Source organism: Paenibacillus sp. sgz302115 (genome assembly GCF_056120445.1).
This window is the reverse complement of the sequence record NZ_JBVYOK010000025.1, coordinates 1-57,671: the sequence shown is the minus strand read 5'-3', so window position 1 is coordinate 57,671 and position 57,671 is coordinate 1. Positions and strand designations below refer to the sequence as shown.

Genomic DNA, 57,671 nt, shown 5'->3' with positions numbered 1-57,671 from the left:
AGCCCATGCATAGCTTCGCTGATGATGTATTCACGGAGCATCGGTCCAAGCGCAGCCCGGCCATCGCCACCGCGCGAATATGGCGTTCTGCCTGATCCCTTAAGCTGAATATCAAACCGCTCACCCTGCGGAGTGATCTGCTCGCCAATCAGCACGGCCCGGCCGTCACCCAACATGGTAAAATTCCCGAATTGATGACCTGCGTATGCTTGAGCAAGCGGCTCCGCACCTTCGGGCACCGCGTTGCCGGCAAGAACCGCTACGCCCTCATCGCTTTGCAGTGCTGGGCTATTCAACCCTAATGAAGCTGCCAATTGATCATTAAAAAAGACCAGCTTCGGCAAGCGGACAGGAGCTGGCTTGAGCCGTGAAAACAATGCTTCCGGCAAATTAGCATAACTATTATCGAAGTTCCAGCCTGTATGTATTCCTTTATGCTCGGTCATAAGGTCTCCTTTTTGGGGCAGCTTGGTTTTTCTTTTTAGTGTATACTGCTTCACATTTATTATCCAGACGCCACCTTTCTTAACGAGATTACAGCTCATATCTTCATGGGCCGGATAGTCAAAACGATCCCCAAGAAGGGGATCGCTGTGAGAGAACTATTACTCCAAGCGTAAATAATCAAAATCAACAAATCCACCCGTTGATTTGGTAGCATAATTGAACAAAGCAAAACGGTAGCCCATAAAGTGAGGCAATGTGTAGGACATCTGAAGCGTATTGCCTATAGCCTTCCAGCTGTTGCCGTCAAGACTGTAGGAGAAGTAAGCTTTATCCGTCTGATTGGTGAAGTCACAGAGAAGCTTAAGGTATACTCTGTTCTGGGTGACAGGAACGCTGGCCGCTTCCGTCATTGTGCCTGAGCTGGCATTCACCATCACGATGGATTTGGAGGTGCCGGACATTTTTACGCCTACAAATCCATATTTCGCCTGGAAGGCAGCCAGACCTGCATAATCGCCGTCCTTCATTCCGCTTGTTTCCATAGCAATGGTTCCGGTGCTTTTCGGTCCGAAGGTCCGTTGGGTCAGTGTATTTCTAGCATCCAGAATACTTGTGCTTACTTTGCCTGTAGTCAGTCTCATAAATCCGGGACGCTGTGTCAGAGACCAATTCGCATTATCCGGATTGTGGTTCCATTGCCACACCTTAGCAAGCGTCACTCCTGACGATGAAGCTCCTACAAACGATTCATCGTTCGTCCCGGGGCTTGTAGTGGAATCCTCCATTCCCCCGTTTATAATAAGCTCGCTAGTGGCCTGGGGAGATGAGAATTCATCGGACGCATATACCTTCTTAACCGGATAGCCTTCAACAGGAACATTCATAGTGAGCGGGGCTTTACCACTCACGCCGAATACCGGCCAATTGTTGGACCATGTCACCGGAACCAGATACGGCAGACGCCCAATGGCCCCACTGTCCTTGAACAGCATGCCATACCAGGAGCCCGAGGCCGTATCGACAATTCCTCCCTGGGCAATACCTGAATCTTTAAGTGCAACCTGTCCTGTATACGGCCCTGTCAAGCTGCTGGCACGGTAAGTCAATTGTGTGCGTCCGCTTCCCGATGGCCAGACGATGAGGAACACATAGTAGTAGCCGTTGATCTTCTGGATGTGCGCGCCTTCGGCCTTGACGATGAAGCTTGTGCCGGCGATATTGCTGGAATTCGGGATAATCACCTGACTCAGTCCGCCGGATTTGATCGCTTTTGCATCGGCCGTAAGCTCGATAATGCTGATGTTATCACTGCCATAGACCAGGAATACACGTCCATTGTCGAACAGCAGCGAAGCGTCATGATAGTAGCTTCCAAGCACTGAGTACGTCCATGGACCTGTTTCGATATTACTCGTTTGATAGATATAGGTTTTGCCAGTCGAATTGGAACCGAAGGAGACATAATAGATGCCGTTGTTGTATCTGAGGCTGCTTGCCCATGATCCCCTCCCATATTCACTCTGTCCGTTGTTCAGATTCTGGGCATCATTATTGGCATAGATATCATAAACATAATTTACGATTTCCCAGTTGACGAGATCATAAGATTTCATAATCGGCACTCCGGGGTTCATGTGCATGGTTGTACTGGTCATATAATAAGCATTGCCTACCCGGATTACATCGTTGTCTGGAACATCCGCGTATATAAACGGATTAGTAAACGTAGTACCTGCAGATGCAGATGAACTGGTGATCAAACTTAGTAATAATGGAAAAACCAGCAATAGCGTACCTATTTTCCGATACATATTCAGATCGCTCCTATTCCTTAAGCTTCAAATCACGAGCATTAATTGTATTCGATATAATCCACATAAGCATCCCAACTCCCGTTATCTGTGGTTACGAGCAATTTGACCTCCTGATCTCCGGTTGCATGAGTAATGCCTGACAAGGTCTGGACAGTCGGCGTCGTTCCGGTGAAATTAAAGGAACCGACTGTCGTCCCGCCAATCTGCAAATCTACTCTGGCAGTGCCGGAATTGTTCGAGGCGCCCCGGACAGAAATATTATGGGTAGCGTTGGCAAAATATTGATTGTATGCCGCATAGTCATTGTTCGCGTATAAAGCGACTCCACTGAAAGGAGAACTGATCTTCCCGGCGTATGAACCGCCAAGCGTCATGCTCTCAGCTTCAACCCTGGTTCCAGTGGAAGCCGAATTAGAGCTGAACTGCCAGTAATCTAAATTGAACAAGTTGCTGCTTCCTGTTCCGGTAAACACCAAGAATACATTATGAACCCCTGTAGCATTGCTTACAGCCGTTTCAATTTCCTTCCAGGTTTGCGCGCCTCCAGTAGAGCTGACATTAAGCGTTCCAACAAGAGGACCTGTTGCGCTGTCGAGCCGTATTTCTATTTTGCCGCCTACCGTTGAGGCTACATTCGCCTTGAACGTCTTGGCTCCGCCGGAACCAAAGTCAGCATTGCCTACAGCGATCCAGTCACCATTATTGATATTGGTCACATTCATATTACTGGCCGGTCCGCCTGTTGCTTGCGTAGCCTCGGTTGCAATACCTGCATTCCATCCGATGGTTTCCGCCTCTGTTCTAATATATGGATTGAGATTGGCAATCTGGGCGATCCCCGCCATATTTCCCTGAACCTCTTGTATGGTTCCATCAGCATTATACACAAGCTTGTTGATATGCGGGGAACGGTAGCCTTTTCCATCTCCTAACAGGGCTTTGCTGACAGTCTGGGCATGGTACACTACATACCACTGGTTATTGAAGTTAAACACCGCATGATGGTTGTTTCCGCCCACTCCGAAGAAGGTATATGGATTTTTCAGGAAATGCCCTGTGTAAGTAAAAGGTCCCATAGGGCTGCTGCTCACCATGTACCCGATTTCACCTGCCGGATAAGCTGACGGGTGTGTACCGGAGAAATTGATGCAATAGGAGTAATAGTATTTGCCGTTGTACTTATGAATTCCGGAATCTTCGAACATATAAGGGGCATCAATCGTTGAAGCGCTTCCAATAATACTGGTCATATCTGCGCCCAGCTTTAACACTCTGGCTGTTTTGGGATTGGCGACAGACGCCGGATCTGAGGTATTGGGTATCCCCCCGCCGGAATACAGATATCCGGTACCATCATCATCCACCAGTACTGCCGGGTCAAACAGCCATGTAACTCCGGACATTCCAGGGGTGCTGAGAGTGACGAGAGCTTTTCCTAGCGGATCTGTCCACGGACCAATCGGAGAATCCGCCGTTAGCACACCGATTCCAGAGGCTCCATTCGCGAAATACAGGAAAAATTTATCCTTGCCGTTAATTTTTTTGGTTGCCACTGAAGGAGCCCATGAGAGTGAGGCCCATTTGGCAATCCCCGCTCCATTATTGGCATTATTCGCCCCTGCGACCGGAATGGCACCGTGGTCTGTCCAGTTCACCATATCCGCAGACGAGATGACGTTTATTTTATTAAGCGCACTGAAATCATTGTCTTTAATTGATCCGTCACTGTTGTATACATACGCATCGCTCGACATATACACGTAGACTCTGCCATTATAGACCAGCGCAAAGGGATCGGCTCCCAGCTTGTGGTCCATCAGAGGATTAGAGTTGCCTGGAAGCTTGGCAAGCGGACTGTTGGCCGCAAGAGCAGACCGCATGGGTAAACAGCTCAGCAATAATGTAAAAGCTAATGCAAACACCGCGAACTTTTTGAGCATGTACAGATTACCTCCCATTTTGATTTGATTGTATTCCGAGTTGTGATACCGCTTTCAATTCATGAGATTGCCAGCATAATGAAATTAACCTTCCCCTCCCCCGTTTTATATCAGTTTCCAAAATTTGATATTATCTGCTAACATGGCCCATTTTATTATACTAACACCCCTAGTACAATGTAGTTTTTTATTCGAAAGGTTTAATTTTTTTCGTATTTTCATTTAGTATTTGCGATTCTCCACTTCCATGCCTGCCAGCTCCTGAGTGAAAATGTCTTCAGGCGTCACCATTCGCTTCGGCAGTGTCCGGCCGGCCATGATTTCTTTTACCGCCTGCATCAGCAGTGGCCCAAGCAGCGGGTTGCATTCAACTACGGCATTAATATTACCCGCCTCCATTTGCTCGAACGCCCGCCGTGTACCGTCCACTGAGACAATAATAATATCGCTGCCCGGCTTGAGGCCCGCCTCCTTGATCGCCTCCACCGCACCGATTGCCATATCGTCATTGTGGGAAAACAGCACCTCGGGCCACTTTTCCTTGGGCTGCTGTAAAAATTCCTTCATAACCTCACGCCCGCCGATTTGTGTGAAATTTGCAGGCTTGCTCTGTGTAATCTGGAGATTCGGTTTACCCTGGAGCATCTTCCGGAATCCCCGCCCCCGGTCAATCGACGGCGTCGAGCCCACTGTACCCTGCAGCTCAGCAATGGTAATGACTTCGGACTGGTGGCGCATTTTATCAATCACGTATTTGGCCGCCTTCACGCCTTCTTCATAAAAGTCAGAGCCGATAAAAGTAACGTAAAGCGAGCTGTCCTCTATGTTAACGGAACGGTCCAATATAATAACCGGAATACCCGCCTGCTTGATTTCCCGAAGGATGGATTCCCATCCGGTCTCTACCACGGGAGCAATCGCAATAATATCAACCTTACTGCGGATAAAGGAGCGAATGGCCTCGAACTGCTTCTGCTGGTCTTGCTCGGCGTTCTTCATTATGAGGGTGATCCCGGCCTCAATAGCGGCTTCCCGGATCGAAGCGGTATTCGCCTCCCGCCAGGTACTCTCCGAACCAAGCTGGGAGAAGCCCAGCACCACCGGCTTTACCGCATCGGGATCTGCAGGGGGCAGCAAACCGGTCACCACAGGACCCTCCTGCTGCATGATCGGAGCCTGCGTATTGTCGTTTCCGCCGCCTGAGCAGCCGCTGATCAGCAGCAGCACCACCAGCAGCACCAGACACCATTTGACCATACTCATCCCTATCCCTCCCCGCAATGATAACGTTTACAATTATATAACAAAAGCATTGGGAAACAAGAAAATTTTGTCTCCCAATGCAGGCTGTTGCAGTTATTGTTTTAGCGTCGGGCGCCCCGAGCTTAACACCCGCTGCAGCAGAATAAATACGAACAGCAGCAGGCCGATGACAATCTTGGTCCACCATGAACTCAGCGTGCCCTCGAAACTGATAATCGTCTGAATCACTCCCTGAATGAGTACCCCAAAGAAAGTACCCAGTACATAACCTACACCCCCGGTCAGCAGTGTGCCGCCGATAACGACCGCCGCGATGGTATCGAGTTCAAAGCCGACGGCATGAAGCCCGTACCCCGACAGCATGTAAAAGGTGAAGACCACACCCGCGAGCGCCGAGCAAAATCCGCTTAGCGTATAGACCAGCACTTTGGTCCGCGCCACCGGGAGCCCCATGAGCAGAGCGGAGTGCTCGCTGCCCCCAAGCGCATACACATTGCGCCCGAACCGGGTGTAATGGGCAGTGAAAATAGCGCCAGCGACGACGATCAGAGCAATAACGGCGCTGATGGACAAGAAGCTTCCGCCCGGCAGCGCGAGCTTGGTCTGGGCAACGGCCGTATAGAAAGAATTATCAATTGTAATGGTATCAATGCTGATCACATAACACAGACCCCGGGCCAGGAACATTCCTGCCAGCGTCACAATGAACGGCTGAATTTTGAAATAATGAATAATGGCCCCCATCGCACTCCCGAAAGCGGCGCCCATCAGGAGCACCAGCGGGATTACCACCGCAGGCGGCCAGCCATGCTGCTGCACCAGACTGGCGGAGATCATCGTGGACAAGGCAATGATGGAGCCGACAGACAAATCAATCCCGCCCGACAAAATCACAAACGACATGCCTACAGCCGTTATCAGCAGGAAGGCATTATCGACCAGCAGATTCATCAGCACCTGGAGCGAGAAAAATCCGGTATACCGGAAGGAACCGGCAGCGAACATAACGAGGAACAACAGAATCGTGACGACAATCGGAATGTACTTGCGGTTAAGAGACATGACGGGCGCTCTCCTTCTCTGCAGGGTAATGCCGCGTTCTCCAGCGCGAGGCAATGGCGGCACGGAAGGTATCCGATTGAATCAGGCAGACCGCCAGGACAACGAAGGCTTTGACGACCAGTGTAATTTCCGGTGGAACACCAATCATGTAGATGGTTGTGGTCAGCGTCTGGATAATCAGGGCTCCGATCACCGTACCCGTAAGATAAAAACGTCCGCCATTCAAAGAGGTTCCGCCGATGACAACCGCCAGGATAGCGTCAAGTTCATACCACAGGCCAGCGTTATTGCCATCTGCGCTGGACACGTTGGAGCTAAGCAGCAGTCCGGCGATGCCCGCGCATAAGCCGCAGAATAAATAGACCGCCAGAATGACCCCATTTGAGCGGATGCCTGTCATCCGGCTGGCTGTCGGATTGCAGCCGACTGCCTCAATAAAGAGGCCCAAGGCTGTTTTTCGGGTTAGCAGCAGAGCAATGCCCAGAACCAGGGCTACAACAAAAATCGAAAACGGCAGCGTAGCAAGCGAACCGGAGCCGATATAGGCATATTTGGCGCTGGTTACGGTAATAATCTGACCGCCGGTAATCAGTTGGGCGATTCCCCGTCCGGCGACCATCAGGATCAGTGTGGCGATAATCGGCTGTATACCGGCTCTGGAGACCAGCATGCCGTTCCATGCGCCCAGTACGAGCGATACACCGGCCGCAAGCAGCACGGAGGTCAAGATTAGTCCCAGCGCATTTTGATCTGAGCCTTTGCTGATGCTAAGGCAGGCAATGGCTCCTGAGATCGCGACAATGGAGCCGACGGACAAGTCAATGCCCTTGGTAGCTACCACCAGTGTCATCCCGATGGCCACCAGAATAAGCGGCGCGCCGAAGTTGAGAATATCAATCAGGCTGCCGTACAAATGCCCGTCATGCATCGTGATCGAGAAGAAATCCGGGGAGTAGAACAAATTGAACAGCAGCAATGCGGCCAGCACGCACAGCGGCCAGAATAAATGGTGTTGTGCTATTTTTCTCATAATCGTTTCAGCCTCCCGCAATGGCCTGCATAATTTGCTGCTGACCCATGTCCTGATCCGAAATTTCCTTCACCTTGCGGCGGTCGCGCAAAATGGCAATCCGGTCACTCACCCGGAGCACTTCCTCAAGCTCGGAGGAGATGAAGAGGAAGGACATCCCCTGCCGCGAGAGCGACAGCACCAGCTTTTGAATTTCCGCCTTTGCGCCAATGTCGATGCCCCGTGTCGGCTCATCGAGAATGAATAGCTGCGGCTCAGTCAGGAGCCAGCGGGCGAGCAGCACCTTTTGCTGGTTGCCGCCGCTTAGATTCTTGATCAGATGGTCAGGGCTTGGAGGATTGATGTTCAGCATGCGGATGTATGTCTCGGCCATCTCCTCCTGCCGCTTACGGGAAATGGACCTAAATGTCCCGTACTTCGCCTGCAGGGCAAGTATAATATTCTCCCTTACCGTCAGATCGCCAATGATGCCTTCCGTCTTGCGGTTCTCCGAGCAGAAGGCGATTCGCTGGCTGATGGCTTCCCGGGGAGAATGCACCGCTCCATGCGATTCAGGGAGAATCAGTTTCCCCGAATCCGCTTTGTCGGCTCCGAAGAACAACCGCGCTGCCTCCGTCCGCCCTGAGCCTAGCAGCCCGGCCAGGCCCACTACCTCGCCTTTGCGGATGGAAAGATCAAACGGCTCGATTCCGCCTTTGCGTCCAAGACCTTCAGCCCTAATCAGCTCATCGCCTATAAGCACCTTGTATTCTTCCGCCAGACTGGGCAGTTCCTCCAGCAGATTAAGATCCTTGCCGATCATTTTCAGCACCAGATCCAGCCGGGTCAGCTCCTTGGTCAAATATTCACCGGCACATTCACCGTTGCGGAGGATAGTCACCCGGTCGGAGATCTCGTACATCTGATCGAGGAAATGTGTAACGAACAATATCGACAAGCCATCGCTTCTCAGCTTCCTCATAATCCGGAACAGCTGCCCGACTTCATTCTGATCCAGACTTGAGGTCGGCTCATCCAGAATCAGTACCTTGGCTGAAATATTCAGCGCTCTGGCGATTGCGATTAGCTGCTGCACCGCTACCGAATACATATGCAGCGGCTGGGTAACGTCGATCTGCAAATTCATCCGCTCCGAAAGCAGCTCGGCCGCAAGCCGGTTCATCTCCTTCCATAGAATCCGACCGAAGCGCCGCGGCTCTCTTCCAATGAAGATATTCTCGGCCACCGTCAGGTTAGAGCATAGATTGACCTCCTGATACACTGTACTGATTCCCGCATTCTGCGATTCCAGCGGGCTGTGTACCGAGATTGGAGTTCCCTCCATTTCCACGCTGCCCTCATCAATCGAATACACACCGGTCAGCACTTTGATTAGCGTTGACTTCCCGGCGCCATTCTCCCCCATCAAGGCATGCACCTCGCCCGGGAACAGCCTAAGGTCCACATCGCTCAGCGCCTTGACGCCCGGAAACCGTTTATGAATCTTCGTCATTTGCAGTATGGGGCTCTGCGTGCTCATTATCGCATTCACTCCTCATTGTTCAGAAGCCACCCCCCCGGCAAGTTGCCTTCGGCAGAGTGGCGTTGTGGATTTCCTGGCAATTAATACTGGCGGTTAGGCAGGGCCTCCTTCGCCTGCTCGGACGTGAAGGTTGTTTCTTCGGTCACAATCCGGGCCTCTACGGACTTGCCGTCCACGACATTCTGCACGACCTGCATCAACTGTGGCCCAAGCAGCGGATTGCACTCCACGATAAAGTTGATTTTGCCTTCACTGGCCGCCTGCATTCCGTCTTTGACGGCATCGACGGAGATAATTTTAATATCCTGGCCGGGTTTAAGTCCTGCGGCTTCAATCGCCTGAATCGCACCAAGCGCCATATCATCGTTATGGGCATACAGGACATCGATATCTTTATTCGCTTTCAGGAACGCCTGCATAACTTCTTTGCCTTTGGCCCGGGTGAAGTCACCTGTCTGCGAGGCGATCACTTTGAGATGCGGATTGCCCTTGATTACTTCGGCAAACCCCGCCATACGGTCATTGGCCGGTGCTGAGCCAGTAGTTCCCTGCAGCTCCACAATATTGACGTCCTCTGTGGCATCTTTGTACTGCTCCGACAGCCACTGCCCAGCCTTCCGGCCTTCTTCTACGAAATCAGAGCCGAGGAAGGTGACGTACAGCGACGTGTCCTTGGAATCCACAGCACGGTCGGTCAGAACCACCGGAATTCCCGCGTCCTTGGCCTCCTTGAGTACGGTATCCCAGCCGGATTCCACAACTGGAGAGAATGCAATAACATCAACCTTTTGCTGGATAAAGGACCGGAGTGCCTTGATCTGATTTTCCTGCTTCTGCTGCGCATCTGAGAATTTCAGCGTATAGCCGGCTTCTTTTGCAGAATCCTGAATAGATTTGGTATTCGCACTGCGCCAGCCGCTCTCCGCGCCGACCTGTGAGAAGCCCAGCGTAATATCCTTTGCCTCCGTCTTGCTTCCGCTGCTTGCGGCTGGCGCTTCCGTAGCCGTCTTTCCGCTGTTCCCCCCATTTGCCGCCGTATTCCCCCCATTATTACTGCCGCATGCTCCAAGCATGACCATGGATAAGGTGAGTGCAAGCACAGCTCCTATTTTTCTGGATTTTTTCATTACAATCTTCCTCCCCTTTTTCATTCACCATCGTTTGGTGTTGGAATGATTATAGAACGCTTCCAAATTTCTTATATACGGGCAGCCTTTGGCGTTTGTTTTCTATTTTTTTGTTTTTTCAGTATCCGGGATGATTTTGTGTAATTTTTTATTTAAAAAGTGTGAATTTTGATTGTGTTTTCTTTTTTGTATCTTGCATACCTTTTTTGTTATAAACTATAAATTGAAGCCAAATATATGCTATTTGTGAAAGGGTACTACCGATGATGCGGATCATACGATGGATCTCCTCCAGCCTGAGGGCAAAATTGCTGGCTTTGTTTATTGTGCTGTCCACGACACCGCTGATGGCTGTTGGCCTCATTTCATATCAGAAATCCTATCATTCGATTTCCAGTCACAGCAAAGCTTCAAGTATGCTCCAGGCAGACATGCTGGGGACGAACATTGATAACCTGTTCAAAGACACCGAGCGGCTTCTGGAACTCAGCAATAATCCCCAGGTCATCCACTTTCTCTTCTCACAATCTGAAACCTATCAGGAAGCTAAGAATATTCTTCAGACCTTCACCCTTTACCGGGAGACCTACAAATATGATAATGTACTGAACATCAGCCTGATTAATCTATACGGCAAAGGCATTAGTGAACGCAGAGGTATCTTTCAATCCAATATCAATCCGCTGCGCAATCCGCATTTCCAGACGCTGGCCCAAGACCCGGATATCATTCTCCGCATTCCTCCATCTACTATCTCCGGCTATGACCGGGTCGACGGTTTTACTTACAAGGATCAGGGTGTGATCTCGATCATGACCGCAGTCAAGCAGCGGATCACGCACGAGGTGATCGGATTTGTCATTGTGGACCTGGACGATTCGTTCATTAAGGAGTTCTGCGATAAGGTGACTATCGGTAAAACAGGGTTCTTCTACATTCTGGACCAGCAGAACAACCCGATCTATGTCCCTCCCGTCAGTAAGACCGATCTGGCATTAATCCAAGAAACAAGGATCCCTGTCTCCGGTCTGAAGGGAAGCGACAGCTTTGTGCTGCAAACCGCTGGCCCGCCCCGTTTCATTGTTCATACTTCCTCTGTCTCGACGGGGTGGACGATTATCGGAATGGCTCCTCTGCAGGAGATCGTTGCCGAAGCGAACCGGATCAGGCAGCTAATTATCGTCAGCGTATTGCTGAGCATCGTTTTTGTGATCACTCTCCACTTTCTGCTTACGAAGCGGCTGACCCGGCCCATTCAGCTTCTGCAGCACAAGATGCGGCTGACCGCAAGCGGCTATCTGGAAGCCAAGGTCAAGCCGGAAGGAACTGATGAAATCGCCGACCTCGGTCAAAGCTTCAATATTATGGTGGAGAAGATCAAAGAGCTGCTGGAGCAAAGCATCCAAGAGCAGCAACAGCTGCAAAAAGCGGAGTTGCGGACATTGCAGGCGCAGATCAATCCTCATTTTTTATACAACACCCTCGATTCTATTGTATGGATGGCTGAAGCGGGCAAAAACGATGGCGTCATCCGTATTGTGAAAGCGCTATCCGACTTCTTCCGGCTCAGCCTGAATAAAGGACGCGACTGGGTACAGATCAGCTCTGAGCTTGCTCATGCGCAAAGCTACCTGATCATCCAGCAGATGCGTTACCGTGACATTCTTGAGTACAGGATTGAGGTTGCTGAGGAGTTGCAGGAATACCCGATTCTGAATATGACGCTACAGCCCTTGATAGAGAATGCTCTATATCACGGAATTAAGAATAAACGAGGCAAGGGGATCATCAGCATTGGCGGTTATGCGGATGGGAACTCAGTTGTGCTTACCGTATCCGACAATGGAATTGGCATTCCCGGGGAACGGCTTGGGCTTCTCAGGGAGCAAATAGAGCATCCGATTCAATCGGAGGGCGCTGATACCGCTCAAAGCGGATTTGGCCTCCAGAATGTGCATCAGCGGCTGCAGCTATATTTCGGAGATACGTATGGCATCCACTTGGACAGTTCGGAAGGCATTGGTACGCAAATTAGGGTTCGCATACCCAAGAATAGGGGGACCTGACATGAAAAAGGTAATGCTTGTAGACGATGAGATTTTAATCCGTGAAAGTATACGGGAATGTGTGGATTGGGAAAAAGAAGGTTTTATCTATTGCGGCGACGCTCCCGATGGCGAGCTGGCGCTCCCGATCATCGGCGAACAGCTCCCGGATATCCTCATTACCGATATCAAAATGCCTTTCATGAACGGACTGGAGCTTAGCTCGGTTGTCCGCCAAAGATTCCCGAATATCAAAATCATCATTTTGAGCGGTCACGATGATTTCCAGTATGCCCGGACAGCGCTGCGGCTCGGTGTTGAGGATTATTGCCTGAAACCGTTCAGCTCTGCCGATCTGCTGCAGCTGCTCCGCAGTGTCAGCGCCAGAATTGATGAAGAACTGCGCCTGAAACGTAACTATGCCCGCACGCCCGAGAAGCTGTTCGCTGATCTGTGCGGAGGTCTGATCAGCACCGCTGCCGCCATCGAATCTGCGGAGCAGCTTGTTCTGCCACTAATGGCCCCTTATTATGCAACTGCCATATTCACGTTAATTCCTTCTGGAAGTGAAGAAATCAAGATCAGTCCCTCTCCTATGACTAATTCTGAAGAACTGCTCGCAAGCATGCTAAAAGAGTTGACGGATGCCTTCACCTATAAGCGCAGCCGAACTGAAACCGTTCTGATCTTTAAAGGCAACGATCCGGAGCAAATGAGCAGAAGCTTGAAAGATACTTGCGAGACATTCATGCAAAAGCTGAGAACGGCCTGCGGCTGTGAGCTATCCGTCAGTCTGGGCGATGTGCGGGAACGCCTTCAGGGAATTCATCTTTCCTACCTGGAAGCCGAAAACGACCGGATGTATAAAAAGATGTCCCGCCAGCATTCTGAGACGCTGCTCGATGCTTATTTTGATCCTTCAACAGATAGCGTTCTGCTCGACCGGAACCGGCTGATCCAGTTTCTGAAGCTGGGGGATAGCAAGCAAGCTTCCGCATTTCTGCTTCAGCTCTCCGCGGACTTCGAAACGATGAATTGGAATTCCGTGTACGCCTACTACCTGATGAACGACATCACCCTTGAGCTGGTGCAGACGGCCAAGAGCTGTTTTCGTGCGTCCGCCAATCCTGCGGAGATCATCAAAGAACTGCAGCAGCAGTTAAAGTATGTTTCCAATACCGGCGAATGCCTCGATTATTTGAAAAGGCTGTTTGAGCGGCTTTGGGAGTGGCGGTCAGAAGGTTCGGATAAATACCGGGAGCTGATTGAAAAAGTAAAACATTACATCCGGGAGCAGTATGACAACGAGCAACTCTCTCTTAACGACATTTCCAGACAGGTCGGGGTCAGCCCCAGCCATCTAAGCAAGATATTCAGCCAGGAAACCAGACAGACGATTACTGAATTTCTAACCGCCACACGAATGGATAAAGCCAAGGAGCTTCTGAAGACGACGGGACATAAAACGTTTGAGATTGCATATAGCATAGGCTACAACGATCAGCATTATTTCTCCAATCTGTTCAAAAAAGTAACCGGGATGACCCCCATGGAGTATCGGAAGCACGGAAATCTGGAGGATCGGCTTAACCCCCTTCAAAAAGGGGCGGGGTATCTGTGAACTCTTTCAGAACGCGGACGGGGCTTTTCCCGATCATGCTGCTGATAGCAGGCCTTCTTCTCAGCGGCTGCTTCAATTCGGACGGAGCGATAAATCAGCCACCGCAACAAGTAGGCGTTGATTCGTCTTCCCAAGATGATAAGGGACCGCCCCTGACCTTCGGCATTATCTATCCAATGGTGAACGCCACCTACGAGATGATTACGGAGAAGGCTGAAGCAGCAGCAAAGAAACATAACATTCAATTGCTGGTTCAAGCGCCCGATGAAGCAAATCTGGAGCAGCAGGTTCGGATTATGGAGATGATGATCAAGCGGGGAGTTGATGGAATCGCCATTGCCCCGGTGGATTCTGACGCTCTAGTTGACGTTATTAATAAAGCGGTGGCCCAAGGTATTCCCGTGGTCTGTTTTGAATCGGATTCGCCTGACAGCAGAAGAGAAGCATTTATCGGTGCTGACAATAGACAGACCGGTGCTGTAATTGGTCAGACTGTGGATCGCCTGCTAGGCGGAAGAGGGATGATCCTCGTAGAATCCGGGATGTCCCGCATGCTTGGACTTGAGGAACGCCTGCTGGGACTTCAGGAATATCTAGGAGGGCATACGCAGATTGATGTGCTGGAAATCCGCCATAATGACGGCAGCGAGAACAGCGCTGCATTACAATTGGAGCAAATGATATCCAACCATCCCCATTTCAGCGCCTTGATCAGTCTGGATTTTGTCTCCAGTTCAAGCTCTGTGCTTGTCTGGAAAGCCAAGGGCCTGAAGCGTTACAATATCGCGCTTGGCCTCACCCCGCCCTTGCAGCAAGCGATGGACAACGGACAGATCACACGCGTAATCTCACAGAACGAGCAGAGCTGGGGAGAGAATATTATAAATGCGCTGCTGCTAAAAGCCAGACACAAAGAGGTTGCGAAATGGATCGATACGAAAATTACGATTATCGGTGACTAGCTTCGCTGGAGGTAATCACGGAGAGGAGTGAAGCAAATGAAGAAATACGGGTTAAGTCTGCTGCTTTTCATCTTGCTGGTTGTACCGGGTTGCGAGCTGCCACTCAAAGTATTAAATTAATTTAGAATTTCCGTGTCTCATACAACCAAATAAGTAGCACTTTGTTTCGATGTCAGCCGTGACCGTGATGGTCGGGCGATAATTAGAGGTCTGGATTTTCTCGAATCCTACTAAGTAGGCTTGCTTATCAGACTCTATTTCCTTCATGTACCTTTGGCGGTCTTCGAGAATAAATTCTTCATCGTCATCCTGCTCACAATCCTGTATTTGCTCAGCAATATGCAACAAAACCTTATCCCTTAGCTCATTCGACTTCCCCAGATAATTACATTGAATTAAGGAATAAAAGTAGGGGAGCACCCAATCCGGGCTAAACCATAATATTGTATCTTCATACGCATCTACAACCTTTGAGAACTGATTCATTTCATAATAGATATTAGCTAACCTGTCTTTATCCACTGTTGTGAATTTATTATCCAGAGCTTCCTCCAGCTCCATTATTTCTTGTTCTGGAAAACCGCCTAATTTGATTTGGCACATTACGTAATAATACAGAGCAAGATAACTGTAATGATTACTTTTTAATAGATGAGCCCGCCAAAAAAATTTTGAAGCTTTATCCAACTGTCCGAGCTGGTACAATACTGAGCCTAGATTATGTAAATTCTCATATGTAGGTTTAACCTGAATCGATAGCTCCAGAGCTTTTTTTGCCTCTGCCCATTTTCCAGCAGCGAAAAAAATCTCTCCAAGCAAAGCACTTGGAATCTCAGTAGCCGGGTTTAACAATGAGGCCTTTTCCAGAAGTTTTATTGCTTCTTCTTCGCGATTAATCCATTTACTGTTTTTAGTGTCTGGCTCCCCCTCATGAAAATAAAAGTAAGCCAAATTTGTTAATGACTCCACAGTAGAGTTAAGTTTTAAATTCATCTGAAAGAGTCTATAAGCTTCATAGTAATCATTGATCTCCATACAGGCGATAGCCAGTTGATTTATTACATGTGTATTTGTTCTATCTTGCTCAAATTCAAGTTGTAGCTTATGATGAATAGCCTTATAATCCACCATATTCCCCCTTTATGTTGTGTTACATTCATCTTACTCATCACAATGGTATACTATAGATACATCCCTGCACAAAGGCGGTGCTGTCAATGAAGGTGGTACCTAATTGTATAACGCTTGGCAGAATCGGTATGGCACTCATACTGCTATTCCTCGAGCCTCTAGGCCCGGCTTTTCTTACTATCTATATTTTGTGCGCATTCACCGATCTGTTGGATGGGCATATTGCGAGAAAGACGGGTACAACAAGCCGGTTTGGGGCAAAGCTGGACTCCGTTGCCGACACTTTAATGGTAGGGGTCTCATTATTTACACTATATCCGTTTCTGGGACTTACCCGTGGAATCATCCTATGGATCTTAATCATCGCGATCATCCGTGCAGCATCGGTCATGACAGCCCTGTACAAATTCAAAACCTACGCGAGTATTCACACCTACGGCAATAAGCTCACCGGCATCATTCTTTTCATCACTCCTATATGTCTCCCCTACCTCCCGCGCACTTTATGGACGACTATTGTGTGTGTGGTTGCATCCTTATCCGCCATTGAGGAACTAATCATATTACTAACATCAAGCGAGTTGCAGCTAAACCGAAAAGGACTGTTATAATAAGGATTATTTTATCTATAAGAGTCATGTGTTGGACAAAACAAGTCATCCTCAGAACTTCTGACCAACGAAAAGTGTTCGACATTGTAGTGTCCATGTAATGCACTGTTGTGATGCTTGATGATTTGTTCTGCGCTTAACACATCATTGTCCGTTGTAGAATGTCCATCACCAACTAATGTAACATCCATATTGCTAACAGTAGCTGTTCTGACTGCAGTGTCGATGCAATGCTGTGTTTTACAGCCCATAATAACCACATGCTCAACCTGTTGTTCTTTCAAATATTGCAGCAGTCCGGTCCCGTGAAAAGAATTAGTTGCCAGCTTGTCAAAGACTTTGGCCTCTGCAGGCACATTGATTTCATTGTGCACCTGAAAGCCAGCACCTTGTCCTTCAGCTACATCGAGATCCCTTACAAACACAACTTCAACATCAGCCTCTTGTGCTTTTCGAATCACTTTATTAATATTCCCGATAAGCTGTTCCTTGTTAAATACCGCACTTTCCTTCTGGTTCCCATCTATCAATTCTTGCTGCGCATCAATGATAATTAACGCTTGATTCAAATGGTTTTTCCCCTTTCCTTCTACTTCAAAATATATTTATAAATCTTACCATCCCGCACATACTCATTCGTAAAAAGCAGCGCATCCCCCTCACGCTTCACGAATTTGAGATTGTCTCCAAAGAACGGAAGATCGTTCGTTTCTGCATACTCTTGCTGCTCGGCGTCGAGGAGCTTTTGATATAGCAATGTCTGTTTTCCTGTCTTGCGTTCGATCAGCTTGAGGATGCCCTTCTGATTCGGACGAATCAGCAGAAAATCATCATCCATTCCTTCAACCAAATACGTATCGGCTTCGCCGCCAAGTTTGACTAAGTCAAGCGTCTCTGTTACCTCCCCTGTTCCGTCTTCAATCAACCGGAGTTTTTTGCCACCTGTAAGCACCAGGGTATTGCCGTACATTTTCACATTATCTCCATTCCGCTTCCAGTACTTGACACTGTCCTGACGGATCACCATTCCATTCTTGAGGATCAGCGTATACCAGGCGTTGGTGATGTGCGGCTCTCCATAAACATCCGTAATTGTCAGATAGATCAGGCCCTTTGGGGTCTTTTTGAAATCAAACTGAATCATATCGTAAAGCTTAGGCCCGAGCTTCGCGAGTAATTTGGGTTCGCCCGATGGAACGGTGACATACAGGTTCCCGGTTTGTTTATCAACGGTATACTTATTTCCGGCATAAGTTGCGCTTGCGCTGTCAAATGTCTTAAGCCCTTGTGCAGTATAGACGCCCTGCGCTGAATCCCAGCTCACCGTAGTCCCGCCCAGGGAACGAACCAGGAAACGGGCTGGAACATACAATTGTTCACCATATACAAAAGGAATACCTCCAAGATCAACGATAGCACCGTCGAGAACGCCCTTTGTACTCCCTAGACGAACACCAATCTTTTTGTTCCAGCCTATAAACTGCGCCTTTTGGTGGGCTTTATCCCATGTGACCCGAAGCCCCAGCGACTCATAGTGACTGGTTGGTACATAGGTAACTCCATTCTTAAGCAGCGCCGAACTGGTACTCTCACCCCCACCCTCCAATGTGTACTTGAAATAAGCAGTTGAAGCGGCATCTGTAATTGGGGCTAGAAGCAATGAAACGGCAAGTGTTGGGGCGATCAGCCATTTTTTAACCAATTATCGTCCATCCTCTCAGGTTATAGATAACGAAGCCTTATTCCTGTGATGTATAGACGCAAATTTCTCCGATAGGTTTCTTATTTTTTCCATTTCACTAATAAAGCAGCCCATCGGCTGCTATACATGAGCACATCTTTTTCGGAGGATTCGAATCTGCCCTCTGTGGTTAATCTCATCTTCAAAAACGTGGAACCACATAAAATAGTGATTCGCCGGCTGGTTGCCCCAGAAAGGCTCCTCCGCATATAACCACTCGTCATCCACAGTCTGGAACCATTCAAGCGTCTTGCGTCTGACTGTATCCAGCTCCTCCAGATAGTAGCTCAAATCATTGCCCTTGATCTTCGCCCGTCCTTCTTCACCTAAGTTCAAGGCTGCTCCCCATTTAACCATTTCTTCTTCCGTTAAGTCTCTCTTCTCGAAGGTTTCCACTTGATAGGCATATTCTACAGCGGCAAAATGTAGTAATAACGCCCCGATTGAATTGCTCCCCGGATCAAGCAGAAAATCCAGTTGCTGGGTGGATAGACCCTTAACCGATTCAAGAGTTGTATATCTTGCGTAATTCATCATAGAGAGCAAACGGCTGATTTGTGGTGAATACCCTGGAATATCAGTGATCAGAAAGAGCTTATCCATGTTTACCATTTATGATCTCCCTTTCTTGCCAGAACGCACATCGTCTCATGCTCTTCAGTAAAAGGTTCACCGGAGAAATCGTTATAAAACTCCATGCCAATAAACCCAATTTTCGCTAAGATGGAGCTAATTTCAGCTTTTGTATAGGTTTTATCCCATAGGTTGTATATTTCAAAATCATTCATTTCATCTACAATAATATATTGGCTCAAATGAACACCTGCGTCTTCGTACCAATAGCTCGAACTCAAATTGATATGGGGGTCAGGTCTCCAAAAGCCTCCGCCCGATACATCCCAGGTTTGTGTTTCTGTATGATCCTTATAGTGATTTGGACGGAATACATCAAACGCAAACACCCCGCTGGGTCTTAAAGCTTCATATATCTTCCCAAGTAACACATCTCTGCTCATCTCGGGTAAAACTCCAAAATCACAGTAAATCATAAAAATGGTGTCATATTGTTCCTGGAAATGATACGTTACATAGTTCTCATTTAAATAAGTAACCGCCAAGTCTGAAGCATCTGCTTGTTGCTTGGCATATTCAACCGATCTTTTCGAGAAGTCAATGCCTGTTACAGAGTAGCCTAATTTTGCTAACCGCTGTGTGTAGAGCCCCGGACCACATCCTAAATCAAGAATTTCTTTGGAATGAGTGTTCTGACATACATAATTATCGAGCCAATGAACCGTCCTATCTATCACTTCCGGTCTCCGGCTTGCTGCATCCGACATTGGGTCGAGATGAGATGCTAGTAACTGCCCAGATATGTAATCATCCGTCCACATTTGGGCGCTTCCCTCTTGAAAAATGTCAGGCTTGCCACATTCCTGTATCAGTTTGCTTATCACTATAGCAACTCCTCACGTAATTTGCTTCAGAAACTTCTCCGGCTCTTCTGCAGTTTACGAATGTAAACGATCTGGCCAATATGATAGGCGTTATGGGTCGCTACATTCGATATCACGTGCCACCATTTACCATCTACAGGAAATCCCTTTACCGACGTATCAAGCTGTTCCTGTGTCAGCAGCTTCTCCCACCGCAGAAGAACATCTGTCAACCGGGTGGTCAGTTCATTCCAGGACAAGCCGTGAGGTACGGTAAAAGTATCCGCGTTATCCCCCACAGCCGGAACGGCTGCGACATCTGCTGCTGTATACCGGGTCTGCCACGTTTCATTCCAATACAGCAGATGGTGAACAAGCCCGGCAATACTGCTGCTGTCTTCGCTTGCCTTCCACGTTGCTTCTTCCTCGCTCAGATCTTTTACCGCTTCTGCAAAAGGCATATACCAGCTCGGGTCATTCGCATTCGCAAGCAGTTGGTCAGTTAATACTTCAAAGGCGTAAGCCACTCGTACTCCCCATTTCACGCTGCATATTAATTCTAAAATATCATATGGAAGCGGGGAGCGGTCTGGAAAGAATAATTATAAGCAAGGATTACATTTATGCACCGTGTGTCTAAAGAAAATAAAGTTACACGCCATCTAGGAAACACTAACATTTCTTTTACTTAATTTCTTAAAAGCAGAGTAATCCTGACCGGATTTAATAAAGCCTAGTATTTTTTCGGCACTTTCTGTTGGACTCAATTCTTCAGTATTTACTGTAAGGTCATATTCATTAAAGGAATATATTTGGTCGTATTGGGAATTCGCTAGTCCAATCTGTCGATCTCCTCTGATTTGCTCTCTTCTTGTGAGTTCTTCTTTCGAGCATAATACGCCTACAAACAATGTTGGATGATCAAACAATACATCAAGGTAATCGTTAAACCGCTTGTCATTGTCGATTACGTTATCGACGATTACATTTAAACCCATCTCTGAAAACAACTTAATTGTTGCATAATACACTGAGGCTATGGGATCAAAAAGTATTTTTCCAACATCATCTACTTCTCTTGTAGGTTCAATATCCGGAAAATTATTATCAATAAAATCATTGTAATTACCAAAAAAAGCATCTATGGATAAATGATGAAAAGGAATCTCTTTCTGATTCATCAGTTCCATAGAAATACTAGTCTTCCCTGAACTTGAAGTTCCGTTCATCAACACAATGAGTCCTTGCTTCAAACGAATCACCCTCACTTATAAGATTTGTGTATCTTTCAGATAACTTTAAATTCACAAAGTTAATAAAATTATCTAACTCAGAAAAAATTCGAGAAGCGATTGAAATATCCTGCCCGTTCGTATAGCTTAATGAAGCATCGTCAGTCTAATACTTTATTTTTCAGTCTAGAATATTATTTTCTTTTGACACCACCCGTAGCTTGCCGCTGGCAGACGGTTAGAAGAATCTTATAACGGGTTGATCAGTTTAATTAGATTTTCACTGATGAACCAAGAATGGTTCTTTTGTAAAGCAGGGAAAAACTTAGTCATAGATTGTCTACTCCCCTATCATAGTATTTTTCTTAACATAAAAAGAAGCACCGCTAACAGACCCAAACAGGTCCGTAGGCGGTGCTTCCGCTTTTCACGTATTAAGTTAATACCATTAAATCCATTCCAATAATTGCAGGCAATACCTTAATAAACTCTCAATATCAGAAGAAAACAAAAAATTAACCATGAGCCGCTTTTTTACGAATAGCCTGTTTTATTATTTAGTACCTTTAGTACAACAACCTTGCCAAGATCATAATGTAACTTGCTTGTTCATGCATACATCAAGAATCCATGGCCACGGACCGTAGCCCGCTTCTACGTTGATGTGTCCCATTTTAGGCAACATAACGCAAGGAACCCCTAAAACCAAATAAAATGAAGCATCTTCCACTGAGCAATAATGATCTGTTGAGGATAAAACAAACAAAGTTTTTTCGGCAACATTCGCGATCTCATCTATATTTTCTGGTACAGGAAAAAACGTCATCACCGGCTCATATTCCAAAAATGGCGAGGGTGGAGCTACAAGAATGGCTCTCTGAATTTTTCGTTTCGGAGTTGAAACCGCATAGTGAAACCACATGATACACGCTAGACTATGGGCCACGACGATGACATCTTCATCGTGTGGAATTTCTTCAAAAACACTAGATAAATGGTCGAGCCAAACATTCTTGTCAGGTTGATCCTTGTCTGGAAAGTCGGGAAATCGGACTGTTTCACCTCGTTTTACCAGCTCTTGATGTAACCAAGTTTGCCAATGATCGGGGCTACTGCCACCGACTCCATACAATATTAGAAAACTTCTGCTCATGTTGAGGACACCTCGACTATGGTAATTGTAAATGCATGTATGCCACTTATAATTCACTCTCTACTCTTTTCAAAAAAGAAAGTACAGCAGCATTCATCTGCTCTAACCCCGGCTGCTCAATCGGAAAATGACCAGCACCCTCTAAAATTACACATTCTTTTTTGCTTTTTATGTTGTCAAAAAACGGTCTACTGAAAATATATGGAGTCATGGGGTCTAGTTCAGGATGAACGAGTAATACCGGACAAACATCAAAATTCTCCGGTTTTATTACCGGTTTCATATTTAAGAACGTTCTTAATAAGCGTAAAGGGATTTTCGTTCCAGCCGCATGAGCATCTTTTATAATGAGTTTGGTCATTTCAGGGTTATTCGTAATCAATTGCATTCGAGAAACATGATTAACAGAGATATGCAAGGAATCTAATAAACGAGGAAATTTGTCCAATAAAAGTTTCCCTAACCGACTAATGAGTTTGTTAGGAGCTAATTGATCACGAAATTCAGCATTACTCGTATCAACAAATGTCGTTGCGATTAACCCTTTAACTTGCTTACTCTGCGCAGCTGTGTGATATGCTAACATCCCTCCTATACTGGTGCCTAGCAAGATGATTGGCTTGCCGTCCCGTTTCAATTCCCGGTCGATCAATTCTGTAAGTATGTCAATCCAAAGCTGATATTCCAACGATTTTACTGAATTCGTATGACTTAAACCATAAGGCGGTAGATCCGGCGCCACTACTTCATAACCGTATTTTTGCAGCATTCGTGCATAAGGAGCTAACAATCTACCATTGCCCCCGGCACCATGAATGAAAATAATTTTTAGTTTTGAATGCAAAACAGGCATACGATCCATATGAATATGAGCATTGTTCCAAGTCATCCATTCTTCTATTGGTAAATTACTATCATTTACCTGCATTTCTGCAGGAAAAAACTTTTGATATTGTTTCCAATATATCACCGAATTATTATATGTTGAAAACTCATTCATGAATTTGCAGCCCCTATTATATACTTATCTAAAAAGCGATCTACTCTTTGAAAATACCGACGAAAAGCCTGGCAGTATCGCTGTTTGAGCCACTATTTATTTCGCTTGAACCAGTTTTTTGGGTTAAACAAGCTTCTGTATTTTTTCATAACTTCTCTACCTAAAATCAAACCGCCACTCCAGAATGTTATTTCCCCGATTACAACCAAAAAGGTAGTGATTATGGTCTTTACTTTAAGACTAACTGATAATAATGGGATCAATAGAATGAGTCCATAGCATACAAAAGTAAGCACAAATAGAAGTTTTCCTATTTTTTTAAGCAATTTCGCCACACCCTTCATCTTATGCAAACAACACATAAGTAGCCTTTATTGTAACACAGTGTTTATTGAGAATATTTATTATTTCTCTGACCAACAAAAAAAATCCATGTATTACTACAAGATACTCACAAGTAACCACCTGCAGGCACGATGCCCTTCACACTCTAGCTGCTCTCTTGGATCCAAAAATCATAAAACTGATCGCGGCCAAAACCCACACGCCAATGCCACCATAGAGCATCACCAAGCCAAAGCCATGCACAAGTGCAGCATGGACGACGGCTCCGGACGCATCCAGAGAGGATAGTTCTGGCAAACCCTGCTTGAGAGAGGTAGTGTTTCCAGCGGCTATCTTCTCGGCCAAAGTCCGCAATTGCGTTATATCGAGAGTCCCAGGAAGGACCCGCTTCAAATAAGACAGGATGCCTTCCTGTAAAATGAAGCCCATCACGGCGATGTTGATGGCTAGACTGATCAATCTGGCACTCGTGTCTATGCCGGAAGCCATGCCTGCACGGGTACTCGGAACCGAGCCGGTGGTCGTGTTGGTCACAGGCGTGTTGGTTAAGCCAAGCCCAATACCAGCCAACAGGGAACCGGGGAGCATAGTCAACCAGTTGGCGTGATCGCCGCCGCTGCCAAATTTCATCAAAATGAAGCCTATGCCGATGATGAACAGACCCGATGGGATGACTATGCGCGGCTGATAGCGGAGCGAAAGGCGCTCTGCCAGAGGCGGAATCACCAGGGTGGGCAGCGTATAAGCCAAGAGAGACAGCCCAGCTGCCACGGTGCCGTAACCAAGACCGCTCTGGAAATAGATCGGCAGATAGATCATAAACGGCCAGAAACTGAAATTCATGCCGACGGAGCCAAAGAGCGCGCCGGAAAAATTACGTATCCTGAACACGGAGAAGTCGAACATCGGATGGGTGCTGAGCTTTTCCGCAAACAGAAAAATAATGAAACATGCTGCCGTTGCAACAAGAGTGCTGATGGCGGCTATGCTGGTAAAGCCGAGTTCCGGCCCTTGCGTGATAAAGTATACCAGCCCAAAAACCGTCAACGAAAGCATGACGATGCCGATAATGTCCAACTTTTTCGCCTGCGGATCGCTGGACTCCTCCACGCTGCCTAAAACAAAGATCAAAGTGAGGATGGTCAGCGGGACGTGGACTAGGAAAACCCAATGCCAGTTCGAAACGGCCACAATCATGCCGCCGATGATGGGTCCAAAACCGAGGCCGATACCGAACACGATCCCCCATGCGCTAAAGGCTTTACTTCGTTCTTTTCCTTCCTGAAACTGATGCGAAAGAATTGCTATCTGGCAAATCAGCATCGCGCCAGCACCCACGCCTTGAAGAAACCGGCTGACGATCAGAACTGACGTGCTTTGTGCCAAGCCACAAATCAAGGATGTAATGCCGAACAAGACGAGGCTGATAATAAAAATACGCCTCCTTCCAAACCGGTCAGCCAGCGTTCCAACAGCCATTAGAACTGTCGTACTAGCAATGGTGTAGGCGTTCATAATCCATTGCATATCCTTGAGATTGCCATGCAATACCTTTTCCAGGGTTGGAAGTATCACTGGCACACTGGAAATTTCGAGGCCGAACATTAGCGCGGACAAACATATCGCGGCCAATGCTATTATATTTTTGCTGGAATGGGAGAGAGTCATTGAGAGTATCCTCCAAACTTAGACTGGATAAAAGCACCAGCCAGCTTTTTTTCGTCAATTGTACAATCAACGACCTCATCAATACATGCCTGTAAATCTTCTGTACCTGCCTTATTTAAATCGTATTTGCTCATTACTTGCCCTTCCTCTCTGACTTCTTATGTGTGAATCGCCCTTATTCACGTGAGTCTTATTATATAATTAAAATCTTTCATTTTACATAACACATCAAATCAAATATGATGATTATACAAAGAAATAAAAGTTATTTATTTAAAATACCTTTAATTTTAAGGAGGACAACACTCAAAGTGGATCATGTAGACAAACAAATCCTCTTCTATCTTCAAAACCAGGCAAGGATTTCGATGACTGAACTGGGTAAAAGCGTGGGATTGTCCCAACCTGCTGTAACGGAACGAGTTAAGAGAATGGAAGAAAAGGGAATAATCGAAGAGTATCGTACCGTCATTTCTCCTGAAAAAATTGGGAAGCATGCGGCAGCCTATATGTTGTTTCGGACTAGAGACTGCTTGGGGTTTCTTGATTTTGTCCATGCATCTCCCCATGTTGCCGAGTGCCACCGCATAAGCGGAGAACACAGTTATTTATTAAAAGTAGTGACGGAATCCACACGCACGCTCGAAGCGTTTGGCAATCAGTGCGATAAATATGGAACCTATACAATCCTGATTGTCATGTCTTCACCGATCGATCATAATCTTCTAATTCATTCTCCCAAAGAAGCAAATGGAGTTGACTAATGCTATCACGATGGAAGGACGCCTAGAGATCGACAACAGAAAACCAACCTTGTCGCGTGTTTAAGGCTGACTAAAAGCATAAATAGCCCTCATCTTGTTTACAAGGTGTGGGCTATTTGATGCTTACCTAATTCACTGACGCCTTTCATCTGTATGCGCGTGAGAAACATTTTTGTTCAGTTAGAGATTAATTGTTCCAAATCTCTTAATACTAGCAAAAATTTATGCATCAAAATAAGCCCCCGAGATGCATCTGTACCGATACAGATATATGTTTCTTATATTGTAGTACATAATATATATGTTTAAAATGAGTGGCGACGCGGCTTGATCGCAATCGAAATTGCGCCTGACGGATTCAAACCGTAAATTCCAGATTTCAAAAAGGAGGCTTTATTTAAAATGAAAAAAACGATTGTTTTGCCTGGTTACGTTGACGATATGCCATTTTCATTAGGTTATGAAGTGAAGCATGGAGCAACAACCTTATACCTCTCGGGTGCTACGGCCTATCCTCTGTATTACAGTCACCCCTCTTTTGGTTGGGTTCCAAAGTCCGAGAGAAGTGATACAGGTATGTCTCTGCCGAGCTCGATTAAAGAACAGACGCAAATTGTTCTTGAAAATCTCAAAATTGTCGTGGAAGCCGCCGGAGGTACGATCAACGATATTGTTAAGACAACCATCTTTAATAAGCGTATGGATCTGCAAAATGAAGTAAACGAAGTCTATAACGCCTTTTTCAATGGACATAGACCGGCTCGTTCTCACATCGGAGTGTCTAAACTTGTCAGTCCTGATCTTTTAATCGAGATCGAAGCGATCGCCATCTTGGAAAAATAAGGAATGCGGATCGAGCCATAAAAGGTAGCTTTATGAGTCAAAAAAAGAAGTATTTCCTTGTTCGGGAGATACTTCTTTTGATTTAAACAAAAAAACTATGCCTATCACTACAGCCCCCAAAGCCGGCACACTGTTGTTTCCCCCATTCGCAGATCATATATTTAGCTGCCTTCTTGTTTTTATTGAGCTAACGTTCCCCTATAGCATAATAGACCCTCGTTAGTTTGTTGGGCCAAAATAATCTGATAAAACCCCCACTAAAACTTGCTTATAATCGTTTATATCATACGAAGAGTTGTCCACTTTTCTCTTGACTATATTTATTCCATTAAATATTTCTTCTTCCAAATCCCTTCTTGCCTTAAGAACCTGCAGAGTTCCCTCTAACCCTTTGTAACTATGTTTTTTTCCATACCCTTGGCTTGTATAATATTCAATAAATCCCTCTGACCATTCTTGAGGTCTTTCCTTTACAGCCTTTCTGAAAGAATGTTCAAGATCGTCCTGTTCTACGTAAATCAACAATGGATTCAGCGGCTCCACAATTGTTGCCAATTCTAAAACATAACTTATAACGTCTTCCTTCTTTGCTGCATATTTAATCATCCCCATGGTTATAGGGTTTTGTAAAAAACAACAATCAAAAACAAAGGGGTCTGTACCTTTCAAAACACTCTCCGCAAACTTCTTCCATTTCTCTGTTATCAGTTTCCTGTTTTGATCCAGTGACAATTCATAAACATCATTTTTGGCAACTGCATGTAGCAATTCATCTGGAAAACTTGACTCGTATTCGTTTTTTATTTTCCGATATTCTAGGAAGTAATTGTCGCCATGTTTAATTACACGATTACTCAACAAATCTTTGAACTTTTCATGGGTATTCAATAAATCATAGAATTCATTTTTCTGAAAATAGGCAACTCCATCATAATCAGCAGGATGTTCTAAATTTCCTTCTAAAAACAGTTGAGATTTAATGTTCATTTCCGTAAGAATTTCGTGAACTAGTTGAGCAGTTGTTGTTTTCCCGAATCCTGGTAATCCCTCAATTAAGACTAACTTAGGTCTCATAATAAAGTTCCTCCATTCGCTATTAGGAGGATAAGCAGGTGAGAATCAATAGAGATGCGGCTTCCCACGAAATTAAAAGCGGATACCATTAGGTATCCGCAGAATAGGTTTATGAGACACCTTTCCCTGCATACCCTGTAAGATTAAAGAAAAGCATGCCCAATAAAATAGTGTAGTCACTATTTCAGGCATCTTTTCGGACTGTTAATCTTTACAGAGTAATCCACATGATAAGGTTTAAGCTCCTTTATTTGCATCTCTATTGTTTAGATTAACATTACGCATAGACAAATACAATCAAGGGCTTGCCATACAAAACTGCCCGCTGACTTAATGAAGCATCGTCAGTCTAATACTTTATTTTTCAGTCTAGAACTTTATTTTCTTCTGATACCATGCTTACCTATAAATCGCTTGGCTGCTTCACACGCTGCCACCGGAAGCAGCAGCCAGACATAGGCATGGATAGAATTATCTATACGCTCAATTTCAGATTCATCTACTAGACTAGCAAATGCATGCATGCTGCGATTAATTTTCTCATCCGCCCACTCTTCTGCGCTGGGAAGAAACAGCACAGGGCATTGTACCTTTGTGTAATATTGTTCGAACTTTAGATCCCAATATTTTTGAACGTATTCTGTCCTAACACGGTTTAAGAAGCAATATGTATAACCACCGTTTGGCAACTGTTGCAGATTATTTTCAAAGAAGGTTAAGAAGTTATCATTCCATAATCCTTCCTGTGTCAGCTCCGCCCGTTCCTCTTCGACATACTCTTCTATCGTTGTAAATACACGTTCTACCCTTTCAGCCAGTCGAGTCCGTTCCTCTTCTTTGCGGCGCTCGATTTCTTCCGCAGTACCATTGAAAGTCCCATATTCTCCGAACTCATTGTAGAGTGCCCCCTCGCAGATAAAGGAACGCACAAACCCAGGATGTGATGCGGCTAGACTTAGTCCAACCTCAGCTCCCATCGAACTGCCTACAATATGGCATTGTTCTACGTTAAACCGCTGCAACAGTAAGTAAATGTCGTTCGCCATATCATCAATATGATATCCCGTTAAGGGTTTGCCGGATTTCCCGTGTCCGCGAATATCCGGAGCAATGATGCTGTATTCTTGCTCAAATAGCGGTATAACCCCGTCCCACATATGCAAATTCCCACCGCTAAAATGCAGAAATAAAACAACCGGCTTAAGGTTTAATTCATACCGTACATTAATTCCAATATGTTCAAGCTCGATAATTTCCTCAATCATTTTTGCCCTCCTGGTGTTGGTAAATTCTCTTTGATTATGCCTATCTTGGTATAAATATTTCAATCATTCAATGAGATTTCACATAGTTCGCCTAACGGAATAGCTTAAACAGTCAATAAAAAAAGGCAACCCCGTCATAAGGGTTACCTGATGATTTTTTGCTATTACGTCCGGCGCATGTATGCGCGCACTGTGATAGGTGCGAAGACCGCTACGATTGCTGCGGCACCAACGAGGGAATAGACAATATCTGAGCCCATCGTACCTGCGTTAACAAGATTCCGGACAGCCGAAACCAGATGCGAAATCGGGTTCACGTTGACGAACCACTGAAGCCAATCCGGCATCGTATCGACTGGTACAAAGGCATTCGAGAGGAAGGTCAGCGGGAACAGCACGAGCATGGATATTCCCTGTACACTGGAAGCGGTACGCGCGATTACGCCGAAGAAGGCGAAGATCCAGCTTACAGCCCATGAGCAGCCGATCACGAGCAGAGCCGCGAGAGCAACATATCCGAGTCCGCCTTCGGGACGAAAGCCCATGATATATCCCATTACGAAAGTAAGCACAGTAGCAATGGTATACCGGACCGTATCTGCCAGCAGCGCTCCCGCAAGTGGGGCAATCCGCGAGATCGGCAGGGACTTAAAGCGGTCAAATACGCCCTTTTCCATATCCTCACGAAGCTGGACGCCTGTAACAATCGAAGTGCCGATTACAGTCTGGACGAGAATCCCGGGGATGATCACCGGCAAGTAATTCTGGACATCTCCAGAGATCGCCCCGCCAAAGATATAAGTGAACATCAGTGTGAAAATAATCGGCTGAAGTGTGACGTCAAACAGTTGCTCAGGTGTGCGTTTGATTTTCAGCAGGCCCCGATAAGCCATCGTAAGTGAATTACGTACCGCCTGACCGAAGCTTGTGCGGTTTTTCAGTTGGCGCGTGGCGCCTGGCTTAATTAAAGTACTCATATGGTTTGTCCCTCCATTTGAATTGATTTGGCGGACGGAGAAGCGGATTGTTCTGTTGCCCCGTGGCCTGTAATGCTCAGAAACACCTCATCGAGCGTTGGCTTCTGCACACTCAGCTCCGCTAAGGAAACTCCCGTCTCACGGAGGGCAATCAGCAGATCAGTGACCCGGTCAGCATTCCCCATGGGTGCAGTAATCTTCGCGGCTTCTGCAGATATACTGGTCTTTACTCTTAGCACCCGTTCAACCGTCTGCCGGGCTAATTCCATTTGCAGCGGATTCTGAACTCTTAATTGTAAGGACGAGGTACCGACTGATGATTTCAGCTCATCTACCGTTCCCTCAGCGACCACCCGGCCATGATCGATTACGGCAATCCGGTCCGCGAGCTGATCTGCCTCTTCAAGATATTGTGTGGTTAGCAAAACGGTTGAGCCAGCTTTAATCAAGCGCCGGATCGTGTCCCACATCTGGTTGCGTGTGCGCGGATCGAGCCCCGTCGTCGGTTCATCGAGGAAAATGAGCGGCGGTTGCGCGATCAGGCTTGCGGCCAAATCGAGCCGCCGGCGCATTCCGCCGGAGAAATTTTTGAGCGGGCGTTTAGCTGCTTCGCTGAGACCAAATTCCTCCAGCAGCTCCGCTGCCTTGCGGCGTGCTTCAGCGCGGCCCAGCCCGAGCAGCCGGGAGAAAATCACCAGATTCTCAGTCGCACTAAGCGACTCATCCACTGACGCGTATTGTCCAGTTACACCGATTAATTGGCGCACGATCTGCGGCTCCTTCACCACATCATGACCGAAAACCCGCGCGTAACCGGCATCCGGTTTTAGCAGCGTTGCCAGCATTCTGACCGCTGTAGTTTTCCCCGCTCCATTCGGCCCAAGCACGCCATAAATCGAACCCGTAGCTACCTGCAGGTCCACACCATCCACTGCCCGGTTGTCCCCAAAATCCTTGACAAGCCCTCGGGCTTCGATGGCCCAGTCTTTAGATTGTGAACCAGCTTTCGAGTGTTGACTCATTTGTTACTCCTCCTAAACGTTCGTTATGCAAGGATCATAAATGGCTAATTTAAACTGAATATAAACTTGCCAGTTACTCCTTAGTGCTGCTTCATTATAACTCTAAGGAATAAGCGGCTTAACGGTCTCCAAGCGCATTTATGTCTCGGTCCCCGGACGTAGAAGCGGGCGTACGATCACACAAAAAAGGCTTGAGATAAGGCGTTTAGCCATTACCTCAAGCCTTGGATATTATTGATCCGCTCAGGAACTATTCAACTGGAACGTTCGCAATCGTCACGGATTCGGTGTATTTTGCCGTACCGTTCAATCGGAGCCGCATATTGGCCGCACCGGTTGTATTCGGATTGATAGTTACGGTAAAGGTCTTGGTCGCAACACCGCTGGCATTAGCCGTCAGCGAGAAGGTTGAGCTATAACCATAGGATGACGGCCACGAGCCATCGCTGTTCTTAACCTTCGCGACTTGCGTCCCGGAGCTGGTGTATACTCCCAGACTATAGCCGGAAGTCGTCGAACCGGCCGTAAGACCGGTAAGGGTCACTACTACCGGGAACTCATATTGATTCGGAAGCGTCGCCTGATGGCCGAATGCGTACGCTGGTGTCGGGTTGGAGGTTGAGCTGACACCATATGAGCCTGCCTTGAAGGTGGAGGAATCATACCATTTGTAACCGGCAGCAGGCGCTGCCCAAGGTTCCGGCTGCGGTTCCGTGGAGCTGGCTGGTGCTTCCCAGCTATATAATGAAGTGGCTGTATCCAGCGTTAGTCCGGGTACCGATGAGAGTGAAGTATAGCTCTCCGGCGTAGCAAGCCAGTTCACCATGTTGATCAAAAGAGTGGCATCGTCCTGCTCCTTATAGCCATCGTATGTCGTTTTGGAGCCGCCCGTTTCCTCCCTCTTGTATTTAGGAGAAGCGTCCTCGACCGGGGAAGAATCTCCAATAAAGCCCGCTTTGCCTGCGCTGACCTTGGCTACAGCGACAAACGGTCCTTCCGCAACTCCGCCGCCGTTATATACTCCGGCATCCACTGCATTGGACCAGGCGGTAGCCGTTGTCGGCACATAGACGATCCCCTTCGCCTTCGTCGGGTCGGTAATGGCGAGTGTTGATCCGGCATGAACTGCCACGCTGGATACCCCGCTTGTAATATTGAACGCTTGCGACGGAGCCACGATGCTGCTGGCCGTCACATCCCCAAGCGCGTTGTAGCGGAATCTTACACCGAAATTGGAGGACAGCCAATCCGAGCTGGCAACCCCGGACATCGCGGACGAAGCCGCTTCCTCCGCAGTCATGCCAAGCGCGGGATTTGCCCAGGCTCCCCGGCGGTAGCCGTTGAAGACCTCAGAGGCATCCCAGCGGTTTTTGTTCCGGTCCGCATTGTAATGATCGCTGATGAAGAAAAGGCTGCCCCCGCCTTGTACATAGCTAAGCAGTGCGCTCTGCTCGGAGGTTTTGTACGGGATATTCGCTTCAGGAATGATGAATACGTCGTAGCCGGACAAATCAGATAACGTAATCGGCGTGCTCTTGCGCAGCTCTTTAACGTAGTAGCCTTGGGCTGCCAGCCCGTTCGCGAAATCCGAGAAGCCGCCGTCGATTACCCAATCCGCTGCACCGGCTGTCTGGGCATGCGTATTGTCGAACAGCACTTTCTTGCCGTTCGACGTAGCCGGGGTAATACTAGGCGCGGGGTCGGATGGCCCTTCCGCATTGACCCGGACCGGCGCGATACTTACAGCAGATGCCAGCATAGCGGCAATCGCCAGGCTTGTCCAGGTTTTGCGCAGACGCAGGAAGCTTTGAAACATTCTTCATTCCTCCATTCTCTTCATTCGATTGTAGCCAAGGATGGCTGTGGTTAGAATAACATAGAAAATTTTGGAATAGAAGATGGTTTTGCTATTTTTTACAATTTGCGAACATTTTTGACCCAAGAACAACAAAACTTCGGACAAACTGCTGTAGATTTTTGCTTCCCGGATATGAATTTCACCATCTATATAAGTTGCCTATCTAGTGTGCTAATAAGAATAACCTAATGAATCAATTTATTAATGTCGATATTACATACTGGTAATCTTAATAATACAAGGGGGAAAATACCAATGAGAATTTCAGGTAAGAAAATCATTATTTTAATGTTTGTTTCCGTGTTACTTTCAATCATTAACTGCTTCAATTTTGCCTCAGCTTCGTCTGGAAACATTGAGATTACTTCCGTATTTCAAAAGGATGTTAATACTCGTATTTCTAGTCTGTATAAAAAAAATCCAAATACATTAAGTCAGACAGATGTAAAGAATCTAAATTACCTTTTGAATTTAGATCGCAAACTGCTCTTACATGCACTAGCAGAATCTGCTTCTACATCAAAATCTTCTGAAAATATCATGACAGACTTTTTTTCTAAGTATTTAATGAAAAACTTTATTTTATTTTTGAACGAAATTGAACCTTATCCTCAGGCAAGTTCACCAAAGAGACAAGCGGCTTATCGGGTAATGGTATCTGTTGCAAATGCGGAACAGCTCCCTTTACTTGGTAGAGAAATGGAAGTGAATAAAAATCTTTTAGTTAGAAGTACCATAATAGATTTGTTTAGAGACAAATACGGGAAAACTGCTATCGACTCAATCATGAATATTATACCTACTGAACCAAATGTTGGAGTAATGGCTAAAGCTATGCGTCTAGCTTTTGACCTTGGAGACACATATCCGGATCTCATCCCTGTAATCTGTAAGCCATACATAAAAGTCGGTGGTACACCTACCAAAAATGTATACATTAATTCATTGTCGATGATTCCTAACGAACAAAGAAAAACAAATTGGGTCGAATATTTAATTTTTAATCTGAATGATCCATCTGCAAATAAACTTTGGAGTGACCTGCAGTCAAAGTCCTATGATTTTCAGTATTTTCAACTATTTGATAGATTTAAAAATGATCCGACTGTATTTAAACGCTTAGAGGAAATGGATCCGAAAACCGCAAAAATCTGGAAAGAGGCGCAATTACAGCTATAGTGAAGTTCCTCAGAATATATCCTGATCAGCTTGGAATTTTAAAATGAAAATCTAAAGTTCAACTTATCTAGGCACCAATCCAGTAAGTTCATCATACATAGATAGTGGAGAAAGGCGGGGATTCAGGTGAGCAGCACTAATCATTTTCAGGAGAGGACGATCTTTCTGGCAGCAGTCTGCGAACAGACCTATGCCCAATTTACGAATACAGACGGTGCGTTCACCGTTCCAGCCGGTTACTCGGTCAGCTACACGATTCAAGCGAAGTCGATCACCCAGGTATGGGAGCGGTTTGGGTTCATACTAGAATCTCCGCAAGAGATTATTGTTGCCTTTCGGGGAAGCAGTTCAATGCCTAACTGGATTTCTAACGCCAATGCCTCGCAAAAACAGTTCAAATACATCAAGGAAGATTGCCTGACGCACCGCGGCTTCACAGGCATTTATGCTTCCGCCCGAAACGGAATTCTCTCTCTACTAGACAGTCTGTCGCCCGACAAAACCCTCTACATCACAGGCCACAGCCTGGGCGGCGCGCTCGCAACCTTGTGTGCCGTTGATATTGCGGCCAACTCTTCTTTTACCGCACCCCGCCTATACACCTTCGCTTCACCCCGTGTAGGCGATCCGGCGTTTGCAAAAGCCTGTGCCAAGTATGTCCAGACCAGCTACCGCATTGCCAATCCATTCGACATTGTCACACACGCCCCGCCTTCGATTTACAAGCTGCCAAGACGGGAGAAACGGTACTACTACAGCCATGTGCAGTCCCTCTCCTCCCAGCCATTCCAGAAAGGAGCCATTAACCTCAATCACATCCTCAGCAACTATTTCGCCAAGCTCTCAAAACCTGAGCCGGAATTTACCGAAGCGTTATGTACTTCGAACCCTGGGTTCTGTCCAGTTGTTACAGAGCAACCCCATAATTCAAGAGAGCTATATGCAGAATGACGGATTTTGAGGAAAAAGGAGCACTTTAACGAAGTGTGGCTATGACCAGCGTCGATAAATAAAGATGGACATAAAGGTAACCTGTTACGTATAATAAAAACGTAATAGGTTACCTTTTTAATAATAGGAGATGAACGCATTGGACGAAAAAGAGCAGCAAGCTTACATACTGGGCGCTATACTTACGCTCGCCAACCGCCTGCAAGTGCTGGGCGATAAATTGGATGACAAAGTAACGATGAAGCAGTGGCTGCTGATCGCCATCATTTTGAAGAGCGGTTCCCCCGCACCCACCTTAAGCGATGTTGCCGAAATGATTGGCAGCTCCCGGCAAAACGTGAAGAAGATGGCTCTGATTCTGGAGAAACAGGGGTTTGTCACCCTGACCAAGGACAGCAGCGATGCGCGTATGGTAAGGTTGCAGCTTACGGAGAAATGTATGGTTTATTTTGCGGGAAGAAGTGTGAGGGAAGATCAGTTCATGGAAGCTCTGTTCCACTCCTTCGATGCTGAGTTAACTCGCGGCCTATACAGCGGTCTGACCCGGCTCACTGACAACATCTCCCGAATGGAGTCGGATTCCTCAGATGAAGAAAAGGAGTAGAAAAATTATGGTTCTTCTGTTGATATTTCTGGCCAGCTTTGCTATCGGCATGATTATTTTCTGGGGCATCCCGTACTCCAAAACGAAAGCAGAATTCCGGCGGATCGCTGACGGGCAGCTTGCCCGTGCCGAAATGAAGAACAGTGTGTTCACAAGCGAAGACTGGAAGGTACTGCCTTCTCCTGTGCGGAAGTATTTTGAAACCGGCGGATATACCGGCAAACCTAAAATGTCTTCGATGAACATCATTTTTTCAAATGTAGACTTCATTCTGTCCCCCAAGAAGCCTGCAATTTCCATAGATTACACCCAATACAACTTCGCTCAGCAGCCAACAAGAATTGCCCTAATTGATACGACTATGTACGGCATTCCCTTTCAAGGCCTGGATTCCTATGTAGACGGAGTAGGTGGCATGAAGGGCGTCTTAGCCAAAATGTTCACTCTCTTCAACCAGCGGGGCGAAGAAATGGATCAGGCGTGTCTGGTTACTTTTTTGTCGGAAGCTCTCTTGCTGCCGAGTGCGGCTATACAGAGCTATATCACTTGGGAACCCATCGACGATACTCATGCCAGGGCGACCATCTCCTACTATGGCATTACTGCAGGTGGAATATTCAGTTTTCGCGACAACGGAGAATGCCTGTCCTTCACAACTGACGACCGGACCGCCATCGGGATGGACGGCTCCAAGCAGCAGGTGCGGTGGTCAGCCTACATGGAGGATTACAAGCTTATTGACGGTGTTAGACAACCGACTCATCTGAAGGCCGTGTGGCATTATGACAGCGGGGATCTTGTTTATTTTGACAGCAGAAATTTCCAGGTGAAGTATCAATGATCAAGTCCATAATAGCGTTTATAGCCGTCCATCCATTCTTTTTTTGAAAAATCCTCCAAATCATAAGGCTCACACTGCTGCAGATATGCTAGTTGCTTCTGAGCATCTTCATTCGGCTGTGCCTGCAGATATTCCATAGTCTCCTTGACGCCTGCGCCGCAGAGAAGCTGAACGTCGATATAGGCGCTGGTGTCGAAGTTTTTCCTTTTGGCTGCCCATATCAGCAGAGTGTCCTCAACAACTCCTATGGAGAACAGCAGGATGCACAGTGCTTTTAAATACTCATTGTCCTCCGAGTCTTCATTCTTAATTTCTGCCTGTAAAAGCTGCCGGATGCTGTCTCGATGCTGTATTGCCGGCTCTATTCCGAAGCGTTCGAGGAGTTCTTCTTCATTGTTCATGTTGTTCACTCGTTTCTTTATATTCGAATATTTAGTTAAACTTTGCTTGGAAGGAATTAGTAATTCTTGATAAAATAAATATGAAGATGCTCAGGTAATAAATTTTTGTACATATAAGGAGATAAAACTATGGCAAAAAATAAATTACTGAGAATGGACAATGTTGGCATCGTTGTAGAATCCCTTGATGACGCAATCTCTTTTTTCGAGGAGATTGGCTTGAAGCTCGAAGGACGAGCTACTGTCGAAGGTGAATGGGCTGGCCGTGTAACCGGGCTGGGTTCACAGTGTGTAGAGATTGCTATGATGGTTACCCCAGATGGTCACAGCCGACTTGAACTTTCGCAATTTCTCACCCCGCCTACTATATCAGATCACCGAACTGCTCCTGTAAATGCCCTCGGTTATCTACGCGTCATGTTCGCCGTTGAAGACATTGACGAAATGGTATCCAGGCTCACTAAGCATGGTGCTCAGCTCGTTGGCGAAGTGGTGCAGTACGAGGACTCGTATCGGCTCTGCTACATTCGTGGAATTGAAGGACTTCTAATCGGTTTGGCGGAACAACTCGGTAATAAATAAGTGACGTTTAAAAGAAGACTTAACTGAAATATACATTACTAGAGAAAAAATAGAAACAGAAAAGCAGTATGAAAGTATCTCGAAGAAGTTGGGTGCATGATGCATGAACTTTAACGGAAACCAATGAAAAACCAAATTAAAGAGACTCAACTAACGGGTCCGATAGTTCAATAAGCCGCCTCTTCAACGAGGCGGTTTTCTTATCGTAAAGATCAACATTAGGATTTATCATAGCCTTGTGTCAGAAGAAAATAAAGTATTAGACTGGTTTTCTATATTCTACACGGAGTTTCGAGTTGCCGTACCATCAGTCTCCATAAAATTAGTTTTAGACTGACCCTTGAAATTGGAACAGCGACTGCCATGGACAAGAAAATAAAGTCCTAGACTGTCGCTGTCTCATTGAACTAACGTTCTCCGTTAGTTGAACCAACAATCAAATACCTTTTCCAATTATGAACTTATTTCTATGCTTGAGCTTAATTCTCTGAAAAAAGGATCATCAGGAAGTGTTATTGTTGCAGATTATCTCCCCGGAATAAGTTATCGACTGGATTAATGTTCTTGTATAAAAAGGCGTTTTAATCGATACATCAATGAACACAGTCCAAGTGTTCTACTCTCCCCGCTGCTGGTTCCAACCGGCTCACCCGAGAACAATCAAGTGCGGGGTGTTGCAGCAGTTGGACTTCCCGCCGTTGCAACACGGCTTCACATGGGAGCATCGATGCAGGAGATTCATTTAAGCGAAATTTCGCGTTCTGTTTTGCTGTACTGTAGGCCAAGCTTGACTGCGATTGGCTTCATTGGCGCATAGGCTGTACCCTCCTGAATGATAATATCCTTTGCTTTTAGATCTACGTAGGCCTTTTTGTTCTTGTAGCTAAGCTCAATTTTGCCGGGTTTAACGATAAGCGTGGCATTGAGGGCGGTTGCTAAATCTTTTACGGAGCAGTACAGCAGATCATTTACTCCCAAAAAGGCCGGCTGATCATGAAATACAACAGGCTTACCCTCATACACAATTTCCCACGGTCTGGCATATGTAAAATAGCTTTGATCCACATCGGGCGTAATGACATAGTCATCCGGTCTGTCGTAGGGGTCAGAATCCTCCTTGGTAACAATTCCCTTCACGATTTCAACATGTACATCCTTTACATAATCGGGGCTATTGCTAGTGAATGGTGTGTATTCAAGATTTGTATTTGAATGCCAGGTCAGATCCAAAGGCCATTGTTTGTAGGGCATGGCTATTTCATGGAGTTTCTTCTGAGTGACGGTGTCATAGACCAGAAAGCTCCTGCGCTCTCCCCGGTCATACTCCAGATCGAATACTAAGTATCTCTGATTGGGTGATAGATGTATTATTGACACAAAAGCTTTTTCCGGTGTAATGGCGATTGCTTTTTTCGTCTTTTGATTGACCATATAAATTCTATTATTGTTATTATATTTTCTTGGTTCCATTATGTAATCTCCAAATTGTACTTTCCACTGTTCCCGGGTCGTGCTCATCTGCCTGATTTCCTTAAGGTTTTTTTGCTTGTCCAGCTCATAGATTTTCCCGTTTTTGCGGATGACCAGATTATCGTTTACTGAGATGGAGCCATTGCCCGTGTAGCACCCGCTGCCGTAACCTCTTATGCAGGAAAGGATGTCTCTGGACCCCAGGAAATCCTGCGGGCTGACGGATAAAATATACTTGTTGTCAGAAAGGGAGTAGAATTGCTTCTGTTTAGTTGCAGTGTTGTCAACGGTGTAAACATCATTTTTGGCCAGCAATTCAATAGTTGTGCCGGCAGAGGTGATATCACTTTTCTCGGTGTTTTCTGCCGTTCTCAGCAGTTTCATTTGCTTTTTACTGTAGTCAAAAGAATATAATTTCTGGGAGATGTTAGTGGTATCGGCGTGATACCCTGTGCTATATGTACTTTTTTCTCCCCTATATAGGCCATAGCTGAAAATTTGTCCTTTGTTGATCACCGTATAGCTCCATGCCATTAAGCTGAACTCTTCTGTTTTGCCCGCTTGATCTGCGGTTGATATGAACTCCCTCCAGTCTGTGACAAAACCGGCAGGTGGTGAATAAGCCAGTTCATCAAAAACATACTTTTCATATTTCCTTTCCCCTGTGCTGTAGCTCAGTGTATAGACCGACACAGCGGGAATGATCAGATTTTTTTCCTCGTTACGGTCATATTCAAAGTGTATAGCCACTACCTGCTTGTTCTCTGAGGCAGAATAAACACTCTGTATACCACTCTTCGATAACACTGTGCTGATTAACAGCAACGTTATAATTATGATTTTGCCTGCCATGCTGTTCAACAATTTAACCATTCATTAACCGCCTTTTTTGTGAATTTTCAAGTTTAATCGATATAGATTTTATTTTCTCCTTAACAGCCGAGCATCCCTCCGTTACCAAGTGTACCGCACGGCTTCGTCAGGGGGCAACTTGGATGCGGAGTTACAGCAGCTAGGCATACTACAGACACCACTGGTTTAGCCTGAAACAACTAATGGAAGCTTTTGCCTGGGTCGAAAACTTAGCTTCTCAATGTGTAGATTATTTCGAAATCATTAAACTATCCTGCCCGTTCGCTTAATGAAGCGCGGCCAGTCTAATATTTTATTTTCTCAGTCTACAACTTTATTTTCCGAGTCTAACACTTTATTTTTCAGTCTATTACTTTATTTTCTTTGGACACCTTGATTTCAGATTGAAATATAAAATATACCTAAAAGTGAAGCAGATAAAAACGACAGAATACAGTACAAATATCTTTTAGACCAAACTAAAGATAGAATAAACATCAACAAGCTTACCACAAGAATCCATATGTGCGTTATCATAGCTTCTTTATCTCCTGCAAAATATCCCCCTCCAGCATTGAAACTGTACCCTATGAATGCAGAGGGGATCATGAATCCCGATATTAAGCTTGCACAAATAGAAATAACAACTTTTATATATTTTCTAATATAGAACATCCTTTCGATTTATTTGATTACATATACATATTAATCGGATTTTTCCATGTTTTTAATAGATGAATTATTAGCATTTAACAAAAAACCAAGCCTTAACGGATCAATCCCCGCCCTGGCTTGGTTTTACTTGTGTATTTAAAAACTCTCGTTCTGCCTTGGTTAACAATTTCAGTGAATTTTCAAAAGAATAAAGGTATGTAGCACGAAGCAGCTTCAATTGCTTAATCGCTTTTTCCGTTATCCCCTCTTTGATAGCCGGAACCATTTTCCTATGAATGATAGCGAAGTTCTCGCAAGTCAGAATTTCGTCAATCAATAGTTTCTTTTGATTCGCTTCATCTTGTTGTACAGATGCCATCAGCGATCCCTCCAGACTGCTTTTATCTATTAAAAGCTACTTAGGGCTAGTTTCCTTCTCTCACTAAATACTTCAATCATCATTAAAGCACCCGTTCGAAAACCGTGGACAAATGCCGCTGTGGAATGAAGAGAATTAGACTCGCTTAATAAGTCAAACAGCTTTTCAATCTGCTCAAAATCATCTTCTGACACATTCTCTTGAAGAATATTCAAGGAGTCATTAATTTGCTGATCAATCTGCTGAAACTTAGGATCACTTGATTTTATCAACTCATTCGGCCGCCCTCTCCCATAATATAAATCCTCCAAAATGATTTTCATTAAGCCTCCCTTTGAAGAGGAATTTTTCTCCATGTTTAGATTTTATGCGAAAACCGCATAAATATCAATATGCAGTTTTCGCATAAAGTAAACTTAGCATGGGTGATGAGCAGTGTACAGAAGAATTCGTGATCTACGTGAAGACAAAGACCTAACTCAACAACAAATGGCAGAGTTATTACATATTACGCAAGCAACCTACTCCCGATATGAGAATGGAAATTTAGATATACCCAGCGTCCTTCTGATCGAGCTAGCCAATTTCCACAAAGTGAGTATCGACTATCTGCTGAATCAGACAGATAATCCAAAGCGGCTGACCGGCAAATAGGATTAGTGCTCAAAAATAAAGCTTCCGTGATATTTCACGGAAGCTTTATTTTATTCAAGTTAAATTAGAATTCATATCCTGTAACCATTCCAAAAGTGTTACTTAATAAAGTACTAATCATTTACCTTTCTAGTCAGCATCAGAAAAAGAAATAGGCCGCCCTCTGACCAGGATCGCGACCTATTTCTGTGGGTAGTGCCTTTATAAAGCCGCCGCCCTTAAATGAGCTATTGCACCGGAGAGTCGTGTTACAGCAAGGCTCTCTTTGCATTGTACGGCATTTTCTGACTCCACTATACCAGAGATAAATTAATAATGTAATACATATTACTACGTTACAGATTCTTTATCCTCACCTCAATTTCTTGCTGACGGCGAAGCAAATTTTCATACTGGTATTTTTGATTCAAGGACTCACTATTTTCCTTTACGCAATTAACGATTCGCTTACCTTCTGTGTTTAGAATATCGAGCAGTTCATTCTCCAACTCGGAAAACATAACTTTTTGTTCTGCTGTAAAATTATCGAGACAACCTTCTGCTTCACTCCGTTTCCTTAATAAGAGTGCTTTTGCTTCATTTGCCTCAATCAGGCGGTGATTGAATAAAATTTCGATGGACAGCAAATCCGTATCTTCATAGTTATCCATAGTTTGCGCTAGTTCCTGTAAACTTGCAGACAATCTTGAGACAAGTTCCGTATCCCATTCGCTGATCAAATAGCTGAGGATGTTATATATCCAGCCGATGTCTTGTTGAGCAAGAATCATTTTGACATGCGGAATCGTTTCAGTCCTATACTTGAGTAATATCTCAACAATGTCTATGGCTATAGGCCAATTCATATCCTGCAACCATGTCAAGAGTTCTGGTAATAAGGGAATAACCAGTGACCCTTCTGACCGAGCCAGCAATTCAACACTTTTATAATCACTCTTATCTCTTGGCGGATTAGGGTGATCCATTTGTGCTTCACTCCCCTATCGAACTAAGATCAAATTGACTAGATATAGATTCGAAGTATTCTACAACCACCTCACGAAATTCCAAAGCAGCTCGCGAAATGTACCGACTCTTGTGCCATATTAAAGCTATTTCCCGTACCAATTCATGATTCTCTATTTGAAGATATTTGATGTCATCCCGTGAATTCCTTGCTGTGCTTGGTATGAAGGCTAGGCCTATCTCAGCTTCTACAAGAGTAATCAACCTCGCAGGTTCATCCCCCTCATACACATATTTAGGCACAAATCCAACCGATTGGCACAAAGAATCTATTAAATCGCGAGTTCCATAGCCACTCTTCACACCGACAAACCGTTCATCCCTTAGCTCAGTCAAAGAAACGATGGTTTGATCTGCCAACCGATGCCCCTTAGGAACCGCTACAAGGATGGGGTCAGTATAAACGATTTGGCATACAATGTTGTCTCCCTCTATAGGAGGTGAGGACAAACAAAAATCCACCTCTCCTCTATCCAAAAGTCTAACCATTTCCTTCGTAGTCAGCATCTGCACATGAAATTGTATATCAGGTCGCTTTTTCCGAAATTCACGGAGGATATTGGGTAATGTACTTGCGGTGGTCACCGCTAATTCAAGCGTGCTATGCTTCGGGTGAGATAAATCTCTAAGCTCCTGCTTCCCCTGTTCCAATTCAAACAAAGCTCTTTCTGCACGGCAAAGGAATCTGCTTCCGAACTCATTCAGACGCAGGTTCCTTCCTACCCGATCGAATAAAGGAACCCCTAGATCCTCCTCCAATCGCTGAATTGTTTTACTAAGGGATGATTGAGTAACGTGTAGATTTCGTGCAGCTTCGGTCACATGTTCCAACCGGGCTACCGCGAGAAAATATTGCAGCTGAAGAAGTTCCATTTCGCACCCCATTCATTCCTTTAAGTCAATGAGAATATAACATAAAATGCGTTGGAATGAATAATTAAATTCAAGTACGATGTCATTAATACGCTTTAGGGGGACCCAAAATGAGTGCTCGTAATTGGTGGCTAATGATTTCAGTTGGTCTAGGGATACTATTGAACCCATTAAATTCTTCAATGGTTTCTGTTGCTATTCCAAGATTGCAAAGTTCCTTCCAGCTTGACTATACAGGTGTCTCCTGGATTATTTTTTCTTTCTACATCGCAAGTAGCATCGCTCAACCCGTCATGGGAAAGGCCAGCGATTTATTGGGTCATAGGAAGATATTTCTTAGCGGGCTTGTTGTAGCGTTCATTGCCTCATTCTTGGCTCCATTCGCATCAAGCTTCGCGTGGCTCATCGTATTCCGCATTGTGCAAGCCATTGGAACAAGCATGATGGTTGCCGTTGGGATGGCCATAGTGCGAATTCATGTCACAGAAAAACAAGCGACAGCGTTGTCTATTTTGTCGATCTTCCTATCCGGAGCAGCAGCCATTGGACCCTTTATTGGCGGGGTCATCATACACTGGTGGAGCTGGCCCGCGATCTTTTTCGTCAATATTCCATTTGTGGCAGTGAGCTTTCTATTGTCGTGGAGAACTATTCCTAAGGAGAACCTGTCATTAGCCGTTGCACCAGGCTTGTCCGTTCGCAAATGGTTGGATTGGATTGATGGATCAGGGGTCCTGCTCTTCACAATAGGTCTGGTTGCGCTGCTCATTGGATTACTCTCAGCAAAATCATCTGGGCACATCGCTTTAGGAAATGTCATTGTTTCACTGGTAGGACTCGCCCTGCTGGGAGTATTCGTACGACATGAGTTAAAAGCGACCTCACCCTTTATTCCTTTACGCACATTCGCCAAATATCCAGCGATGACTTGGGTTAATGTGGAGTTCATACTCGTTAACATACTATATTACTCACTCTTTTTTGGAATTCCGTCCTACTTGCAGATGGTTCGCCATGTCAGCGAGTTCCAAACAGGGATACTCATGTTAAGCTTAGGTCTCTGCTCTCTGGTTACTTCTCCAATAGCAGGACGATGGATTGATAAATCAGGACCAGGACCAGCAATGCTAGTATCTGCAATTTTGATGACTTTGGGGTCGGTATGGCTCGTGACACTTAATCAAACTTCTCCGGTTATCAGCGTGTGTTTGGCTTTGGTTGCATTCGGGATTAGCAACGGGTTAAACAACGTAGGTATGCAAGCGGCTTTGTTCCAAAGTTCACCAAAAGAAATCATCGGTTTAGCATCCGGATTATTTAATACATCAAGATATCTGGGAACCATCCTCTCTTCCTTGTTGATAGGGATCGTAATGAGAGGTAAGTTTAGCTTTGAGGGATTTCAAGTACTTGGGATTATTCTCACGACCATTGCATTATTGTTGCTATTCATGAGTCGGCGGCATCGGAAGTCAAGTGAGGTGTCTTGAAACTACCCGATGAATCACAAAAAATAACACCACCTTCAACAAAATTTGTCTTTATTCAGATCATATTTAAACTTCTTTCGTTATCTTATACTGTCTATTCGCCCTAAATGCAAAGTACATATACATGATTATTGCAGCTGGAATGAACATCCAGGCAAAGCCTCTAAAGAACGCGAATGGCGTTTCGAAGAGAAAGGCCCTCCAAAACTCTGCTCCATTCAAATTCCATAGTCCCGGCGTATAGTATAGCGATTTCGGATCAAGCAATACCCTTGGATGGATCGCATGTGTAGAAATTAGAGCCACCAGAATTGGGATGAAGGACCAACCCAAAGCAGCCCACATAGCTGCAAGCCGCTTATACCGGCCAGCTTTAGAATCGACATCCGAAAAGATCTCTTCGCTTCCATCTAGGTCTGTCTTTTTAAAATATTGATATCCCATGCTTTTGGTTCCTGCGATATGCTCCCAGCCGCTATCCTCAAATAGTGCACAATAATCCTCGAAATCCTCTTGCTTTTTGAAGGTGCGGTAATCCATTTTTATTGTTGTTTTCTCTGGCTCATCCAATTCGAATTTATAGCCGAACGATGTCTTCTTTGTGAAGCGGTAACCCTGTCTTGCCATGTCATTCAGCCAGTTTTCTTCTTCATCGAAGTTAGTAAAGAACTTGTATCTGTTCATTAGGATTCCTCCATTCTTCTTTCAATCGCTCTGTTCGTCACGTCAATCATGTGCTTCATTCGCTCAAGGTCAAGGTGGAGAATCTCCAACCCTCTATTTGTAATGGCATACACCTTGCGGCGTTTGTCCTCGCTGGCTACAGGCTGAATGAAGTTAAGCTTCATCAAGTTCTCAATCGCTCCATATAGGGTACCAGCAGCCATTCGAACCTGCCCTCCACTAAGTTCCTCCACCTTCTGCATGATTAGATAACCGTGAGCCGGCTCAACCACAGCGAGCAGAATGTAATACACGGTTTCGGTCAACGGCAGGTGTTTATCTCTATCCATACTTCCCCTCCTGGAAAAAAACTTTATATCGCATAGCTATATATCGTCTAACTGTATAGTCATACTATATACAGTCACGCTGTATATTGCAACATAAAAAAACGGCCACCAATCCAAAAAGCTGGCTGCCGTTGATCTGTGGGTAGTGTCTGTTTCACGCTTCAAACCCCATAATGAATAACATACTTCCCTTCATTAATAGCCTGCCTTAGCAATACCATTAAATCTATCAATTCCGCTGATGATTTGGAGCGTTTATCTTTTGACACAATGCTGTAGAACGGCTCTAATGATTCCGGCGGTATAAGCGTCACTCCCCACCTTGCCAGGGCCACATTGGGTCTGTTATAGCTGTGGAAGTAGGTGTGAATTAGCGTCAAATCGTTCCACCAATCATTCAAGAAATCGTCTTCTATCGCGATGCAATGATATCTCTCTGGTTCATAGCCAGAGTAATCCTTATGTTCATCAAAAGTATCAATAATACCGAATTGTGCAACGCAGGCCACCACTACACACCAACCTCTCTTCAAAGGTCCACCTACTTCATCACTACCTTCTGATACTTCCACGTTTTCCCGTAATTGCTGCTGGTTAAATACGCGGTTCCGACTACGTTGCTTGCGCCGTCCTTGCTCAGTTGGATGGGAAATTGCCCTTTTGCACCATTGAATACGGGAGACAGCGGGGTCAGGCTATAGTTCAGCAAGTTGTCCGGCAGCTTCACATGAAGCTTGGCCCAGGTCTTGCCACCGTCCTGTGTCCAGGTAATAGCCGGTTGGAATTCGGTTTCATATCTGAAGCCCATGAACCCGATCTTGTCATTAGCAAAGCCTGCTCCGGTCAGCACTCTCGCGTACACCTCATTGGCATTGCCCTTCACTTCGCTCCAGGTTTTGCCGCCATCCCTGGTCTTATAGATATCATGTTCTTCTCTGCCCATTCCATAAAATTTGCTGAGCATCATCCAGCCGTCATTATTGGTGAGGAACCCGATGTTTTTGGTAGTGCCTGTAAGCTCTTTTGTCACGGGATAGGTGTTCCAGGTTTTCCCTTGATTATTGGAGATTAGCACCTGAACCGGCAATCCCCTCGCACCACCATAGACAATCGCTGTTTTGTCCCTGGAGATGAAGAATCCTGTCCCTCGAGCGGTTAGTCCTGACTCTTCATGACCGCTTGCGTATAGGGTCAGAGGCGCTTGCGCCTTCAACTTGCCGTTGTTGTACGATATGGTAACTTGACCATTCTTATTGAGCGCATAGGTATGGCCCGCATTGTAGGCGATCACTTCCTCCCCTGCGGAGTTACGGGTGTAAACCGTGCCCGGCTGGATCGATGAACCGCTGCCGTCGCTTGGTTCTGAGACCAGTATCCCTGCCGCGACCAATGAAATAGCTGCAATACAGGCGATTTTAGAAAAGCTGCGTTTGAACATTTTGTATCCCTCCTCCAGCCACATTATAATCCATACCGGAAAATAAACTGTTACAAAAAACTCCCTTTTTTGTGTTTTGCCTATGCACAAATCTAGTTGATTTTGAATACTTTTATGTAATAGAATGAACTAATTAATTAATAGGAAAAGGATGCGCATAGCAATGCGGTTGAAGGCACCACGCACACTCAGCAAACGATCTATTTTGTTTTTCTCTCTCATTATGCTCGCCAAAAGTTACTTTGCCTGGTATTACCTGTTCGAGGACGGGCCAACGTGGACGACCTGGTTCAAAGAGATTCCGTTTGTGCTCTTAATCTTCTGCTTAATCGAATGGTTTGCCACGAAGCGAAAGATTGCCATCTATATGTTCGTCAATCTGCTAATTACAGTTTTGTTCTTCTCCTTGATTGTGTATCATAATCATTTTGGAATTATTGCTACTTCCCAGGTGATTGGCCAGGCCAAGCAAGTGGGAGCTGTCAAGAAAAGTATCTTCGCGGTCATACACCCTCAATATATGCTGATTTTTTTGGACATTATTATCATTAGCTGGGTGATGCTCAGACGGACAAAGGCGCTCGCCTGGAAGAAATCCATGTCGCGCCGCAGCAACCGCAAGGTCGTCGCTGCCTTGTTCTGTATTTCCTTCGCGATCTGCATGATGAATATTTTCCCGAACTCAGCCAGTATGAATGAAAATGTCCAAGCCGAGCAAATGGGCATCCTCAATTATGAAGCCTACAACCTGCTTGCGGATGATGAGGAAGAGCAAATAGATCTCTCGCAGATTACGCAATCCGCCATTGATGAGACAAAAGGCATCAAGCCTCAAGCCAATCCGGCCCTGTATGGAGCCGCCAAAGGTAAGAACCTGATCATCCTTCAGATGGAGTCTTTTCAGAACTTCCTGATCAATCTATCCATTGATGGACAAGAAATCACACCGAATATGAATAAGCTGGCTTCGAGCAGCCTCTACTTCCCGCGTTTCTACCAGCAGGTGGGACAGGGCAACACGTCTGACGCCGAATTTATCGTGAACACCTCCTTTTATGTTCCGCCGAATGGCGCGGCTACGGAGATGTATGCGCCCAAAGAGCTTCCGAGCTTACCCAAGCTGCTACAGGCCCAAGGCTACGACACAGCAACATTTCATACGAATGACGTAGAGTTTTGGAACCGGGGAGAGCTGTACAAGGCACTCGGATTTGACCGGTATTACGACAAGTCATGGTTCGGTGAAGAGGATACCGTCTTCTATGGCGCTTCCGATGAAGTCCTTTATAAGAAGACCTCCGAAGAACTGGCGAGAATGGACCAGAGCAGCCGGCCATTCTACTCCCACGTGATCTCCATGTCATCACATAATCCGTTCTCGATTCCGGAGAATAAATACAAGATGGCCCTGCCGGAACGATACGAAGGAACTCTCGTTGGAGATTACATACGTGCCCAGAATTATGCTGATTACGCGCTTGGACAATTTATCGGCGAGCTTAAGCAGAACGGTGTATGGGATAACAGCTTAATCGTTGTATATGGCGACCATCGGGGCCTTCCAATTTTCTCACTCCAGGATGAGGATAAGGTTCTGCTGGAGGAAATTCTGGAGCATGAATATACGGAACGCGATCTCATCAATATTCCGTTAATCATTACATCTGCAGGTGTTACATCGCCAAGTGTAAAAAATCAATTAGGCGGACAAGTGGATATTTTACCGACAGTATCCAATTTATTGGGAGTATCGCTTAACGATCATATTCATTTTGGACAGGATTTATTGAATCAGTCCTCCTATAACCTGCTCCCGCAGCGCTATTATTTACCAACGGGATCATTCGTGAATAACGAAGAGTTATTCCTGTCAGGCAGCGGGTTCGAGGACGGCCAGCATTACACCTTATCCGGGGATGGTAATAAGCCGCTTCAATCCACAGAGGATGAATTCAACCGTGCGCTGAAGCTCCTCCAGCTGTCAGACAGTTATGTGACGCAATTGCCAGACAGAGAAGTCAAGGATGAGGAATAGTGAGCCCCCCTCGTTAAGGACAGTAAAATATAGTACAGCAAACTCCCACTTCGTAATTTCGAGGTGGGTTTTTTTCTGCAGGAGTCGATTGGATTACACAATATTCTAATATATAACAAATAATTCTAAATATATTAATATAATGGTAGATTATTCGTGGAAAAAGGAATAGAATAGGTTTTGGGAATAATTTCCTAATGCAATAAAAATAAAAAATGGAGGTGCTTTGTTATGCGAAAGTCAATTCCCGTTCTTTCTTCGCTGGCCGTCTCGCTGTTGTTTTCGTCCCAGTTGGTATTTGCACAGGAAGATAAGCTTCCTGCCAATAACATCCTTCCACACGCCGAGAGTCAGGAAATCACCAAAAAGGTAGATTTAAAAGTTGTCGATTTACTGGACAATAGCAATTTGGGAGATACAACCGAGCAGGCTGCACCGTCAATACAGGCGGCAAATCTGCTGCCTCCTGTGCTGCAAGCAGCCAGCAATTACAATTTCTCGCCGCGCGATTTCGGTAATTCCGTCGTGCAAACGAGCGATGGCGGCTACGTGTTCGTCGGCTCAACTACCGTGAATGGAAATGACGATATCCTATTCGTCAAGACAAACGCCGCTCTGACTATTCAATGGGCTTACGCTTATGGAGGAACAGGAGCAGAATCTGGCGCTGAAGTACGGGTGGCCAGCGACGGCGGTTATATGATTGCCGGGACAAGCAATGCAAGCGGTTCTTCAGATGTCATTCTGATCAAGACAGATGCAAGCGGTACAGTGGAGTGGTCGAAAACCTACGGAGGGCCAGGCAAGGAAGAAGCCCAGGCCATGGAGCGTGGCGCTGACGGCGGGTATATCGTTGCCGGTACCAAGGAAAGCAGCAGCAACTCCAACGACGCTTACTTGTTAAAGGTAGATGCAAGCGGGAATATTCAATGGACCAGAACTTTCGGTAAGGATAACCTTGAGGATCGTTTTTACGGGGTGACGGCAACACCGGATGGCGGATATGTAGCGGTCGGATATAAAACGCTCTCCGAAATTATTAATCCAGGAACGGCTCAACGGATGTATGGCTTAATGGTTAAGGTAAATGGAAGCGGCAGCACCGTTTTCGAATCTACTCTGGACCGCTATGCAATGTTGAACGGCGTTGCTGCGACATCAAGCGGTTATGTGGCAGCCGGAGCTATTAATAATGTTGATCTGCCCAATAACAGTCAACTATACAACGTCTATGTAACCAAAGTCGGTACATCCGGCGCTCAAAGCTGGAGCAAACAATTCCATTCGACCAATGGCGATTTTGCCAACGACATCAAGCTTGCGTTGGATGGTAACTTCATTGTGACAGGGTTTATTACTCCGGCTGTATACAAGGAAGACCTGTTGATGCTGAAAATTGACGGCTCCGGAAATGCACTATGGTCCAACACCTATAGCTTCGGCGATACCGGCGAAATTGGCAGAAGCGTCGCAACCACCAGTGACGGCGGCTATGTCGTTGCCGGTTCGTATCTTTCGAACAGTGATTATGACGCCCTTCTGCTTAAGTTTGGCAGCGATTGACTTTCATTAGTTTGTTATAATTCCAACATCCAGCTTTCTAGGCACTTAACCCTTTCAACTGAATAGAATATCCCAATCAGACAATTCAAGGGATAAGTGAGGGAAGTCTAATGGAGCATTGGATTCGGGTTGAACCGAATGTGAATGTGTATGTAAATGATATCAATCCGCTGGGCACAAAGACAATTTTGTTCATCCATGGCTGGCCTGCCAACCATAAGATGTTCGAATATCAGTACAATCATCTGGTGCCTATAGGGTATCGTTGTATCGGAATGGACATGCGGGGATTCGGAAATTCGGATAAACCTCTGCATGGATACGACTACAATCGGCTAGCTGATGATATCCGGTGTGTTATCGGAGCTCTGGGACTCAAGGATATCACACTCGCGGGACACTCCACCGGGGGAGCTGTAGCGATTCGATATATGGCCCGTCACAACGGATATGGGGTTTCCAGGCTTGCGCTTTTTGCCGCGGCAGCTCCCAGCCTGATTCAACGGCCAAACTTCCCATATGGCACCACAAAAGAAGCCATAGTTCAGATCATTCAAGCTACCTATCAGGACCGGCCCAAGATGCTCCGCGACTTCGGAGAACAATTTTTCTATCAAAAGGTTTCACAGCCCTTCTCAGATTGGTTCTTCCAATTAGGACTGCAGGCTGCCAGCTGGTCCACAATAGCCGTCTCCAAAGCTTGGCTCGACGAAGAACTATTTCATGATTTAGTAAAAGTGCATGTCCCCACCTTGATTCTTCATGGCATTCATGATCAAGTTTGTTTGTACCCTTTGGCCGTGGCGCAGCATCAAGGAATAAGGAATTCCGTCCTTGTGCCATTTGAGCACAGCGGCCACGGATTATTCTATGACGAGCGTGAGAAATTCAACCGGGAGCTATCGGGGTTTGCCGGGTAGATCTTGATAAGAAAAAGGAGAAGCAGCCTTATCTAAGAGCTGCTTCTCTTTTTTTATGCACCCTAAAATATAATATAATCAGGCTGATCGAAATCAATGGCTATGAAAGGAAGAGTAACATGAAAATAAGAGATTCATATACCTGTCCACTGGAGCTTACACACGATATTATCCGCGGGAAATGGAAACCGATTATTCTATGGCAGCTTGACAAACATAATGCTTCTCTTGCCCAGTTGGAAAATGAAATCGAAGGCATTAATCAAAAGATGCTGCTTGAACATTTGAAGGAGCTTGCCGAGCATAAGATCGTTGGCAAAACTACATATGATGGCTACCCGTTAAAAGTAGAATATTATTTGACGGAAAGAGGCAAACAGCTCGTAGAGGCGATTGTGATCATGCAAAGCGTGGGTGTCCAATTAATGCTGGAAAATGGCATGGAGGATTTTCTTAAAGAGAATGGCTTCATTAGCTAATCTGCAAGGTAAAAGACTTACAAAAAAGTGGGTACTGTTCTACTAATTCAATAATTTGTATACTGCTCCTATAGCCCCATACCAAGGAGTGATTCATAGTGGAGAACGTCAAAGCACCGCTTTTATTGGTTCCGTGGACAGTGATGGATTCCCTAATATGAAAGCCATGCTTGCCCCCCGCAAGCGGGAGAACCTGCTTCATTTCTATTTTACGACCAATACCTCTTCAATGAGAGTGAAGCAGTTCAGAGAGAATAATAAAGCCTGTGTGTATTTCTGCGACCAAAATAATTTTATAGGTATGATGCTGACAGGGACGATGGAAGTGCTTGAAGATGCGGCCTCCAAGGAAATGATCTGGCGTGAGGGAGATACCACCTATTATTCACTGGGTGTAACAGACCCCGACTACTGTGTATTGAAATTCACCAGCCAATCGGGCAGGGTGTACCGCAGCTTTAATTCAGTCAATATTGACATTCATACGGGCGATGCTCTTTCTCAGCAACAATAATGAATGATCCCCCCTAAGTTCAGGGTATTTTGCTATTAACCTTCAGTACGGGGCTGTTCCAAAAGCCATGAAATGGCTGCTTGGGGCATCCCTCGTTTTTTTAATAAAGAGGGCAGATACAGTCAAGCGGAATTTAATAATTTGTATTATCCTGACCATGTGGGAGGTGCATACTATGCATGCATGGGAAGCAATCCAGAAAACTCTGGATTATATTGAGGAACATATAGCAGAGAATATTAAAATCGAGATATTGGCAGAAACCGCCTCTCTGTCACTATTTTATTATCAGCGGTTGTTCAGCCGTTTGGTTAAAAAGCCGGTGCGGGAATACATTAAGCTGCGGCGTATGGCTATAGCCCTAGAAGCTCTGCCGAATAAAAATAACCGCATTCTTGACATTGCTTTAGAGTACGGTTTCGGCAGCCATGAAACTTTTACGAGAGCATTCAAAGAAGCGTATGGAATGACCCCTGAGCAATACCGGGAGAACCCGGTTTCTCTGAACCAGTTTGACAAACCCGATTTATTTCTAGGCCATACCTTAATTGACGAGGGTGTACCGCTGATTAGCGATGGGCTAGTTTTAGAAATGAACCGTAGAATTTTAAATAAACCCATTGATTTTGTGGGAGTAATTGGTTATGTTCCTGTTGCGGGGCAGTTACCCGTTGGGGAATCGACCGGTGTCGATATGCCTGGCGAAATATGGAGACGTTTCCACCAGGAGAAAGATCGGATTGCCTACATACCTAATGGGCGTGAGGCGGGCGTTGCTTATATGGGTGATGCACCAGAGGGGTGTTTTACTTATTTCGCAGGCGCAGAGGTTGAGTCCGGGGTGTCGGATGAGCATTATCAAATGTGGCAGCTTCCTGCGCGGGAATATATCGTTTGCGGATTTGAGGCGAGTGATTTTCTTGAACTAGTTACTGTTGAGCTTAACAAGGCAATAAAATACAGCAGTCTATGGCTCGAAAAGCACAGCCTTATGATGGATGTGTTTGCCCCTGAAATATATTATTGCAGTACACCTGAAACCACCTATATGGAATTGCTGATCCCTTTCAATAAAAAGCAGTAATGATTGCAATGGATAATTTATGAAATATGGAGGTTTTTATGGGAGCACAAATTAATTTTGAAGTACAAAGCTTTAAAGCCGTCAGATTTATAGGCAAAGAAGTAATTGTCGGAAAGAAAAATCCTGTTCCGGATTTATGGGAGAAGATATTGAACGATGGAACAAATGATTTTCTTCAAAGCCTGCCTGAGCGGGTATCTCCACTAGGAGACACGATTGGATGGATGGGTGAATACAACCCACAGACAAAAGAGTTTATTTATATTGCGGGGATATTTGCCCAACCGGGAGTAATGGTTCCAAATGGATTTTCCTACCGTGACATTCCTGATTGTCTAATGGGGATTGGCTGGATACAAGGAAAAACTTCCCGTCTGGAAAAAGGAGCCCATGTAAAAACAGAGAAGATTATGAGAACAAACGGGTATATGCCAGATTACTCAATTGTCGGAATTTCAATGGAATACTACTCATTCGATAAGTATGCAAATATTGAAGAAGATGGTAATAACACCTTTACTTTTGGATATTATTTACCATGCAAAAAGATTGTCTAACCTTCCACTAAGGAGCATAATGTTGAATTCTCCAAATTCTCATGAACTTCGTAAGAAGTTGTGATAGTTGTTCCTCTCACATAAGAAAACGAAGATAACAAAAAACAGGTCAATCATGGTGGTATCTGACCATAATCGACCTGTTTAATGTAACGGAAAAACGTTATAGGGTATACCAATCACCCAATAAAAACCACAGCATCATCACGTTGAAAAGCAGTAGGAAGCTTAGTTTCAAGCAGATCAATTCTTGATAGCATTTGTTCTTGTACATCACCTTGTAAGTTATTTTGTGCCCAGTCTCTAAGAAAACCTAGTTCACGTATCATACAAATAGCATCTTCTTTTGTGACATCAATTCCGTACTTAATACCCACAATCCATTCTGTATTTATTGATTCTATTGCAGGTATCCAGTATTTTTCAAAGAAATTATGTGTTGCTATTGGAATACTAAAATACTGTTCAAATTCATTTTGTGGTTCGAGAATTATTGCTGAAACAGCCATAATCAACTTCCTCCCTTACCAAACTCAGCAGTAAAAGTATAATCCGGGAATTCTTCTTTGAGTTTTTCAATATTTCGTTCAGATAATTATTGTATCAACATTTCTGCATACAAAGCACAAGCCAGTAATCTTCCTTTTTCTTGGGGTTTCAAAGATGATATTGAATCGGAGAAATAATTCCCCCCTAATTTATCAATAAATGAAGTACATTGAACCTTCAATTTTTCAAATGACACATTGTTCTCTATACATTTTCTAGCTAAAGATTTCAATTCTTCAAATGCTTCCGAAAAATCTTTAGTTGAACAAAGTTTATCGTACATCTCCCTTGAATAGATATAGAATTTTGTGCGTTTATTTACTATGAAAGGACTAGCCATATCCTTCTCTACTGAGACAGCTAAACTTGATATATTGTTACTAAGTTCAACAAGTTTTTGTCCCACTGAGTATATGATTTCATCAGAGACTTCATAGTCGGAATAAACAACGATCTTAAATCCAATATTTAGGACTTCTATTCTATCGTCAGGAAATTCGACCGGTGCTATCCATAGAACTATAACCACGTCGCCCCCTTTCGCTCGATTATCAGTACACTTAATATATAGGGCAATTTTATCATTATAGCGTTTTACAAATACACAATAATCACCTTCAGATATTAATGGTGGAGTTAATTTGAACCCTGCTGTTGCAACAGTTGAACCAAGTGTTTCTTCCATAGCATTACTAAAAGTTCGCTCCATAGTGATCCTCCAATGTATCAAAAATGGTTTTTTGGGACTATTTCTAACTGTATTCTTGGTTATTTTGAAAAAATGCAAGAACCCTAAGATAACAAAAAACAGGTCAATCATGGTAGTCCCAAACCATAATCAAACCTGTTTCATGAAACTTGCTAAGGATATTAACATTTACTAAGGGCTTTAGTTTTTTAGGTAGTCCTTATCCCAGGCATTCAGCTCGCAACCCGTTTTTTTCGTTCCATGTACAGTCCATCTAAACTTATTCAATCGAACTAAATGGTCGTGTATCTCACCAAGCCAAATTAAAATCAAGTTCACCAAAGACTGTATCATGTGTGCTGGCTCGAAAATTTTTCAATCCTCTATTTCCAGATAATATTTGTCATCCTCTTCTAATTTAACTAAAAACTCCTTTAGTGAACTTGCAATTTGAATATCATAATAAAAGATTGGATTCATATTACTTTCATTCAGTTCGATTGACATCAAGGCTGTTTCATTACCTTCAAAAAATATTAACTTGTTATCCTCGAATTCTTCGTATATTTCTATATCAGGGTAATATTTATAATCATTTTCCCTCAATCGAAAATCCCTTATAGAATAAGGATCCATAATTCGATTTATATTATTTTCAGAACCTTTAATAAATCCGTAACCAATTTCCAAAAAGAAAGTTTTTAATTCATTAGGAATTTTTAATTTTAGGGCTTCTTCCATATCAATAATTTCATCCTTGGTCACTGCATAAAAAGTATTATTTAAATTTCTTTTTATAAAGTCATAACTCATTACTTCGTACCTCCACTAAATAATTTATTTGCTGGTGACCCTGCTCCGTGGATCCCGCCTTGATGTTCATCAGGAAATTTTGCTGGATGCATATTCCACCACTCATGTTCTCCATCAAAACTGTTTTCAATGATATGATGTGCATCATACTTATCACCTTTTTTCCTAATTACTTTTCCTGTATTCTCTGAGATGATGTCCTCATCATACGTAGGCCATTTTTGACCAGTTTTCGATTCCCATTCTTTAATTACTTCATCTCTAACTTTATCAAATTCCTTTCTATTCTTAGCCGTTTGCTTAGCAGACTTTTTTGTATACTTTTTATTTCTCAAGGCATCCTTTAATTTATCTAGTTGAACTTTCGATAGTTTTCTACCTGTGCGCGTTTCAATATCTTTGATATAGCTTCTTACTAATTTAGAATCAAAGCCAACTTCAACCTCTAGATGGCTAGCATCTTGTTCAGAATTCGCAATCCTATCAAAATCAATCTTGCCGTCTTTGCTAGCAACGGCCTTATTATAGACGTCTACTCTTTGGGCGTCCGTCAAGCTCTTGATCTTATCGAGTTCAGCCTGGGTACTGATTCCAGCTTTTCTGCCTTCCAGACTATCGACTTCTTCGATCGTTCCGTCCGCGAGCAGCACCCAAGGATTAACCTCACCGTAAAGACGGATATGTTTCCCCTTGCGCTCCAGCTTAAACTTCTTGAACTTGAACTTCGCAAGAATCCGGCCAAGCAGGCCCTTGAGCTTTTTAGCCCCCTTCATGAGTCCTTTTTGCAGGCTCTTGATCACGATTTTGCCGTTGCGGATGATCATGCTGCCGCTCTTGGAGGCCAGCTTCGCTCCGGTTTTCAGCAAGCTCTTGATGCCCTTGGCTCCTGCGCCAGCTACAGCCTTCACACCTTTGGCCGTTGCCGCTGCGCCTTTCTTCACGGCTTGTCCGGTCTTCTTGAGTCCCTTGCCGAGGCCCTTGAAGCCCAGCTCCATCGCCAGCTCGACCAGGCCCATCGCCATTGCTGTTGCCAGTGCAATAGCCGCCGGTTCGATCAGCTTTTGCCAGCCTTGGCTGAGGTAAGTGCCAATGTGGACAGAGGCCTCTGCCAGTGTCTGCGCAACAGATAC

Annotated in this window: 58 protein-coding genes and 1 pseudogene (1 of these 59 running past the window's edge); 20 read left to right on the top strand and 39 right to left on the bottom strand. The window is 45.2% G+C overall.

Annotated features, from left to right (window positions below; translation table 11 throughout):
• The 8 genes from AC0LWN_RS28530 to AC0LWN_RS28495 all read right to left on the bottom strand — a co-directional run.
• On the bottom strand, nt 1-446 hold the start of the coding sequence (locus tag AC0LWN_RS28530) for a protein adenylyltransferase SelO (RefSeq protein WP_474671359.1). It extends 1,027 nt beyond the left edge of the window; the window shows 446 of its 1,473 coding nt (coding positions 1-446); its start codon is at nt 444-446; its stop codon lies beyond the left edge, outside the window.
• Nucleotides 447-605: 159 nt separating this feature from the next.
• A complete protein-coding gene (locus tag AC0LWN_RS28525) occupies nt 606-2,258 on the bottom strand; it encodes a glycoside hydrolase family 43 protein (protein ID WP_474671357.1) in 1,653 nt (550 codons plus the stop codon).
• 41 nt (nt 2,259-2,299) lie between these two features.
• Nucleotides 2,300-4,201, bottom strand: coding sequence for a carbohydrate-binding protein (locus tag AC0LWN_RS28520; RefSeq protein ID WP_474671355.1), 1,902 nt, complete (start codon nt 4,199-4,201; stop codon nt 2,300-2,302).
• 222 nt (nt 4,202-4,423) lie between these two features.
• Entirely contained in the window at nt 4,424-5,464 is a 1,041-nt protein-coding gene (locus AC0LWN_RS28515) for an ABC transporter substrate-binding protein (RefSeq protein WP_474671353.1), read from the bottom strand.
• Between the two features lie 93 nt (nt 5,465-5,557).
• Nucleotides 5,558-6,526: a galactofuranose ABC transporter, permease protein YjfF gene (gene yjfF, locus AC0LWN_RS28510; protein ID WP_474671351.1), complete on the bottom strand. Its 969-nt coding sequence runs from the start codon at nt 6,524-6,526 to the stop codon at nt 5,558-5,560.
• Nucleotides 6,516-7,556 (bottom strand): ABC transporter permease, encoded by a 1,041-nt coding sequence (locus tag AC0LWN_RS28505; protein WP_474671349.1) that lies wholly within the window; start codon nt 7,554-7,556, stop codon nt 6,516-6,518. Before AC0LWN_RS28505 ends, yjfF begins: the two co-directional genes overlap by 11 nt.
• A gap of 7 nt (nt 7,557-7,563) precedes the next feature.
• Nucleotides 7,564-9,075: a sugar ABC transporter ATP-binding protein gene (locus tag AC0LWN_RS28500; RefSeq protein WP_474671347.1), complete on the bottom strand. Its 1,512-nt coding sequence runs from the start codon at nt 9,073-9,075 to the stop codon at nt 7,564-7,566.
• Nucleotides 9,076-9,158: 83 nt separating this feature from the next.
• Nucleotides 9,159-10,205 carry an ABC transporter substrate-binding protein gene (locus AC0LWN_RS28495; protein ID WP_474671345.1) on the bottom strand — a complete coding sequence of 349 codons (1,047 nt, stop codon included), beginning with the start codon at nt 10,203-10,205 and terminating at the stop codon, nt 9,159-9,161.
• Nucleotides 10,206-10,468: 263 nt separating this feature from the next.
• On the opposite strand from AC0LWN_RS28495, the gene AC0LWN_RS28490 reads away from it, so the two are divergent.
• From AC0LWN_RS28490 to AC0LWN_RS28480, 3 genes are read left to right on the top strand one after another with little or no spacing between them, the layout of a single operon-like run.
• Nucleotides 10,469-12,271 (top strand): cache domain-containing sensor histidine kinase, encoded by a 1,803-nt coding sequence (locus tag AC0LWN_RS28490; protein ID WP_474671343.1) that lies wholly within the window; start codon nt 10,469-10,471, stop codon nt 12,269-12,271.
• Between the two features lies 1 nt (nt 12,272).
• Nucleotides 12,273-13,871, top strand: a complete 1,599-nt coding sequence (locus AC0LWN_RS28485; RefSeq protein WP_474671341.1) for a response regulator — start codon at nt 12,273-12,275, stop codon at nt 13,869-13,871.
• On the top strand, nt 13,868-14,833 hold the full coding sequence (locus AC0LWN_RS28480; protein WP_474671339.1) for a sugar ABC transporter substrate-binding protein: 966 nt from the start codon (nt 13,868-13,870) through the stop codon (nt 14,831-14,833). Before AC0LWN_RS28485 ends, AC0LWN_RS28480 begins: the two co-directional genes overlap by 4 nt.
• Nucleotides 14,834-14,944: 111 nt before the next feature.
• Here AC0LWN_RS28480 and AC0LWN_RS28475 read toward each other — a convergent pair whose 3' ends face one another.
• Nucleotides 14,945-15,961, bottom strand: coding sequence for a tetratricopeptide repeat protein (locus tag AC0LWN_RS28475; protein WP_474671337.1), 1,017 nt, complete (start codon nt 15,959-15,961; stop codon nt 14,945-14,947).
• Nucleotides 15,962-16,050: 89 nt separating this feature from the next.
• Here AC0LWN_RS28475 and AC0LWN_RS28470 point away from each other — a divergent pair, with 89 nt between their 5' ends.
• On the top strand, nt 16,051-16,575 hold the full coding sequence (locus tag AC0LWN_RS28470; protein WP_474671335.1) for a CDP-alcohol phosphatidyltransferase family protein: 525 nt from the start codon (nt 16,051-16,053) through the stop codon (nt 16,573-16,575).
• Nucleotides 16,576-16,586: 11 nt separating this feature from the next.
• On the opposite strand, the gene AC0LWN_RS28465 is transcribed toward AC0LWN_RS28470, so the two are convergent.
• The 11 genes from AC0LWN_RS28465 to AC0LWN_RS28415 form a co-directional block, all read right to left on the bottom strand.
• The gene (locus AC0LWN_RS28465) at nt 16,587-17,144 is read right to left on the bottom strand and encodes a cysteine hydrolase family protein (protein WP_474671333.1); all 558 of its coding nucleotides are present in this window, start codon (nt 17,142-17,144) and stop codon (nt 16,587-16,589) included.
• Between the two features lie 20 nt (nt 17,145-17,164).
• Nucleotides 17,165-18,277 (bottom strand): copper amine oxidase N-terminal domain-containing protein, encoded by a 1,113-nt coding sequence (locus AC0LWN_RS28460; RefSeq protein WP_474671331.1) that lies wholly within the window; start codon nt 18,275-18,277, stop codon nt 17,165-17,167.
• Between the two features lie 120 nt (nt 18,278-18,397).
• Entirely contained in the window at nt 18,398-18,928 is a 531-nt protein-coding gene (locus AC0LWN_RS28455) for a DinB family protein (protein ID WP_474671329.1), read from the bottom strand.
• Nucleotides 18,922-19,773 (bottom strand): class I SAM-dependent methyltransferase, encoded by an 852-nt coding sequence (locus AC0LWN_RS28450; RefSeq protein WP_474671327.1) that lies wholly within the window; start codon nt 19,771-19,773, stop codon nt 18,922-18,924. The genes AC0LWN_RS28455 and AC0LWN_RS28450 overlap by 7 nt, the downstream gene beginning before the upstream one ends.
• 26 nt (nt 19,774-19,799) lie before the next feature.
• Nucleotides 19,800-20,279, bottom strand: coding sequence for a DinB family protein (locus AC0LWN_RS28445; RefSeq protein WP_474671325.1), 480 nt, complete (start codon nt 20,277-20,279; stop codon nt 19,800-19,802).
• A gap of 135 nt (nt 20,280-20,414) precedes the next feature.
• Nucleotides 20,415-21,005, bottom strand: a complete 591-nt coding sequence (locus AC0LWN_RS28440; protein WP_474671323.1) for a chloramphenicol phosphotransferase CPT family protein — start codon at nt 21,003-21,005, stop codon at nt 20,415-20,417.
• A 568-nt stretch (nt 21,006-21,573) separates the two neighbouring features.
• Entirely contained in the window at nt 21,574-22,137 is a 564-nt protein-coding gene (locus tag AC0LWN_RS28435; protein WP_474671321.1) for an RBBP9/YdeN family alpha/beta hydrolase, read from the bottom strand.
• Between the two features lie 46 nt (nt 22,138-22,183).
• Nucleotides 22,184-23,137, bottom strand: coding sequence for an alpha/beta hydrolase (locus AC0LWN_RS28430; RefSeq protein ID WP_474671319.1), 954 nt, complete (start codon nt 23,135-23,137; stop codon nt 22,184-22,186).
• Nucleotides 23,138-23,229: 92 nt separating this feature from the next.
• Nucleotides 23,230-23,481, bottom strand: a complete 252-nt coding sequence (locus AC0LWN_RS28425; RefSeq protein ID WP_474671317.1) for a transporter suffix domain-containing protein — start codon at nt 23,479-23,481, stop codon at nt 23,230-23,232.
• Nucleotides 23,482-23,620: 139 nt separating this feature from the next.
• A complete protein-coding gene (locus AC0LWN_RS28420) occupies nt 23,621-25,150 on the bottom strand; it encodes an MFS transporter (protein ID WP_474671315.1) in 1,530 nt (509 codons plus the stop codon).
• Entirely contained in the window at nt 25,147-25,284 is a 138-nt protein-coding gene (locus tag AC0LWN_RS28415; protein WP_474671313.1) for a hypothetical protein, read from the bottom strand. The genes AC0LWN_RS28420 and AC0LWN_RS28415 overlap by 4 nt, the downstream gene beginning before the upstream one ends.
• A 177-nt stretch (nt 25,285-25,461) precedes the next feature.
• Here AC0LWN_RS28415 and AC0LWN_RS28410 point away from each other — a divergent pair, with 177 nt between their 5' ends.
• Together AC0LWN_RS28410 and AC0LWN_RS28405 are read left to right on the top strand one after the other, a co-directional pair.
• A complete protein-coding gene (locus AC0LWN_RS28410; RefSeq protein ID WP_474671311.1) occupies nt 25,462-25,914 on the top strand; it encodes an Lrp/AsnC family transcriptional regulator in 453 nt (150 codons plus the stop codon).
• Between the two features lie 402 nt (nt 25,915-26,316).
• Nucleotides 26,317-26,757, top strand: a complete 441-nt coding sequence (locus AC0LWN_RS28405) for a RidA family protein (RefSeq protein ID WP_474671309.1) — start codon at nt 26,317-26,319, stop codon at nt 26,755-26,757.
• 219 nt (nt 26,758-26,976) lie between these two features.
• Here AC0LWN_RS28405 and AC0LWN_RS28400 read toward each other — a convergent pair whose 3' ends face one another.
• From AC0LWN_RS28400 to AC0LWN_RS28380, 5 genes are all read right to left on the bottom strand, one after another.
• Nucleotides 26,977-27,831 (bottom strand): P-loop NTPase family protein, encoded by an 855-nt coding sequence (locus tag AC0LWN_RS28400; protein WP_474671307.1) that lies wholly within the window; start codon nt 27,829-27,831, stop codon nt 26,977-26,979.
• 377 nt (nt 27,832-28,208) lie between these two features.
• Nucleotides 28,209-29,096, bottom strand: coding sequence for an alpha/beta fold hydrolase (locus tag AC0LWN_RS28395; protein WP_474671305.1), 888 nt, complete (start codon nt 29,094-29,096; stop codon nt 28,209-28,211).
• A 164-nt stretch (nt 29,097-29,260) separates the two neighbouring features.
• Nucleotides 29,261-30,073 (bottom strand): ABC transporter permease, encoded by an 813-nt coding sequence (locus AC0LWN_RS28390; RefSeq protein WP_474671303.1) that lies wholly within the window; start codon nt 30,071-30,073, stop codon nt 29,261-29,263.
• Complete coding sequence (locus tag AC0LWN_RS28385) at nt 30,070-31,095, bottom strand: ATP-binding cassette domain-containing protein (RefSeq protein ID WP_474671301.1); 1,026 nt, start codon at nt 31,093-31,095, stop codon at nt 30,070-30,072. Before AC0LWN_RS28385 ends, AC0LWN_RS28390 begins: the two co-directional genes overlap by 4 nt.
• 250 nt (nt 31,096-31,345) lie before the next feature.
• A complete protein-coding gene (locus AC0LWN_RS28380) occupies nt 31,346-32,911 on the bottom strand; it encodes a DNA-binding protein (RefSeq protein WP_474671299.1) in 1,566 nt (521 codons plus the stop codon).
• 297 nt (nt 32,912-33,208) lie between these two features.
• Here AC0LWN_RS28380 and AC0LWN_RS28375 point away from each other — a divergent pair, with 297 nt between their 5' ends.
• The 4 genes from AC0LWN_RS28375 (at nt 33,209) to AC0LWN_RS28360 (ending at nt 36,528) form a co-directional block, all read left to right on the top strand.
• Nucleotides 33,209-34,132, top strand: a complete 924-nt coding sequence (locus AC0LWN_RS28375; protein ID WP_474671297.1) for a hypothetical protein — start codon at nt 33,209-33,211, stop codon at nt 34,130-34,132.
• Between the two features lie 126 nt (nt 34,133-34,258).
• A complete protein-coding gene (locus AC0LWN_RS28370) occupies nt 34,259-35,083 on the top strand; it encodes a lipase family protein (protein WP_474671295.1) in 825 nt (274 codons plus the stop codon).
• A 139-nt stretch (nt 35,084-35,222) separates the two neighbouring features.
• A complete protein-coding gene (locus tag AC0LWN_RS28365; protein WP_474671293.1) occupies nt 35,223-35,687 on the top strand; it encodes a MarR family transcriptional regulator in 465 nt (154 codons plus the stop codon).
• A gap of 7 nt (nt 35,688-35,694) precedes the next feature.
• Nucleotides 35,695-36,528, top strand: a complete 834-nt coding sequence (locus AC0LWN_RS28360; protein WP_474671291.1) for a DUF6544 family protein — start codon at nt 35,695-35,697, stop codon at nt 36,526-36,528.
• On the opposite strand, the gene AC0LWN_RS28355 is transcribed toward AC0LWN_RS28360, so the two are convergent.
• Nucleotides 36,522-36,929 carry a hypothetical protein gene (locus tag AC0LWN_RS28355; RefSeq protein ID WP_474671289.1) on the bottom strand — a complete coding sequence of 136 codons (408 nt, stop codon included), beginning with the start codon at nt 36,927-36,929 and terminating at the stop codon, nt 36,522-36,524. The two genes, AC0LWN_RS28360 and AC0LWN_RS28355, sit on opposite strands and share 7 nt — an antisense overlap.
• Before the next feature lie 129 nt (nt 36,930-37,058).
• Here AC0LWN_RS28355 and AC0LWN_RS28350 point away from each other — a divergent pair, with 129 nt between their 5' ends.
• Nucleotides 37,059-37,511 carry a VOC family protein gene (locus AC0LWN_RS28350; protein ID WP_474671288.1) on the top strand — a complete coding sequence of 151 codons (453 nt, stop codon included), beginning with the start codon at nt 37,059-37,061 and terminating at the stop codon, nt 37,509-37,511.
• Between the two features lie 738 nt (nt 37,512-38,249).
• Here AC0LWN_RS28350 and AC0LWN_RS28345 read toward each other — a convergent pair.
• The 3 genes from AC0LWN_RS28345 to AC0LWN_RS28335 all read right to left on the bottom strand — a co-directional run bounded on the left by AC0LWN_RS28345 (nt 38,250) and on the right by AC0LWN_RS28335 (nt 41,189).
• The gene (locus AC0LWN_RS28345) at nt 38,250-39,854 is read right to left on the bottom strand and encodes a hypothetical protein (protein WP_474671286.1); all 1,605 of its coding nucleotides are present in this window, start codon (nt 39,852-39,854) and stop codon (nt 38,250-38,252) included.
• 754 nt (nt 39,855-40,608) lie between these two features.
• Nucleotides 40,609-40,866: a hypothetical protein gene (locus AC0LWN_RS28340; RefSeq protein ID WP_458962773.1), complete on the bottom strand. Its 258-nt coding sequence runs from the start codon at nt 40,864-40,866 to the stop codon at nt 40,609-40,611.
• A gap of 29 nt (nt 40,867-40,895) precedes the next feature.
• Nucleotides 40,896-41,189, bottom strand: a complete 294-nt coding sequence (locus AC0LWN_RS28335; RefSeq protein WP_474671284.1) for a DUF6809 family protein — start codon at nt 41,187-41,189, stop codon at nt 40,896-40,898.
• Between the two features lie 112 nt (nt 41,190-41,301).
• Between AC0LWN_RS28335 and AC0LWN_RS28330 the strand changes: the two genes are divergently transcribed.
• The gene (locus AC0LWN_RS28330; protein ID WP_474671282.1) at nt 41,302-41,520 is read left to right on the top strand and encodes a helix-turn-helix domain-containing protein; all 219 of its coding nucleotides are present in this window, start codon (nt 41,302-41,304) and stop codon (nt 41,518-41,520) included.
• Nucleotides 41,521-41,855: 335 nt separating this feature from the next.
• Here the strand turns inward: AC0LWN_RS28330 and AC0LWN_RS28325 are convergent, their stop codons facing one another.
• Nucleotides 41,856-42,485: a DUF5071 domain-containing protein gene (locus AC0LWN_RS28325; RefSeq protein ID WP_474671280.1), complete on the bottom strand. Its 630-nt coding sequence runs from the start codon at nt 42,483-42,485 to the stop codon at nt 41,856-41,858.
• Nucleotides 42,486-42,492: 7 nt separating this feature from the next.
• Nucleotides 42,493-43,398: a LysR family transcriptional regulator gene (locus AC0LWN_RS28320; RefSeq protein WP_474671278.1), complete on the bottom strand. Its 906-nt coding sequence runs from the start codon at nt 43,396-43,398 to the stop codon at nt 42,493-42,495.
• Nucleotides 43,399-43,508: 110 nt separating this feature from the next.
• Here AC0LWN_RS28320 and AC0LWN_RS28315 point away from each other — a divergent pair, with 110 nt between their 5' ends.
• Nucleotides 43,509-44,888 (top strand): MFS transporter, encoded by a 1,380-nt coding sequence (locus AC0LWN_RS28315; protein ID WP_474671276.1) that lies wholly within the window; start codon nt 43,509-43,511, stop codon nt 44,886-44,888.
• Between the two features lie 66 nt (nt 44,889-44,954).
• Here the strand turns inward: AC0LWN_RS28315 and AC0LWN_RS28310 are convergent, their stop codons facing one another.
• The 4 genes from AC0LWN_RS28310 to AC0LWN_RS28295 all read right to left on the bottom strand — a co-directional run bounded on the left by AC0LWN_RS28310 (nt 44,955) and on the right by AC0LWN_RS28295 (nt 47,339).
• A complete protein-coding gene (locus AC0LWN_RS28310; RefSeq protein ID WP_474671274.1) occupies nt 44,955-45,572 on the bottom strand; it encodes a DUF2812 domain-containing protein in 618 nt (205 codons plus the stop codon).
• Entirely contained in the window at nt 45,572-45,901 is a 330-nt protein-coding gene (locus AC0LWN_RS28305) for a PadR family transcriptional regulator (RefSeq protein ID WP_474671272.1), read from the bottom strand. The genes AC0LWN_RS28310 and AC0LWN_RS28305 overlap by 1 nt, the downstream gene beginning before the upstream one ends.
• Nucleotides 45,902-46,062: 161 nt before the next feature.
• Entirely contained in the window at nt 46,063-46,473 is a 411-nt protein-coding gene (locus AC0LWN_RS28300; RefSeq protein WP_474671270.1) for a short-chain dehydrogenase, read from the bottom strand.
• Nucleotides 46,443-47,339, bottom strand: coding sequence for a WD40/YVTN/BNR-like repeat-containing protein (locus AC0LWN_RS28295; protein WP_474671268.1), 897 nt, complete (start codon nt 47,337-47,339; stop codon nt 46,443-46,445). The genes AC0LWN_RS28300 and AC0LWN_RS28295 overlap by 31 nt, the downstream gene beginning before the upstream one ends.
• Before the next feature lie 163 nt (nt 47,340-47,502).
• On the opposite strand from AC0LWN_RS28295, the gene AC0LWN_RS28290 reads away from it, so the two are divergent.
• The 7 genes from AC0LWN_RS28290 (at nt 47,503) to AC0LWN_RS28260 (ending at nt 54,491) form a co-directional block, all read left to right on the top strand.
• Nucleotides 47,503-49,374 carry an LTA synthase family protein gene (locus tag AC0LWN_RS28290; RefSeq protein ID WP_474671266.1) on the top strand — a complete coding sequence of 624 codons (1,872 nt, stop codon included), beginning with the start codon at nt 47,503-47,505 and terminating at the stop codon, nt 49,372-49,374.
• A 231-nt stretch (nt 49,375-49,605) separates the two neighbouring features.
• Nucleotides 49,606-50,937 carry a hypothetical protein gene (locus AC0LWN_RS28285; RefSeq protein WP_474671264.1) on the top strand — a complete coding sequence of 444 codons (1,332 nt, stop codon included), beginning with the start codon at nt 49,606-49,608 and terminating at the stop codon, nt 50,935-50,937.
• A 110-nt stretch (nt 50,938-51,047) separates the two neighbouring features.
• Nucleotides 51,048-51,857, top strand: coding sequence for an alpha/beta fold hydrolase (locus AC0LWN_RS28280; protein WP_474671262.1), 810 nt, complete (start codon nt 51,048-51,050; stop codon nt 51,855-51,857).
• A 119-nt stretch (nt 51,858-51,976) separates the two neighbouring features.
• Nucleotides 51,977-52,336: a winged helix-turn-helix transcriptional regulator gene (locus AC0LWN_RS28275; protein WP_474671260.1), complete on the top strand. Its 360-nt coding sequence runs from the start codon at nt 51,977-51,979 to the stop codon at nt 52,334-52,336.
• 88 nt (nt 52,337-52,424) lie between these two features.
• Complete coding sequence (locus AC0LWN_RS28270; protein WP_474671258.1) at nt 52,425-52,850, top strand: pyridoxamine 5'-phosphate oxidase family protein; 426 nt, start codon at nt 52,425-52,427, stop codon at nt 52,848-52,850.
• A 175-nt stretch (nt 52,851-53,025) separates the two neighbouring features.
• A complete protein-coding gene (locus AC0LWN_RS28265) occupies nt 53,026-53,934 on the top strand; it encodes an AraC family transcriptional regulator (protein ID WP_474671256.1) in 909 nt (302 codons plus the stop codon).
• Between the two features lie 38 nt (nt 53,935-53,972).
• A complete protein-coding gene (locus AC0LWN_RS28260) occupies nt 53,973-54,491 on the top strand; it encodes an AraC family transcriptional regulator (RefSeq protein WP_474671254.1) in 519 nt (172 codons plus the stop codon).
• 179 nt (nt 54,492-54,670) lie between these two features.
• Here the strand turns inward: AC0LWN_RS28260 and AC0LWN_RS28255 are convergent, their stop codons facing one another.
• From AC0LWN_RS28255 to AC0LWN_RS28240, 4 genes and pseudogenes are all read right to left on the bottom strand, one after another.
• Nucleotides 54,671-55,000 carry a hypothetical protein gene (locus tag AC0LWN_RS28255; protein ID WP_474671252.1) on the bottom strand — a complete coding sequence of 110 codons (330 nt, stop codon included), beginning with the start codon at nt 54,998-55,000 and terminating at the stop codon, nt 54,671-54,673.
• A gap of 86 nt (nt 55,001-55,086) precedes the next feature.
• Entirely contained in the window at nt 55,087-55,749 is a 663-nt protein-coding gene (locus AC0LWN_RS28250) for a hypothetical protein (protein WP_474671250.1), read from the bottom strand.
• A 354-nt stretch (nt 55,750-56,103) separates the two neighbouring features.
• Entirely contained in the window at nt 56,104-56,541 is a 438-nt protein-coding gene (locus AC0LWN_RS28245; RefSeq protein WP_474671248.1) for an SMI1/KNR4 family protein, read from the bottom strand.
• Nucleotides 56,541-57,671 (bottom strand): annotated as a pseudogene (locus AC0LWN_RS28240) (hypothetical protein); the annotation flags it as partial. The gene AC0LWN_RS28245 and the pseudogene AC0LWN_RS28240, both read right to left, overlap by 1 nt.

Excerpts from the sequence above, each read along its gene's own strand:
- AC0LWN_RS28525 (WP_474671357.1), bottom strand. The coding sequence starts at position 2,258 with ATGTATCGGAAAATAGGTACGCTATTGCTGGTTTTTCCATTATTACTA.
- AC0LWN_RS28520 (WP_474671355.1), bottom strand. The coding sequence starts at position 4,201 with ATGCTCAAAAAGTTCGCGGTGTTTGCATTAGCTTTTACATTATTGCTG.
- AC0LWN_RS28515 (WP_474671353.1), bottom strand. The coding sequence starts at position 5,464 with ATGAGTATGGTCAAATGGTGTCTGGTGCTGCTGGTGGTGCTGCTGCTG.
- yjfF (WP_474671351.1), bottom strand. The coding sequence starts at position 6,526 with ATGTCTCTTAACCGCAAGTACATTCCGATTGTCGTCACGATTCTGTTG.
- AC0LWN_RS28505 (WP_474671349.1), bottom strand. The coding sequence starts at position 7,556 with ATGAGAAAAATAGCACAACACCATTTATTCTGGCCGCTGTGCGTGCTG.
- AC0LWN_RS28500 (WP_474671347.1), bottom strand. The coding sequence starts at position 9,075 with ATGAGCACGCAGAGCCCCATACTGCAAATGACGAAGATTCATAAACGG.
- AC0LWN_RS28495 (WP_474671345.1), bottom strand. The coding sequence starts at position 10,205 with ATGAAAAAATCCAGAAAAATAGGAGCTGTGCTTGCACTCACCTTATCC.
- AC0LWN_RS28490 (WP_474671343.1), top strand. The coding sequence starts at position 10,469 with ATGATGCGGATCATACGATGGATCTCCTCCAGCCTGAGGGCAAAATTG.
- AC0LWN_RS28485 (WP_474671341.1), top strand. The coding sequence starts at position 12,273 with ATGAAAAAGGTAATGCTTGTAGACGATGAGATTTTAATCCGTGAAAGT.
- AC0LWN_RS28470 (WP_474671335.1), top strand. The coding sequence starts at position 16,051 with ATGAAGGTGGTACCTAATTGTATAACGCTTGGCAGAATCGGTATGGCA.
- AC0LWN_RS28455 (WP_474671329.1), bottom strand. The coding sequence starts at position 18,928 with ATGGTAAACATGGATAAGCTCTTTCTGATCACTGATATTCCAGGGTAT.
- AC0LWN_RS28435 (WP_474671321.1), bottom strand. The coding sequence starts at position 22,137 with ATGAGCAGAAGTTTTCTAATATTGTATGGAGTCGGTGGCAGTAGCCCC.
- AC0LWN_RS28430 (WP_474671319.1), bottom strand. The coding sequence starts at position 23,137 with ATGAATGAGTTTTCAACATATAATAATTCGGTGATATATTGGAAACAA.
- AC0LWN_RS28425 (WP_474671317.1), bottom strand. The coding sequence starts at position 23,481 with ATGAAGGGTGTGGCGAAATTGCTTAAAAAAATAGGAAAACTTCTATTT.
- AC0LWN_RS28420 (WP_474671315.1), bottom strand. The coding sequence starts at position 25,150 with ATGACTCTCTCCCATTCCAGCAAAAATATAATAGCATTGGCCGCGATA.
- AC0LWN_RS28415 (WP_474671313.1), bottom strand. The coding sequence starts at position 25,284 with ATGAGCAAATACGATTTAAATAAGGCAGGTACAGAAGATTTACAGGCA.
- AC0LWN_RS28405 (WP_474671309.1), top strand. The coding sequence starts at position 26,317 with ATGAAAAAAACGATTGTTTTGCCTGGTTACGTTGACGATATGCCATTT.
- AC0LWN_RS28400 (WP_474671307.1), bottom strand. The coding sequence starts at position 27,831 with ATGAGACCTAAGTTAGTCTTAATTGAGGGATTACCAGGATTCGGGAAA.
- AC0LWN_RS28395 (WP_474671305.1), bottom strand. The coding sequence starts at position 29,096 with ATGATTGAGGAAATTATCGAGCTTGAACATATTGGAATTAATGTACGG.
- AC0LWN_RS28390 (WP_474671303.1), bottom strand. The coding sequence starts at position 30,073 with ATGAGTACTTTAATTAAGCCAGGCGCCACGCGCCAACTGAAAAACCGC.
- AC0LWN_RS28385 (WP_474671301.1), bottom strand. The coding sequence starts at position 31,095 with ATGAGTCAACACTCGAAAGCTGGTTCACAATCTAAAGACTGGGCCATC.
- AC0LWN_RS28380 (WP_474671299.1), bottom strand. The coding sequence starts at position 32,911 with ATGTTTCAAAGCTTCCTGCGTCTGCGCAAAACCTGGACAAGCCTGGCG.
- AC0LWN_RS28375 (WP_474671297.1), top strand. The coding sequence starts at position 33,209 with ATGAGAATTTCAGGTAAGAAAATCATTATTTTAATGTTTGTTTCCGTG.
- AC0LWN_RS28360 (WP_474671291.1), top strand. The coding sequence starts at position 35,695 with ATGGTTCTTCTGTTGATATTTCTGGCCAGCTTTGCTATCGGCATGATT.
- AC0LWN_RS28355 (WP_474671289.1), bottom strand. The coding sequence starts at position 36,929 with ATGAACAATGAAGAAGAACTCCTCGAACGCTTCGGAATAGAGCCGGCA.
- AC0LWN_RS28350 (WP_474671288.1), top strand. The coding sequence starts at position 37,059 with ATGGCAAAAAATAAATTACTGAGAATGGACAATGTTGGCATCGTTGTA.
- AC0LWN_RS28345 (WP_474671286.1), bottom strand. The coding sequence starts at position 39,854 with ATGGTTAAATTGTTGAACAGCATGGCAGGCAAAATCATAATTATAACG.
- AC0LWN_RS28340 (WP_458962773.1), bottom strand. The coding sequence starts at position 40,866 with ATGGCATCTGTACAACAAGATGAAGCGAATCAAAAGAAACTATTGATT.
- AC0LWN_RS28335 (WP_474671284.1), bottom strand. The coding sequence starts at position 41,189 with ATGAAAATCATTTTGGAGGATTTATATTATGGGAGAGGGCGGCCGAAT.
- AC0LWN_RS28325 (WP_474671280.1), bottom strand. The coding sequence starts at position 42,485 with ATGGATCACCCTAATCCGCCAAGAGATAAGAGTGATTATAAAAGTGTT.
- AC0LWN_RS28320 (WP_474671278.1), bottom strand. The coding sequence starts at position 43,398 with ATGGAACTTCTTCAGCTGCAATATTTTCTCGCGGTAGCCCGGTTGGAA.
- AC0LWN_RS28315 (WP_474671276.1), top strand. The coding sequence starts at position 43,509 with ATGAGTGCTCGTAATTGGTGGCTAATGATTTCAGTTGGTCTAGGGATA.
- AC0LWN_RS28310 (WP_474671274.1), bottom strand. The coding sequence starts at position 45,572 with ATGAACAGATACAAGTTCTTTACTAACTTCGATGAAGAAGAAAACTGG.
- AC0LWN_RS28305 (WP_474671272.1), bottom strand. The coding sequence starts at position 45,901 with ATGGATAGAGATAAACACCTGCCGTTGACCGAAACCGTGTATTACATT.
- AC0LWN_RS28295 (WP_474671268.1), bottom strand. The coding sequence starts at position 47,339 with ATGTTCAAACGCAGCTTTTCTAAAATCGCCTGTATTGCAGCTATTTCA.
- AC0LWN_RS28290 (WP_474671266.1), top strand. The coding sequence starts at position 47,503 with ATGCGGTTGAAGGCACCACGCACACTCAGCAAACGATCTATTTTGTTT.
- AC0LWN_RS28285 (WP_474671264.1), top strand. The coding sequence starts at position 49,606 with ATGCGAAAGTCAATTCCCGTTCTTTCTTCGCTGGCCGTCTCGCTGTTG.
- AC0LWN_RS28280 (WP_474671262.1), top strand. The coding sequence starts at position 51,048 with ATGGAGCATTGGATTCGGGTTGAACCGAATGTGAATGTGTATGTAAAT.
- AC0LWN_RS28275 (WP_474671260.1), top strand. The coding sequence starts at position 51,977 with ATGAAAATAAGAGATTCATATACCTGTCCACTGGAGCTTACACACGAT.
- AC0LWN_RS28265 (WP_474671256.1), top strand. The coding sequence starts at position 53,026 with ATGCATGCATGGGAAGCAATCCAGAAAACTCTGGATTATATTGAGGAA.
- AC0LWN_RS28260 (WP_474671254.1), top strand. The coding sequence starts at position 53,973 with ATGGGAGCACAAATTAATTTTGAAGTACAAAGCTTTAAAGCCGTCAGA.
- AC0LWN_RS28255 (WP_474671252.1), bottom strand. The coding sequence starts at position 55,000 with ATGGCTGTTTCAGCAATAATTCTCGAACCACAAAATGAATTTGAACAG.
- AC0LWN_RS28250 (WP_474671250.1), bottom strand. The coding sequence starts at position 55,749 with ATGGAGCGAACTTTTAGTAATGCTATGGAAGAAACACTTGGTTCAACT.
- AC0LWN_RS28245 (WP_474671248.1), bottom strand. The coding sequence starts at position 56,541 with ATGAGTTATGACTTTATAAAAAGAAATTTAAATAATACTTTTTATGCA.